The organism is Sphingomonas sp. S-NIH.Pt3_0716 (assembly GCF_003950715.1).
GTDB classification, from domain to species: Bacteria; Pseudomonadota; Alphaproteobacteria; order Sphingomonadales; family Sphingomonadaceae; genus Sphingobium; species Sphingobium yanoikuyae_A.
In genome coordinates, this window is record NZ_QLJK01000018.1 from 54,778 (window position 1) to 110,966 (window position 56,189).

Genomic DNA, 56,189 nt, shown 5'->3' on the forward strand with positions numbered 1-56,189 from the left:
GATCCTGGGCCGGTCGCGTTGCCACAATGCCTTGAGCGTCGGGATATCCAGATGGTCATAATGATTATGGCTGATGACGATCAGGTCGATCCTGGGCAGATCCTTCATCCTGATGCCCGGCTCCGCGACCCGTTTCGGCCCCAGCGGCGGAAAGGGACTGGCATGGTCGGACCAGATCGGATCGGTCAATATGTTGATGCCCGCCGCCTGCACCAGCACGGTCGCATGGCCGACCCAGGTGGCAACCATGCCGCGCGGCGCGGCAAAGGGGGCGGGGCGCGCCGGCTTGACCGCCACCGCATCGGGCCATGCCGGGCGATCGTCATTGCCCAGCAGCCAGCGGGCGATGAAGCCCTGGCGGCTGGTGCCGGGCGGGGCGGGCATGTCGATCGCGCCATCGGGGTTGAAGAAGCGGGCGCCGTCATAATGGCGGCTCGCCGGTCCCTCATAATAGATGCGGTCGAGGAAGGGCGGCACGATCACCGTCGCCAGACAGGCGGCGATCAGCAGGAACAGCAGCGCGACACCGACAGCCTTCATCATTGCAACCGCGCGCGCCATGCCTGCTCCCATGCCCGTCATCGCGCCGCCATAGCGGACCGGCGGGGCAGGGCAAGGCCTCCCTATTGACCCTGATCCATGTTGGCGAGTGCGCCATTCCCGGCCTCGGGCTCAAGGATAACCCCGATACCAACCAGCTCATCGCCGACCTAGCCTTGCGCCGTTCGTCTTCCCCGGTCTGACTCGCAGGAGCATCGCATGAGCAAAAAGCCGAATATTCTCATCATTTGGGGCGATGACGTCGGGATGTGGAATCTCAGTTGCTATCATCGCGGCATGATGGGCGGCTCGACCCCCAATATCGATCGCATCGCGAAGAAGGGCATGATCTTCATGGATCATTATGCCCAGGCCTCCTGCACCGCCGGCCGTGCCGCCTTCATCACCGGCCAATATCCGATCCGCGTCGGCCTCAGCACCGTCGGCCTCGCCGGCGCGCCGCAGGGCATGCAGAAGGAAGATCCCACGATCGCCGAACTGCTCAAGCCCCATGGCTATGCCACCGGCCAGTTCGGCAAGAATCATCTGGGCGACCGGGACGAGCATCTGCCGACCGCGCATGGCTTCGACGAATTTTTCGGCATCCTCTATCACCTCAATGCCGGCCAATATTCGGAAGAATATGATTATCCCAAGGATCCCGAAGTGGCCAAGGCCTTCGCCTGGCGCGGCGTGATCCACAGCAAGGCTGACGGCAAGGGGGGCCAGTCGATCGAGGACAAGGGGCCTTTCGGTTCCGAGCGACAGAAGACGCTCGACAATGAATTCATGGTCGAATCCAAGCGCTTCATCACCGACGCGGTGAAGGCCGACAAGCCCTTCTTCGTCTGGCACAACACCACCCGGATGCATTACCAGACCCACCTGCCGCCCGAATATGACGGCGTCACCGGCTATGGTCTCTATGCCGACGGCGTGAAGCAGATGGACGATCATGTCGGCGAACTGCTCGACCTGCTCGAAGAACTGGGCGTGGCCGACGACACGTTCGTCATGTTCTCGACCGACAATGGCGCGGCCTCCAATTCATGGCCCGATGGCGGCAACCAGCCCTTCCGCGGCGAAAAGGGCGTCGGCGGCTATGAAGGCGGCTTCCGCGTGCCCTGCGTCGTCAGCTGGCCCGGCCATGTGCAGGAAAATGTCGCCACTGGCGAGTTCATGGCGATGGAGGACTGGATGCCCACCATCCTGTCCGCGCTGGGCGAGCCGGAGCTCAAGGATGAACTGCTCAAGGGCAAGACCATCGGCAGCATGACCTACAAGGTCCATCTCGACGGCTATGACCAGACCGAACTGCTCAGCGGCAAGGGCAAGTCGAAGCGCAAGGATTTCTACTATTTCACGGAAACCACGCTGCACGGCCTGCGCTATGGCGACTGGAAGTTCCTGTTCAAGACGCAGGACAAATGGTTCAACGGCATTCAGGAAAATCTGAACACGCCGCTCATCACCAATTTAAAGCTCGATCCGTTCGAGCGTTTCCATGAAGCGCGCGGCTTCGACGAGTGGCAGGAAAACCGATCCTGGACGCTGGCGCCGGCGACCGCGCAGATCGCAAAGTTCATGAAGTCGCTTCAGGAATATCCGCCGCGCATCAAGAGCCTGGATTTTGATCTGGATGCGATGGTGGCGGACGCATCGGCCTCGCAAGCGCGCTGATCGCGACAGGCATGAAGCGGATGCCGCAGGGGCCCGACCTGCGGCATCCGATGGTTCGGCAGGGCAGGGGTGCGTGCCATGAATGATCTGAGTTTCGTCCTGGTCATCTTCTTCGTCACATTGGGACCGATCAAGGTGATCGCCGCCTTTGCCCAGTTGACCAGCCAGTTGCCCGATGGGGAGCGGCGCGCGCTGGCGCTCCGGTCGACCCTGATCGCCACGGCCGTCGGCTTCCTCATCCTGTTCATCGGCGACAATCTGCGCCAGAATTGGCAGATCGCATCGCCCGATCTGTTGCTGACCGGCGGCGTGCTGCTGCTGATCGGCGCGCTGGAGGCGGTCAAGAATGCGCAGCACGCCCCTGCGCCCGATGCGCCGCCGACCTCGGCCAAGGGGCTGGCCATGTCGCCGGTGACCTTCCCGATCATCATCACGCCCTATGGTATCGTGGCGCTGCTGCTGTTCGCGGCCGTGGCTGGCGATACCCGGACCTTCCTGACCGGCGTGTTCGGGATTTTCCTGGGCATGATGGTGGCCGATTTTCTGGCGATGATCTTTGCCCGCCAGTTGCTGGGCTTCATCCACGCCGGAACGCTAATGGCGTTCGGCTGGATGATCGCGGTGCTGCAGGCGGCGCTGGCGATCCACGCCATCATGTCGGGCCTGCAGCAATATGGCGTCGTGCCCGGACCGCTTCCCGTCGTCCCTTGATGCGACGGGGTGGCGGATCAGGCGCCGGCCGGCCCTGATCCGCCCCTTTTTGCGTGTTATGGCTGCAGCATGTCGGGCTTGCGCTTCGCCAGGTCGACCAGCGCTGCCGGCCGCCATTCGGGCAGCTTGTGCCAGCGTTCGATCGCCGCATCGGACAGGGCTTCATTGGTCCGCCCGGCGTCATGCGGCACGTCGATCGCACGCTCGCCCGATCCGAACAGGCGGTAGAAGAAGGTCTGGGATTCGGTCACCGGACCGAGGGGATCGGGATGGTGCGGCGGGAAACCGGGCGGCACCAGCCCGAACGGATCATCCACCGCCAGTCCCGCGAGCCGGGCGCGCGCCACCATCCATTCCAGCGCGATATCCGACAGGCTGGAATCGGGATTGCCGCCGCCGACATCGGCATGGCAGCCGGGGAACCAGCATTGCTCGACATGCTGGCCTGCGCCCTGCCCCTCGGGGATCGTCCACAATGTCGGCAGGAACGGCTTGCGATGCTCGTCGATCGCCACCGCATGAAAGGCGAAGGCGACGCTCGATGACAGGTCGGTGTCGTGAAATTCCCGGTTCACCCGGAACAGATGCTTCAATATCCCCTGGAACAAGGTGTTGGGCACCCCCAGCGACCCGACCGTGTCCCACACGCCGACGCACCGGATCGGCGTGCCGTCGGACCAGGCATAGCTTTGCCGGAACAGGCGCGACGCCTCCGATCGTGGCGCGCGGGTTCCGTCGCGCGAACGATAGAGCGCGAAGGCATCGGGGATCAGGCTTTCATGCTCGGGCCGCAATATGCCGGAATTGCGCACGAAACCGGCCAGCGACCGGGCGGTATAGGCGCCCCGGCTGAAGCCGAAGAAATAGAGCTGGTCGCCCGGCTGATAGGTGCGCACCAGCCAGGCATAGCAGGACAGGAGGATGCGGCTGATGCCATAGCCGGTGGCCCCGTCGATCAGCCGCTTGGTCCGCGACGCCATCGACCCGATGCCATTATGATAGAAGACGCGCTGCGCCGTGCCATCCTCCGCCATCGCGGGGATCAGGCTCGCCAGTTTCACCACATTGGTGGGGCAGGGCCTACCCTGCTCATTATGGTCGGGCTCGTTCCAGGTGCCGTCGCAACAGACCACGATGCGCTTCATCCGTGCCTCCCCATCGGCAGGAAAATGGCCACCCTCCTCTATCGGGCGGGCGGCCATGGTCGCTGCGGGGCAGCCTCTTTTATAGGAGGAAACGGACGCGCCGGGCGGCGCGGATCAGCCCTGATCCTTATAGGCCATCTGCAAGATGCCCCAATGACGCCCGCGCACATGGATGGAGGCGATTACCTGCTTCAGCAGGATGACCTCGCCCTCGGCGGTCAGGCGGCGATAGGCCTTGATGCAGAAGGGTTCGGTGATCTTGCACTGCTCGCGCGTGTCGGGGAAATCGAACACCACGCCCTGGCGTGAAAATTCCGCATTCCATTTCTCGTCGCCCGGCCGCTGGGGCAGCGCGCGTTCCGGCATGGCGATCGCGCCGAAGCTGTTGCGATCGGTGAAGGTCATGCCGAAAAACCCCTTGTAGCCGCGCGCCACGTCCTGCTGCGCGCGCGCCTCGGCCTGCATGATCGGCTGGATCGGATGGGTGAATTGCGGCGGATTGGTGCCGCGGATCGGCGCATAATATTCGCTGAAGACATCGGCCTCGCTGATACGGCCGTCATCCAGCGCCTGCTCGATCGCATGGCCCACCGCCTGCGCGGCGGTCAGGCTGAACCGGATATAGGGCGAATCGGGAATGTCGACGCCGCTCTCCGCCAGATATTGCAGCAGCATGTTGGTATCGTCGCTGGCGATCGACACCCGGCCCGACAGCCGTTGCAGGCCGTCGGCATTGTCGCCCGACGTGCTCGACAGCGCAGACAGGCCGGTGCGGATCTCGCTGGCGGAGCCGACCATGGAGGCGATCCGCTCGGCCACCGCCTCGCTGTTGCTCGACAGGCCCTGCATCAGCGATCCCAGCCGGTCGACCAGCGCCTCGATATTCTTGGTGTCGGACAGCGCCGTGCGTGCGGTCTGCGCGCCATGGGTGATGCTGTCCAGCATGCCGCCGGCCTCGCTGGTCAGCGCGCCGATCGACCGCTCGATCGTCTGGGTCGCGCTTGCCGTTTCCTGCGCCAGCTTCTTCACTTCGGCCGCGACCACGGCAAAGCCGCGCCCCGCGTCGCCCGCCCGTGCCGCCTCGATCGTCGCGTTGAGCGCGAGCAGATTGGTCTGGCTGGCGATGCCGCTGATCACGCTGGTGACATGGGCGACGGTCTTGAGCGCCTCGCCAAAGCCGTCGAGGCGCGCATGGATGCGGCTCACCTGTTCAATCAGGTCGACGAAATTGCCGTTCGCGGTCGACAGCTGCCGTCCCGAATCATCGATGATCGCGCGGGCGGCGACCGCCTTCTCGCGCGCGTCCTGGCCGACCAGCGACACGCTTTCGCCATCGCGCGACAATTGCGACGCGGCGCCGCTGATCGCCTCGATCGTGCGCGCCTGCTGCGTCACCCGGTCCGCGAGTTCGCTGATATCTGCCTGAAGGTCGAGCGTACGGATACCCAGGTCGCCGGATAATTTGGCGACCTTCATTACCGCTCGTGCGACGGTTCCCGATTGCGTTTCTGTGCCCACGGCAACTGGCTAGCCATGGATGGTAAAATATCGGTTATCATACTGACACGGATGTCAGCTTCGTCAGAATGAGGCCTCCGCACCGGCCCACACCCCCACCCGGCCGCCCATCAGGATATCATGTCTGGGAGGCCGGGTGGGGGTGTGGGCCGGTGCGGCTCTTGAAATGCGCTCTTTCGCGCATTTCCCAAAAACGCCTACAGCGCGCCCAGCAGCGCCAGCACCACACCACAGGCCACCAGCATCAGCCCCATCGCCTCGCTGCGCGCCATGCGCTCGCCCAGATAGAAATGGCCGAACGCCATGGTGAAGGCGACCTCGATCTGGCCGACGATCCGCACCAGCGCGACCGGCGCCGTGGCAAAGCCCGTGAACCAGCAGGCCGAACCCATCGCCGACAGGAAGCCGACCTGGCCCGATACGCGCCAGCTGGTGAACACCTTGCGCATCTCGCCCGGCTCGCGCAGCAGAAGATAGCCGCCCTGCAACAGCGTCTGCAGCAGCACCGTGACACTCAGCACGATCAGCGCGGCATGGATCGGATCGCCGCCGCCCACCTCCTGCGTCGCGCGGCGGATGCCGATGGCGGTCAGCGCGAAGAAGAAACCCGATGCAATGCCGGTGATCGCCGCCGGCTGGCCCAGCGCGCGCAGGAAATCCATCGGCCCCATCCGCTTGCCCCCGGTCGACAGCAGCATCACGCCGGCGACGCCGCAGCCGATGCCGGCGCAGGTCAGCGCGCTCAGCCGCTCGCCCATCAGCAGGAAGGACAGGATCGCCCCCTGTACCGCCTCGGTCTTGGAATAAGCGGTGCCGACGACGAAATTGCGATGGCCAAAGGCCATGATCAGCAAATTGGTGGCGATGATCTGTGCCAGCCCGCCGGCCAGGCAGAAGGGCAGGAACAGTCGCCCCAGCACGGGGAAGGGCGCGGGGAAGAGCAGCTGATAGCCGCCAAGCAGGATCAGCGCGAAGGGAATGCCGTAAAGATAGCGGACCAGGCCCGCCGCATTGATCGACAGCGTCTTGCCCACGCGCCGCTGCACCGCGGTGCGCCAGGCCTGCGTGGCCCCGGCCATCAGCGTGGCGGGCAACCAGATCGGGGACGTAATCATGCGCGCCCTATACAATAGGGACGCGACCCGTCACCCCATCATCATCAGGAAGGCGAAGAACAGCGAGAGCGACGCACAGGCAAAGCCGTACAGCAGCGGCAGCCGCAGCAAGGTGCCGCTGCGCGAAAGCTGATAGGCATCCTTGAACTGGCGATACATGTGCCAGGCCGCGAACAGCAGCAGCACCAGCGTCACCAGCCCATGGGTGATGCCGACCGCCGTCAGGATCATCGACAGCGAGAAGAGCAGCGACATGAAGGCGATCGAGTAGGTCACATAGATCGCATGGTCATAGATCTTGAACCGGCGGCTGAACGGGAACAGCAGCCACAGGAAGGGCAGCGATATGACGATCAGCAGCCAGGAGAATTTATAGGCATTGGCCTTGAGCTTGTAATAGGCGAATTCGGGATCCTTGGCGGCCGCGCTCATCGCCTTGCCGACCGTTTTGGCGATGCCCTTGTTGAGGCCCTTGTCGACGGTCTTGTCGACCGCCTTGTCGACGTTATCGCCGGCCAGCGCATCGGTCAGGCCGCTCGCCAGCGACAGGCCCTTCCGTTCGTCCTGCGCGTCCTTCAGCTTCTCCTGCAACGTCTCGCGCCGGCTCGCGCTGATCCCCGGCTCGGCCAGTTGCGCCTGCACCTTGGCGATGCGGGCATCGGCCTTTTCCTCTTCCTTCTTCAGCTCGGCGATCGCCTCGCTGTTCATCTTCACCTGGTTGCGGGCGCCTTCCGGCCCATGATGGCTGGTCAGCGAGAAGATCGCGTACATCAGGAAGGCGCTGAACAGGAACAGGGCAAAGGGCGATACGAACTTGGCCCGCTCGCCATGGATATAGCGGCGCGTCAACTGTCCGGGGCGCAGCGCCAGCTCGGGCAGGGTGGTGAAGATCTTGCCCTCGAAATGCAGCACGCCATGGGCCAGGTCATGGCCGATCGCGGCAAAGCTGCGGTGCAGATGCGCGGCCTGGCCGCATTCGGGACAATAATTGCCCGTCACCGCCGTGCCGCAATTAAGGCAGGCGCCATGGCCGGCCTCATGGGCTTCCCCATGGCCTGGCTCGACCGCCCGTGCCAGCATGCCCCCGGTGATCGCGTCACCCGCTGCTTCGATTTCCCCTGTCATGGGCGGAGAGGATAACAAGGGTGTATGACGCTTGCCAGTCACCTTGGCGCGTGGATCGCATTGTGTTGCATTGTTACAACGCTTGGCAACATTCCGACATGTTCCCATGATGGGCAGGGCGAGCGTCACCGTCCCGCCACAAATCGCGCCTAGCGGCGATGGCATCCCGGACGGCAGGCGCAGGGGCGCCGCTTTCCCGGACGCAAAAGCAATATTATCGGGGAATAACCTTGTCGAAATTCACTTTCGCACGGTCGGCGCTGCTGCTGACCTCGGCCTTCGGTGCGCTCGCCCTTGGTGGCGCCGCCCATGCGCAGGAAGCGGGCGCTGACGCCGGCCAGCTCGACGAGATCGTCGTGACCGCCGAGCGCCGCTCGGAAAATCTGCAGAAGGTGCCCGTCTCGGTCGGCGTGGTGCAGGGCGATGCGCTGCGCAACCTGACCGCCGGCGGCGGCGACATTCTCGAACTCGCCGCCCGCGTGCCCGGCCTCTATGCCGAAACCACCACCGGCCGCATCTTCCCGCGCTTCTACATCCGGGGCCTGGGCAATATCGACTTCTATCTCGGCGCCTCGCAGCCGGTGTCGATCATCCAGGACGATGTCGTGCTGGAACATGTCGTGCTGAAGTCGAACCCGGTGTTCGACGTCAATCAGGTGGAAGTGCTGCGCGGCCCGCAGGGTTCGCTGTTCGGCCGCAACACCACGGCCGGCATCATCAAGTTCGACACCATCCGTCCGTCGATGGATTGGGAAGGTCGCGCCCAGGCCAGCTATGGCAGCTATAACACCGTCACCTTCGACGGTGGCATCGGTGGCCCGATCGTCGCGGACAAGCTCGCCTTCCGCGTCTCGGCCCTCTATCAGCATCGCGACGACTGGGTCGACAATACCTATGAAGGCCCCAGCGCCGACGGCACCGTCAGCCCCAAGAAGGACGCGATGGGCGGCTATAATGAGAAGGACGTGCGCCTTCAGCTGCTGATGACGCCGACCGAAAATGTCTCGATGCTGACCAGCGTCCATGCGCGCGACTATGATGGCACCTCGACCATCTTCCATCGCGCCGGCCTCACCAAGGGCAGCAACAGCGTGTCGGGCGAACCCCGCTCGAAGATCGCGCTCGACGAAGCGATGAACAACCCGCAGGCCTACAAGACCTATGGCGCGTCGGAAAATATCGCGATCGACATGGGTGCCGTCACCCTGACCTCGATCACCGCCTATGAAACCACCTCGGGCTACAGCCGTGGCGACACCGATGGCGGCGCGGGCGCGGACTATCCGGTGAACGGCGTGGCCAACGGCTTCGGCCAGAGCCAGGGCAATGTCCGCGATCTCGACCAGCTGACCCAGGAAGTCCGCCTCGCCAGCAATGGCGACAGCGCCTTCAAGTGGCAGGTTGGCGGCATGTATTTCGACAGCCGCGACACCACCGATTTCTACCAGCGCGCCTATTTCCTGACCGGCACCGCCAACAATCCCAACAACTGGGTGCGTCTGCGCAACAAGAATGAAAGCTGGGGCCTGTTTGGCCAGGCGAGCTACGAAGTGGTACCGGGCCTGACCATCACCGCCGGCGGCCGCTACACCAAGGACACGAAGGAAACCCGTCTGGTCCGCGCCACCGCCAATGCGGCGGGCGTCTCGACCTATGCCGGCCGTCGCTATGTGAAGCTGACCGGCAAGGAACCGAGCTGGGACGTCAGCGCGCTGTATGAAGTCAGCCCCGAGGTCAGCCTCTATGCCCGCGTCGCGCGCGGCTTCCGTGGCCCGACCATCCAGGGCCGCTCGGCGGTGTTCAACAGCGACTTCACCACGGCGGATTCGGAAACGATCATGTCGTACGAAGGCGGCATCAAGACCAACCTGCTGGGCAACCGCCTGCGCTTCAACCTGTCGGGCTTCGCCTGGAAGGTGAAGGACATCCAGCTCAACGGCAATGACGTGAACGGCAATGGCGTGTTGTTCAACGCCGACGCCGCCAAGGCCTATGGTCTGGAAGCCGATCTGGAAGCGCGTCCGTTCGACAATCTCACTTTGTCGGCCGGCCTCAGCCTGCTGCACAGCGAGATCAACGACAAGAATGTCTATGCCCAGGTCTGCACGCTGAACGGCGTGGTCGTCTGCACCGTGGAAGACCCGACCGTCACCAACGCGCGCGGCGTCTTTGCCCAGATCGACGGCAACCCGCTGCCCAACGCGCCGAAATACACCGCCAACATCGCGGCCCGTTATGACGTGCCGCTGGGCAATGGGGGCAAGATCTTCGCGGCGACCGACTGGAACATCCAGGGCTATACCAACTTCGTCCTCTACAAGACGAAGGAGTTCTACTCGAAGGGTGACTTCGAAGGCGGCATGAAGATCGGCTACACCGCGCCGGACGGCAAATATGAGATCGCCGCCTTCGCCCGCAACATCACGGGCGAGAAGAACATGAAGGGCGTGATCGAAAACTATATGGCCCCGGTGTTCAACGAACCCCGCATCATCGGCGTGTCCTTGAGCGGCAAGCTGTAAGAGTAAGTCCTATTCCTCCCCATGCGCAGCATGGGGAGGGGGCTGCGCCCTTTCTCCGTTCGTTTCGAGCGAAGTCGAGAAACATCATCGGTACCAGAGAAGGCGCGCCATCTACATGATAGCGCGCCTTCGTCGACTAGATCGTTTTCTTAGATGTCCCGCCATCGACGCATAATGTGCGCTTGAGAAAAGAGATTAGCGGTCGGCCAGATTTGCCCTCATTGCTCGCAAACCACCAAATGCCGAGAGCTATGCCTATGGGGATGAGGGCCGTGATGGCCTTTACGGCCGTATAGATAATTGGGTCAGCCGGTGGATGATCTGGTCGGTAAATGATCAACGCTACGCTGCCCCAAAGCGCTCCGACCGTCATGGGAACTAAGAATAGCACAAATTGGATACCCGGTATCAATCGCCCCACAATGCGTGTGCCAGCCATCTCCGGTCGCAATTTTGCTACGAGCTTTGGCTCTGAGGAGCGATTAATCCAGTCGAATGCGCCAAGCCACATCACCAATATGTGGCCTATAAATTTACCTCGTGCTCTCAGGTCCGCAGGGCGTTCCCACCGGGGTACGAATTTTGCCTCCAACCGCCGCCGGCACTCGTCCGGCGGCAGAGGAGAATAGAAGTCTATCTTCGTGCCAAAAGGCCGAAAGCTCATGCCTTCTCCAGCAGCTTCTCTTTCCTGATCTTTTCCTGCCACACCAGCGGGGCGAGGCGGTGGACATTCTGGCCTTCGCTATCGACGGCGACGGTGACGGGCATGTCCTCCACCGTGAACTCGTAGATCGCTTCCATGCCCAGATCCTCGAAGCCCACGACCTTGGCTTCCTTGATCGCGCGGGCGACCAGATAGGCCGCGCCGCCGACCGCCATCAGATAGGCGCTCTTGTGCTTGGCGATGCTGTCGGTGGCGGCCGGGCCGCGCTCGGCCTTGCCGACGCAGGCGGCCAGGCCCTGTTCCAGCATCATGTCCATGAACTTGTCCATGCGCGTCGCGGTGGTGGGGCCGGCCGGGCCGACCACTTCGTCGCGCACCGGATCGACCGGGCCGACATAGTAAATCACGCGGCCCTTGAAATCGACCGGCAGGGTCTCGCCCTTCTCCAGCATGTCGGCGATCCGCTTGTGCGCGGCGTCGCGGCCGGTCAGCATCTTGCCGTTCAGCAGCAGGCGGTCGCCATGCTTCCAGCCCTGCACCTGTTCCGGCGTCAGCGTGTCGAGGTCGACGCGGATGGCTTCCTTGCTCGGCTTCCAGTCGACCTGCGGCCATTCACTGAGCTTGGGCGCTTCCAGATAGGCCGGGCCGGACCCGTCGAGGGTGAAATGCGCGTGGCGGGTCGCGGCGCAGTTCGGGATCATCGCCACCGGCTTGCCCGCCGCATGGCAGGGATAGTCGTGGATCTTGATGTCGAGCACGGTGGCAAGGCCGCCCAGGCCCTGCGCGCCGATGCCCAGCGCATTGACCTTGTCGAACAGCTCGATGCGCAGTTCCTCGATCTTGTTCTGCGGGCCACGGGCCTTCAGCTCGCCCATGTCGATCGGGTCCATCAGGCTTTCCTTGGCCAGCGCCACGGCCTTTTCCGCGGTGCCGCCGATGCCGATACCCAGCATGCCCGGCGGGCACCAGCCGGCGCCCATCTGCGGCACCATTTCCAGCACCCAGTCGACGATCGAATCGCTGGGGTTCATCATCTTGAACTTGGTCTTGTTTTCGCTGCCGCCGCCCTTGGCCGCGACGTCGATGATCACCTTGTTACCCGGCACCATCTCGACATTCAGCACGCAGGGCGTGTTGTCCTTGGTGTTCTGGCGGCTGAAAGCGGGATCCTTCAGGATCGACGCGCGCAGGCGGTTCTCGGGGTTCAGATATGCGCGGCGCACGCCCTCGTCGATCACTTCCTGCATCGACCGGCTATTATCGTCCAGCCGACACTCCATGCCCCACTTCACGAACACGTTGACGATGCCGGTGTCCTGGCAGATCGGGCGGTGGCCTTCGGCGCACATGCGGCTGTTGGTCAGGATCTGGGCGATGGCGTCCTTCGCCGCCGGATTGGCTTCGGCTTCATAGGCCTTACCCAGTGCCCGGATATAATCCATCGGGTGATAGTAGGAAATGAACTGGAGTGCGTCGGCGACGCTCTCGATGAGGTCGGCGGTCTTGATGACGGTCATCTACCCTGGTCCCTATTCTTGCGGCCCGCCTCTGCACGGCAGGTCCCTGCAAGGCGGGGCTATAGGCCTTTGAGACGATGAGTCCAGAAGAGGGTTGCGGTTCAGGACGCAAGCGGCCCGTCGGCAAAGGGAAAATTCTGCCACCAGGGCTGCATCTCGCGCAGCACGCGGGCAAAGCTGGGCCGCGCCTCCAGCCGGTTCAGATAGGCGCCCAGAACCGGATGGCCGGCGCGCAGCGGCACGATCCTGTCGGCATAATAAAGCGAGGGCGCCGCCGCGCAGTCGGCCAGCGACAGATGATCGCCCGCTGCCCAGCTCCGCCCCGCCAGCCGATCCTCCAGCAATGCATAGATGCTGCGCAGCGCCGCCACATTGGCCGTCACGCCATGGGGATCGCGCGCCTCCTCGGGCCGCAGCCGGTCGGCCACCAGCGCCTGCATCGGCCCCATCACATAATTGTCGAACAACCGGTCCATCAGCCGCACCTCGATCGCCGCATCGCCATCGACCGGGATCGGGCGGAAGGTGCCGGGTTCGTGCCGGCCCAGATATTCGACGATGATGCTCGCCTCCGCGATCGTCGCGCCGCGCACCGGGTCGTACAGCACGGGGAATTTGCCGAGCGGCCAGAGTGCCTGCCATTCGGCCAGTGCCGCCACGTCCTCCAGGATGCGCGGGGTGAAGGGCGTGCCATTTTCATGAAAGGCGATCAGCACCTTCCAGCAATAGGAGGAGAGGGGATGGTAATAGAGGATCATGCCTGCCTCCCGATCATCGGAGCCGTCCGGATTCGCCAGCCTTCCCATCATCATAGCGTATCGCGCGACGATATGCAGGGGGACGATAAAGGCAGCGATTCAACAGATTGTGGTCGCGTCCGTGCCTCTGCCCCCATGTCATGATTTTGTCGCCAATCGCGCGACGCGCGCATTTGCGTGGCAAGGCAAATTTATTTTTTAATTTCATGGGCCCCCCTTGTCTTTTCCAAGGCCCTTGGAAGTCCGCGCGTCGTTGCGCTATGGGGTGGCGTGTCAGCGACGAAACGAATCCAGGCGTCGATGAACCGAGTCCCCGAACTGTCATTTACCCTCTTGCGTGTCGGCGGGGCTGTGGCACTATCTGTGGTATCGGGACCAAGGGGGTCACCCAATAGATTGTGATTGCATTGCCGGACCTGCTTCCGGCGATATGGGGCTTTTGTCCTTGCGATCGGATCGGTTGACCCCATTTCTGTCCCGGCCCGATCGGGTTCATGCTATGATGCTAGGGTGCGCCCCAGCATCGCTGGACCGAATCGAACGGAACAGGAACAATCGGGGGCTCGCATGGACTTTCGAGATAGTGAACAAGGTGGAAACGGCGACGTGGCGACGGTAATGGACGAGCGTATCGAGGATCTGGTGGACAAGGCCGAGCCCAAGGCTGCCAAGGGCAAGGCGACCGAGTCCGCGTCGTCCAAGATTCATGAGCGTCGCTTTCATGTCGTGACGGATTCGTCGCGCGATGCGCTGCTGACCGAATTCGGCAAGGACACGCTGAACGATCGCTATCTGCTGCCCGGCGAGAGCTATCAGGATCTGTTCGCCCGCGTCGCCGCCGCCTATTCGGACGATGCCGACCATGCGCAGCGCGTCTATGACTATATCTCCAAGCTCTGGTTCATGCCGGCGACGCCCGTTCTGTCGAACGGCGGCACCGGTCGGGGTCTTCCGATCAGCTGCTATCTGAACAGCGTCGACGACAGCCTGGAAGGCATCGTCAACACCTGGAACGAGAATGTCTGGCTCGCCTCGCGTGGCGGCGGCATCGGCACCTATTGGGGCAGCGTGCGCGGCATCGGTGAGCCGGTCGGCCTCAATGGCAAGACCAGCGGCATCATCCCCTTCGTCCGCGTGATGGATTCGCTGACCTTGGCGATCAGCCAGGGCTCGCTGCGTCGCGGCTCGGCCGCATGCTATCTCGACGTCTCCCACCCGGAGATCGAGGAGTTCCTGGAAATCCGCAAGACGAGCGGCGACTTCAACCGCAAGGCGCTCAACCTGCACCATGGCGTGCTGCTGACCGACGAGTTCATGGAAGCGGTGCGCGACGGCAGTGATTTCAACCTGCGCAGCCCCAAGGACCAGTCGGTGCGCGGCACCGTCAATGCCCGCGCGCTGTTCCAGAAGCTGGTCGAGGTCCGCCTCGCCACCGGCGAGCCCTATATCGTCTTCTCCGACACGGTGAACCGGATGATGCCCAAGCATCACCGCGACCTGGGACTCAAGGTCTCGACGTCGAACCTCTGTTCGGAAATCACTCTGCCGACGGGTCGCGACCATCTCGGCCAGGATCGCACGGCGGTCTGCTGCCTCTCCTCGATGAACCTGGAAACCTGGGATCAGTGGAAGGATCACCCGACCTTCGCGGAAGACATTATGCGCTTCCTCGACAATGTGCTGCAGGACTATATCGACCGCGCCCCGCCGGAAATGGCCCGCGCCAAATATAGCGCCAGCCGTGAACGCTCGGTGGGCCTGGGCGTCATGGGCTTCCACAGCTTCCTGCAGGCACGGGGCATCCCGTTCGAAGGCGCCATGGCCAAGTCGTGGAACCTGCGCATCTTCAAGCATATCAATGCCAAGGTGAACGAGGCGTCGATGATGCTGGCGCAGGAGCGCGGGCCGTGCCCCGACGCCGCCGACCAGGGCGTTATGGAGCGCTTCTCCTGCAAGATGGCGATCGCGCCGACCGCGTCGATCTCGATCATCTGCGGCGGCACCTCGGCCTGTATCGAGCCGATCCCGGCGAACATCTACACCCACAAGACGCTCTCGGGCAGCTTCGCGGTGAAGAATCCCTATCTGGAAAAGCTGCTGGTCGAAAAGGCCAAGGATTCGAGCGCCGTATGGAACTCGATCCTGGAACGCGGCGGCTCGGTCCAGCATCTCGACTTCCTGACCCAGGAAGAAAAGGATGTGTACAAGACCAGCTTCGAGATCGACCAGCGCTGGCTGCTCGAACTGGCCGCCGATCGCACCCCCTATATCGACCAGGCCCAGTCGCTGAACCTGTTCATCCCGGCCGATGTCGAGAAGTGGGATCTGCTGATGCTCCACTTCCGCGCCTGGGAACTGGGCATCAAGTCGCTCTATTATCTGCGCTCCAAGTCGGTGCAGCGCGCCGGCTTCGCCGGTGGCGTGGAAGCGGACAACACGATCGACGCCCCCAAGTTCGAGATCGGCGAGACCACCGACTATGACGAGTGCCTCGCCTGCCAGTGATCAGATTCCCTCTCCCTGTGGGAGAGGGAGGGAGCCGCGCAGCGGCGGAAGGGTGAGGGCGATGCGCAATTACCGCGATCTGCCTTCAGGGGCCGTGGATCAGGCCCGCATTCTCCGCCGTAACGCCACGGAGGCTGAAAAACGTCTCTGGCGTGCTTTGCGTGAACAGCTTCCGACCGTGAAATTCCGCCGCCAGGTGCCCCATGGTGCCTATGTCGCGGATTTCCTCTGTTTTTCTGGCAAGCTGGTCGTCGAGGTCGATGGCGCAAGTCATGCGGAGAGCGCTGAGCAAGATGCTGTCCGAACCCGTTATTTCGAGACCCAGGGTTATCACGTCCTGCGTTTCTGGAACCATGAAGTCATGGAAAATACTGAAGGCGTCGTAGCGGTCATCGCGGCACGCCTCTCGCCCTCACCCTCCCACGCCTGACGGCGCGGGCCCCTCCCTCTCCCGATGGGAGAGGGGAAGAAAAGATTTCGCGGAGTAACCCATATGCCCCTTCTTCAAGCCTCCAAGGTCTACAAGCCCTTCGAATATCCCTGGGCCTATGAATTTTGGAAGCGCCAGCAGCAGCTCCACTGGCTGCCCGAGGAAGTGCCTCTGGGCGAGGATTGTCGTGACTGGGCGCAGAAGCTCAGTGACCATGAGCGCAACCTGCTGACCCAGATTTTCCGCTTCTTCACCCAGGCCGACGTGGAAGTGCAGGATTGCTACCACGAGAAGTACGGCCGCGTGTTCAAGCCGACCGAGATCAAGATGATGCTGACTGCGTTCAGCAACATGGAAACGGTCCATATCGCCGCCTACTCGCATCTGCTCGACACGATCGGCATGCCCGAAAGCGAATATTCGGCCTTCCTCCAATATAAGGAGATGAAGGACAAGCACGACTATCTCGCCCAGTTCGGCGTCGATACGGACGAGGATATCGCCAAGACGCTGGCGATGTTCGGCGGCTTCACCGAAGGCCTCCAGCTCTTCGCCTCCTTCGCGATGCTGATGAACTTCCCGCGCTTCAACAAGATGAAGGGCATGGGCCAGATCGTCACCTGGTCGGTCCGCGACGAGACCCTGCATTGCGAGGGCATCATCAAGCTGTTCCACAGCTTCGTGAAGGAACGCGACTGCCTGACCGCATCGGTCAAGGACGACATCATGGACATGTGCCAGAAGACCGTCCGCATCGAGGACGCGTTCGTAGACCTGGTCTTCGAAATGGGCCCGGTTCCCGGCATGACGCCCAAGGACATCAAGAAATATGTCCGCTACATCGCCGACTGGCGCCTGGGGCAGCTGGGCCTCAAGCCCATCTACATGATCGACGAGCATCCGCTGCCCTGGTTGACCCCGCTGCTCAACGGCGTGGAGCATGCCAATTTCTTCGAAACCCGCGCGACCGAATATTCGAAGGGCGCGACCCGTGGCCAGTGGAACGACGTCTGGGACGCGTTCGACCGCCGCAAGAAGCTCAAGGGCGCCGAAGCGGCCAATGTCGACGAAAGCGATCCGGACATGTTCAAGGCCGCCGGCATCGCGGCGGAATAAGATCACAGCGCGACGCGCCATGCGCGTCGCGCTGTGATCAAGCCCGCGCGGCGCTGACGCGTTTAAGGCTGCTGATCAGCCAGCATCACGGCAGCTTGCAAAGGGCTTTCGACCTGTTCGAGGGGAGGGGAGGCGCGGGGAGCGCCTCCCCTTTTTTGTGCGCCTCTGGAGCCTCCCGCATCGCGTCCATAACGGACCAGTCTCGCGCCGGAATGGCGATGCCCTGGGCTATGGTCCGGTCATGACCAGCCCCGACGACCCCTCATCTCCGCCATTCTACGTCTTCGTCTGCAATGTCTGCGGCAGCGATCAGGTTACGCGCGAAGCCTGGGCGGCCTGGGATGTCGCGACCCAGGCCTGGATCCTCAACACGGCCTTCGACTTTGCCTATTGCCATCGCTGCCTGGGCTATGCGCAGCTCGACCGGCTGCTGCTGACCAGCCCGCCATCCGGCTTGCCGTCCCGCACCCCGGCCTTCCCGCCGGCGCCGGGCTGATCGGCGCGGCGGGCGTGACGCTTCCTTAACCGCCGCCATGCCAGACCGGTCGCCATGTTCGGCGTCCGACTCCGCTCCCTCTTCACCAGCCGCTGGATGGCCCTGCTCTGGGCGATATTGGTGCTGCTGAGCGCGATCCAGTTCGTGGGCAGCGATGGCGGTGATCAGGCCGGCGCGGATCAGGCCGCGACCGCGGCGCTGGACGGCCTCGACAACAGCCAGCGCGCCATCATCGCCAACGCGCTCTGAAAGGCACGGGGCGGGCGTCGCGGGCGCGCTGTCCTATTCCTTCCCGCCGGCCTATATTGCCGTCCGGCGTCGGGCCTGTCTCTGACGCTCACTTGTTCCAAAATGACAAGGGTTGGAAATTAAATGTCAGAATGTGCGGGAAATATGCGAAGTTAAGCGCAGCATTTCCTACAATATCGACCACCATCTTCGTCTTTGTTCCGTTCGTGCAACATTTGTTCAGCTGCTACGTTCTAGCTTGCCTCGGTCAACAGAAATCGAAAAGGGACTGGACCATGCATCGCTTTGCCAGAAGCATGATTGCCGCGCTTTCACTGGGCGCCATGGCGTTGACCGCCATGCCCGCCGCCGCCCAGCACGGCCAGGGTCATGGCCGACCCGGCGGGCCGTCATCGGGCCATGGCGGCCCCGGCGGTCCGGGCGCACAACGGCCCCCCAGCCATGGCGGCAATCATGCCCAGCGTCCGCCCCAGCCCGGCCGGCCGGGGGCAGGCCGCCCGCCCCAGCCGGGCCGGCCCGGCAATGGTCGTCCGCCCCAATATGGCCGTCCCGGCAACCATCGCCCGCCGCCGCCCCGTGGCAATTATCGCCGGCCCGGCCCGCCGGTCTATGCCTATGACTGGAACCGGCCCGATCCGCGCTATGGCGGCCGCTATCGCCCCGACCGCTATTATCGCGGCGGCTATGCGCCGATCCGGGTCGACCGCAGCATGCGCATCTATCGCGGCTATGACGACCGCTATTATTGCCGCCGTTCGGACGGGACCACCGGCCTCATCATCGGCGGCGCGATCGGCGCGCTGATCGGCGGCCAGCTCGATCGCGGCTATTCCAACACGGCGGGCATATTGATCGGCGGCGGCGCCGGCGCGCTGCTCGGCCGCGAGATCGATCGCGGCAGCCTCAGCTGTCGCTGATCGGAAAAGGGGGCGAAGACGCCCCCTTTTTCAGCACCAGGGGTGGCGGCGTCCGTCCCAGGTCCGGGCCAGCCCTTCGTCCACCAGCTGCTGGCCGATCGACTGGCCATCACGCGTCACGATCCGCAGCGCTCGGCCATATTTGTCGGTCGCCCGCCCGTCGATCTCCAGCGAGAAGGGGCCGGCGTTCATCAATTGCTGCAACCGGCTGGTCGCCCGCGCGCCCAGCGCGCCTTCCTCCGGGCAGCGCGGCCCATGGGTTTCTGGCGTGTCGATGTCGGCGATCCGATATTTTTCGCCCCGGAACCAGAAAGTGTCGCCATCGACGACGCAATTGGTCCCGCCGCCGCTATGACAATAGCCGAAATCGGCCGATAGCTGGTCGGCGCTGGCGCTTGACGGTGTCATGCCGGTCGACGCCGTCGGCATCGCGATCTCGGGCGCCAGCCGCGCCCACCAGTCGGGCGCCTGCCAGCCGATCATCATCCCCAGCGCCAGCACCAATCCCAGTGTCTTGCCGCTGAAGCCACTGCGCTGAGACGCGGGGCGACGAAAGCGGGCCTGTCCGGCACGCGCCGCCTCCCGGCGCCAGAGTGTGTCGATGCGGTCGGGGGTGAATCGGTCGGGGCGTCTGGACATGGCGCGCCCCTAGCAGGTTCAGGAAAAACAGAGGGTTAAATCTGATCCGGCTTGTCGCCATTTCGGGGCGAACCGGCGTTTGATCGGGATCAATGTGGCAAGCGCAGGGGATGCGCAGGGTGCGCCGGCCTCAGCCCATGGAGATTGCCGCATGAACGCCGCCGCGCCGCCCAGCCCCTATGTCCGCATCGGCGGCGAACCGGTCGTCCGCGCCATTGCGAACCGCTTTTATGACCTGCTGGAAAGCGACCCGGCCTATGCGCAGTTGCGCGCCATCCATGCCGCCGACCTCTCGGCCGTGCGCCACGGCCTCACCCGCTTCCTGTGCGGCTGGCTGGGCGGCCCGCGCGACTGGTTTCAGCGTGGCACCTGCATCATGTCGCTGCACCGCGCTTTCCCGATCACGCCGCAACTGGCCGATCAATGGGCGACCGCGGCCGCCTGCGCGATCGCCATGCAGGAGGATCTCGACACCGACATCGCCGACGCCATGGCGGAAGCGCTCGGCCATATGGCGCGCGGCATGATCAATTTCGGCCTCGCGCCGGCACAGGCGCACCCGGCCTAGCGGCTAGTCGTCATCCTCGTTGAGGATTTCGTCCTCCTCGCCATCATCCTCGTCGTCCATCCGCGGCTCGCCGTCGAACGCGCCTTCATCGATCCAGCCGGATCGGTCCATCTCGTTCATCTTGTCGACCAGGTCGGGGACATCGTCGGGGATGATCTGCGCCGGGTTGGGCCGCCCGCCATGCTCGCTCTCTTCGCTCAGGTCGCTGGTCCGGCCCAGCGCATCGTCGGCGACGTCGTTCGCCTGGGTGCCGGCGTCGGCCTGTTCGCTATTCTCCTCACTCTCGTCGGGGAAGGGGCGATTGTCGGACATCGTCATGGCGCGTCTCCTTGCAGGGGCATGTCCCCCTCCAACGATCACCCCATTTTCCCGTTCCGCGCAAGCGCGCCCGGAAACGCACTGGACAGCGCGGAACCAAGGCGGCAAAGGCCGATGCGATCCTTTTCGCCCCGATCCTTTTCGCATCGCAACAGGAATCCCTCCATGTCCCGCCAGCTCATTTCCTCCGGCTCGCCCTTCGAGGCGCAGGTCGGCTATTCGCGCGCCGTCGTCCAGGGCGACTGGTGCTTCGTCGCCGGCACCACCGGCACCGATCCCGAAACCAAGATCATGCCCGACAGCGTGGTCGATCAGGGCGTCAACGCGCTCAAGGTGATCGGCAAGGCGCTCGAAGACGCCGGCTTCTCCTTTGCCGATGTCGTGCGCGTCACCTATTATATCACCGACCCTGCCTATTGGGACGATCTGGGCAAGGCCACTGCGCCCATCTTTGGCGAGATCCGCCCGGCGGCCAGCTGCGTCGTCGCTGGCCTCATCAAGCCGGAGATGAAGATCGAAATCGAAGTCACCGCCTTCAAAGGGTAACGCCCTTGTAAAGAAAATCTGGGACCAACCATCATGATTACCATGTACGGCATCAAGAATTGCGACACCATCAAGAAGGCCCGCAACTGGCTGGACAATGAGCGCGTCGCCTATAATTTCCACGACTATAAGGTCGCCGGCGTCGACAAGGAAAAGCTGGAGGAATGGGTGATGGAACATGGTTGGGAAACCATCCTCAACCGTTCCGGCACCACCTTCAAGGCGCTCGACGCGGGGGACAAGGCGCATATCGACGCGGACAAGGCGATCCTGCTGATGATCACCAACCCCTCGATGATCAAGCGCCCGATCCTCGACACCGGCAAGGGCACGGTCGTCGGTTTCAAGGCGACGACCTATGAAAATGCGCTGAAAGGCGTGATGGCGTGATCGGACGGGGGCTGCTGGGCATCGGGGCATTGCTGATGATGGGCCTGCTCCCCCTTTCCGCCGTCCGGGCCGCCGACCCGCTGATCATCGCGCATCGCGGTGCCAGCGGAGAGCGGCCCGAACATACGCTCGCCAGCTATGAGCGGGCGATCGATCAGGGCGCCGACTATATCGAGCCCGATCTGGTCCTGACCAGGGATGGCGTGCTGGTCGCCCGGCATGAGAATGAGATTGGCGGCACCACCGACGTTGCTGACCATCCCGAATTTGCCGATCGCAAGACGACGAAGACGATCGACGGCGTCGCAATGACCGGCTGGTTCACCGAGGATTTCACCCTCGCCGAACTGCGCACCTTGCGGGCGCGCGAACGGCTGCCCGATCTGCGCCCGGCCAATGTCCGCTTCAACGATCTCTATCTCATCCCGACCTTCGAGGAGATATTGAAGCTGGTCCGCGCCAAGGAAGCGGAGCAGCATCGCCGCATCGGCCTCTATCCCGAAACCAAGCATCCCAGCTATTTCGCCGGCATCGGCCTGCCGCACCAGCAGGCGCTGCTCGATCTGCTCGGCAAATATGGCTACACAAATGCCGACGATCCGGTCTTCATCCAGTCGTTCGAGGTCGGCAATCTGAAGGCCCTGCATGAAGCGACCCGGCTGCGCCTCATCCAGCTCGTCGATGCCGAAGGCGGCCCCGCCGATGAACCCGGCACCAGCTATGCCGACATGATGAGCGTCTCCGGGCTGGAGGCGATTGCCGGCTATGCCACGGGCCTCGGCCCGTCCGCCGCCATGGTGCTGGCGTCCGAAGGGGCGACCGCGCTGGTCGGCCGTGCCCATGATGCCGGGCTTCAGGTCCATATCTGGACGCTGCGGATGGAAAACAGCTTCCTGCCCGACCAGTATAAGCGACCGGACGATCCGCAGGGGCGCGGCGACTTTGCCGGCTATGTCCAGGCGATCGCCGCGACCGGCGTCGACGGCATTTTCAGCGATTTCCCCAGGCAGGCGCGCGACGCTCTGAGCAGCACGCAGCCCTGATCGGCAACATCGCATAAATTAAAGCGGATTTTCCCTTCTCTACCCTGCGGCTCGACTTGCCAAAGCCGGGCCGCAGGCGAATAACGAACAGACCATGCTGTCCCAGAAGACCCGTTACGCCATCCGCGCGCTCCAGCATCTTGCCGACCGCTATCGCCAGGGGCCTGTGCCCCTCAACGAGATTGCGACGCGCCAGAATATCCCGGCGAAATTCCTGACGGTGATCCTGTCCGAATTGTCGCGCGAAGGGCTGGTGGCGACCCAGCGGGGGCGCGACGGCGGCTATTGGCTGGCCTTGGCGCCGGTCGACATCAGCTATGGCGATATCGTCCGCCTGACCCGCGGATCGCTTGCGCTCACCCCCTGTGCCAGCCGCTTTGCCCATGAAAGCTGCACCAACTGCCTACCCGAAAGCGAATGCCGCCTGCACCGGGTGATGCTGCGCGTCCGCGACGAAACCGCCAAGGTGCTCGACAGCATCAGCCTCGCCGAACCCTTCGCGGCCGAAGGGCTGGGGTAGGGCGCCGCAGGAGCAGGCGTGCCGACGCCCTTGCGCTCGCCCCGTCGCTCCGCCACATCGGCAGCATGACCACGCCGCCGCTCAAAGCCGCCCTGATCCCCGTCACCCCGTTGCAGCAGAACTGCACCCTCTTCTGGTGTACGGAAACGATGCGTGGCGCCTTCGTCGATCCGGGCGGCGACCTGCCGGTGCTGAAGAAGGCGGCGGCGCAGCATGGCGTCACGATCGAGAAGATTCTCGTCACCCATGGCCATATTGACCATTGCGGCCAGGCCGGCGTGCTGGCCCGCGACCTCGATGTCCCGATCGAAGGGCCGCATGAGGAGGATCGCTTCTGGATCGACCGGCTGCCGCAGGATGGCGATCGCTGGGGCATTCCCGGCGAGAGTTTCGAGCCGGATCGCTGGCTGGTCGATGGCGACCAGGTGACGGTCGGCAATCTGACCTTCGACGTCTATCATTGCCCCGGCCACACGCCGGGCCATGTCGTCTTCCACCATGCGCCGAGCCAGCTCGCGATCGTGGGCGACGTGCTGTTCAAGGGCTCGATCGGCCGCACCGACTTCCCGCGCGGCAATCATCAGGACTTGATCGATGCGATCACCGGCAAGCTCTGGCCGCTTGGCGGCCAGACCGCCTTCGTCCCCGGCCATGGCGAGATGAGCAATTTCGCCTATGAACGGCGCACCAACCCCTATGTGGCCGATTCCGTTCTCGGTTAAACGCGCGCCATCGCTGGCGGGGCTGGCACGGCGCGAGTCGCACCATAGGCGACATAGAGCGCCGCCACCGCCAGGCCGAGCATCACGATCCAGGTGAGCAGCGCGCCGCCCGCGCGCCACACCGTCGGCTTGTCCGCGTCCATGCCAAAGCCATGGGCGATTCGCGCCAGCGCATAGATCATCGCCCCGATCCACAGCCACAGCGGCGCGCCGATCGCCATTTCGATCAGGCCAAAGAGAATCAGCACGATCGGCGTATATTCAATGAAATTGGCGTGCGCCCGCATCCGTCGTGCCAGCAACATATTGCCCGAGTCGCCGTGCAAAAGCTTCGCGCCCACGCGGATTCGTGCGCAGCGCACCGCCAGCCAGAAATTGATGAGCGCACAGGCCGCAGCCAGTGTAAGCGTGATCGGCAACAACATGGGCATCCCCCTATTCGACGGGCCGCCACCATAGGCGCGGCGGGCCGGCGGGCAAGGAAGGACTTGCACCATCTGCAAAAACGGCTATAGGCGCAGGGCTTCGCGATCAACCGGGCCGCATGGTCTGCGGCACCCGTGCCGTCGGCGTCTCATTTGGAAACCGGCCAGTCGCATAACCAGATTTAATTACGGAAACAGGTGCCGACATGGCTGTCCCCAAAAGGAAAACTTCCCCGTCCAAGCGTGGCATGCGTCGCAGCCACGATTCGCTGCGCGTCGAAGCATTCCAGGAATGCTCGAACTGCGGTGAACTGAAGCGTCCCCACAATCTGTGCGACGCGTGCGGCCATTATAACGGCCGCGAAGTCATCGCCGTCGGGGCGTAAGACTTTTTCGATCTCCGCAAAGGGGTGATCTCAGTGTCCAGCCAACCGCGAATCGCAATTGACGCGATGGGCGGGGATGAAGGCGTGCGGGTGATGATGGCAGGCGTTGCGCTTGCCCGTCGCCGGCACGAAGGACTCCGCTTCACCCTTTTCGGCGACGAGACCCGGATCAAGGCGGCTCTCGACAACCACCCCAATTTGCGGGCGGCGTCGGAAGTCGTGCATTCCGATACGATCGTCGAGGGCACGGACAAGCCCAGCGTCGCGATTCGCAAGAAGAGCAGCTCGATGAGCATGGCGATCAACGCCGTGAAGTCGGGTGATGCCGGTGCTGCGGTTTCCGCCGGCAATACCGGTGCGCTCATGGCGATGGCGAAGCTGGCGCTGCGTACCATGCCCGGTGTCGATCGGCCTGCGCTGGCAGCGATGCTGCCGACCCTTGGCGACAATGATGTCGTCATGCTCGACCTTGGTGCCAATACCGAGTGCGATGCGCGCAATCTCGTCCAGTTCGCGGTGATGGGTGCGGCCTATGCCCGTATCGCCCTCGATCTGGAGCGGCCGCGCGTACGCCTGCTCAACATCGGCACCGAAGAGCTCAAGGGCACGGATGAGATTCGTGACGCCGCCGCCGTGCTGCGCGCGGCCGATACCCTGCCATTCTCGTTCGACGGCTTTACCGAAGGCGACAAGATCGGCCGCGGCGAAACCGACGTGATCGTGTGCGACGGCTTTTCGGGCAATGTCGCGCTCAAGACGGCCGAGGGCACCGCCCGCTTCGTCGCCGACCTGCTGCGCCGCGCCTTCTCCAGCTCGCTGCGGTCCAAGATCGGCTTCCTGATCTCGAAGCCGGCGATGCACCTGCTCAAGCATCATCTTGATCCCAACAATCATAATGGCGCCGTCTTCCTGGGCCTCAACGGGGTCGTGGTGAAGAGCCATGGCAGCGCCGATGCCAAGGGCGTGGCCAATGCGGTGCATGTCGCCGCCCGCCTGCTGGAAGAGGATATCACGCGACGCATCGCCGCCGACATGGCCGGGGTGCAGGATCTGTCCGCCGTCGCGTCCAAATTGGAGCTGCCCGTCAAGTGATGCGTCGATCCGTTCTCCTGGGCACGGGCTCGGCCCTGCCCGCACGCGTCGTCACCAATGCGGAACTGGCGCAGACCGTCGACACCAGCGACGAATGGATCGTCGAGCGGACCGGCATCCGCACCCGCTATATCGCCGGCGAGGGGGAGACCACGACCACGCTGGCGACCGAGGCCGCGAAGCGCGCGCTGGAGGCGGCCGGCCTCGCCGCGCCGGATATCGACCTCATCATCCTGGCGACCGCGACCCCGGACCAGACCTTCCCCGCCAGCGCCACGCTGGTGCAGGCCGCGCTCGGCATCGATGACTGCGTCGCCTTCGACGTCGCCGCCGTCTGCTCGGGCTTCCTCTATGCGATGACGGTCGCCGATTCGATGATCCGCTCGGGCGCGGCGCAGCGCGCGCTGGTGATCGGCGCGGAAACCTTCAGCCGCATTCTTGATTGGGAAGACCGCGCGACCTGCGTGCTGTTCGGCGACGGCGCCGGCGCCGTCGTGCTCGGTTCGGAGGAAAGCGCGGACGGCCAGCGTGGCATCCTCGCCGCCAAGCTGCATGCCGATGGCCGCCACAACCAGCTTCTCTACGTCGATGGCGGTCCTTCGACCACCCAGACGGTGGGCAAGGTCCGCATGAAGGGGCAGGAAGTCTTCCGCCATGCGGTGGTGAATCTCGCCACCGTTCTGAAGGAAGTGATGGCGATGGCGGAGATGACGCCCGCCGACATCGACTGGCTGGTGCCGCACCAGGCCAATGCCCGGATTCTCGACGCCACCGCGCGCAAGCTCAAGCTGTCCCCGGACAAGGTCGTCGTCACCGTCGACCAGCATGCCAACACCTCGGCCGCCTCGGTGCCGCTGGCACTGGACGCGGCGACCCGCGATGGCCGGATCAAGGCCGGCGATCTGATCGTGCTGGAAGCGATGGGCGGCGGCTTCACCTGGGGCGCCTGCGTCCTGCGGATCTGATACGGCGGCGAAACGATCGCCCCTACGTATCTGACCTGCTTGCCGAATCACCCAACATGCATCACATTTGTGTCGCAATCATTTGCCCCGGCAGATGATGCAGGGGGGCACATTGGGGATTTGCGATGACCGGCACTGGCACACTGACCCGCGCTGATCTGGCGGAGAGCGTCAATCGTCACATTGGCTTGTCCCGCGCGGAAGCGGCGGCACTGGTCGAATCGATCCTGGAACATATGTCGACTGCGCTGGAGCGCGGCGAAAATGTGAAAATTTCGAGTTTCGGTACCTTCGTCCTGCGCGACAAGAATGAGCGCATGGGGCGCAACCCGAAGACCGGGATCGAGGTGCCGATCGAGCCGCGCCGGGTGCTCACATTCCGCGCGAGCCAGACGATGCGGGACCGCGTCGCCTCGACCTGAGGCAATTCGGTCAGCTTTTGTAGTATTGGCGTATATTTACCGTAGTTGACCTTTACGGGACTATGGGTGCAACATCGCGCCCATGGAAAAGGCCGAGGGCGCATTTCTGACCATCAGCGAACTGGCGACAGAGCTGGGTCTTGCCCAACATATTTTGCGCTATTGGGAAACCCGCTTTCCGCAATTGCGTCCGCTCCAGCGATCGGGCAACCGGCGCTACTATCGTCCTGCCGATGTGGCGCTGGCACGGCGCATCAACCAGTTGCTCAATGTCGAGGGCTTCACCGTCAAGGGCGCGCAGAAGGCGCTGGCAGACGGCCCGGACGATATAGCGGTGGATCCGCTGCCCGCCGCGACGCCGGAACCGGACCTGATCGCCCGGCTCGAAGCCATCCGGGCCGATCTGGCGCGCGCCTTGGGTCGCTGATCGCGATCAGAGCATCCGGGCATAGACAAGGTCGCGGAACGGCACGTCCCCGACCATGAAGGTCAGTTCGCCGATCTCGACAAAATCATGCCGGGCATAGAAGCGCCGCGCCCGATCATTCTGTGGATAGACGGCCAGCAGCAGCCGGCGTGCGCCGCGTCGCCGGGCCTCCGCCAGCACCAGCGCCATCAGCGCGTCGCCATTGCCGCCACCCTGCCACCCGTTCAGCAAATAGATGCGCTTGAGTTCGACATCCGTTCGGTCGTCGGTCGGTACCGGCAGGTCGGGCGGCGTGATCAGCGCATAGCCGACCGGCGCGCCCAATGGCGTCTCGCCGATCAGGATCGTCTGGGCCGGATCGGCGAGGGCGGCGCGATAATAGTCCTCGCCATGCGCCTTGCGGATATGGGCGACCAGCGCCTCGCCGGGATGGTCATGGGCAAAGCTGGCCAGGAAAGTGGCGCCGCCCAATATCGCCAATGCGGCGGCATCGGAGGCGACAGCCGGCCGCCAGTGAATCGGCGTGGTCAAACTCAGCGCGATCCCGGACCCAGGGCCGGGTCCAGGTCGCGGGGGCGGGTGAAGCTCAGCAATGTGCCGCACTTGTCCGTCGTCGCGTCCCACTGGTCGATGGCGAGATCCATCACCGCAATGCTGGCGGTCGGAAACTTGATCTCCACATCCTCGCGCAGCGGATTGGCGCCATCATCGGGGACCAGGCTCAGGATCAGTTCCTCGAAACCGGGATTATGCCCTGCCATCAGCACGCTGTCCGCCTCGTCCGGCAAATCGCGCAGCACATCGATCAGCGTCGGGGCAGAGGCCAGATAGATGCGCCGGTCCCAGCGCGCGTCCAGCGTTTCGCCATAGCCGGTGAAGAAGGTGTCGAGCGTCTGCACGACGCGGGCAGCGGGGGATGCGACCAGCAGGTCGAACCGCATATCCTTGCGCGCGGCGAACTGGCCCATCAGCAGCGCGGCCTTTTCCCCCCGGCGGTTGAGCGGCCGGTCGAAATCCCGCGCGACCGGATCGTCCCAATCGGACTTGGCATGGCGCAACAGGGTCAACCGCTTCATTCTCGCTCCAGCTCCTCGCGCCTTGTCGCGGCGGAATATCTCCTGCCGACTCGCAAAAACGCAGAAAACAAAGGCGCCGTGCCCTGTCGGGTCACCGCATGCCGGGTTCGCTTCCCTGATGCCCTAACCTTGTTCGGTCGCCAAGACCAGCGTCCTGCATGTCCCGCGCCTGCATCTTTGCGCTGACGGCGATGATCGCCTCGTCCAGCGTCAGCCGGCGGATCGGCGTGCCGGGCGGGAAGGCGCTCAGCAGTCGGCTCGGCATGGCGGCGGACAGGATCACGAAACTGCCCTTATCCTCGGCGCGGCGGATCAGCCGGCCGAACGCCTGCGCCAGCCGCGCCCGGATCAGCCGGTCGTCATAGGCGCTGCCACCCCCCGCCAGGCGCCGGGCGGCATGCAGCACGGTCGGCTTGGACCAGGGCACGCCCTCCATCACCACCAGCCGCAGCGAATGGCCGGGCACGTCGACGCCATCGCGCAACGCATCTGTCCCCAGTAGCGACGCGCGCGGATCGTCGCGGAAGATATCGACCAATGTGCCGGTATCCATCGGATCGACATGCTGGGCATAGAGCGGCAGGCCGGCGCGGGCGAGCCGATCGGCGATGCGCGCATGCACCGCCCGCAGCCGCCGGATCGCGGTGAACAGGCCCAGCGTGCCGCCGCCCGATGCCTCGATCAGCCGGGCATAGGCGCCCGACATGGCGGGGATGTCGCCGCGCTTGATATCGGTGACGATCAGCACCTCGGCCCGGCCGGGATAGTCGAACGGGCTGGCCGCCTCGAACCGCTCGGCGCTGTGGGGCAAATGGGTGACGCCGCTGCGTGCTTCGGCATTGGACCAGTCGCCGCCGCCCTTCAGCGTGGCGGAGGTGACGATCACCCCCTGCGCGGGTTGCAGCACCGCCTCGGCCAGCGGCCGGGTGGGGTCGAGCCAGTGGCGGTGCAGACCGATATCATATTCGCGCCCTTCCACCCGGTCGACGGTCATCCAGTCGACGAAATCGGGGTCGGCCGGGCCGCCGATCCGCGCCAGCAGCGCCAGCCAGGCGCTGATCAGGTCGCGGCGCCAGGCGAGCGATCCGATCGCCCCTTCGATCCGCGCCCGCGCCGCGCCGTCGAGCCAGTCCGGCGCATCCTCCAATACGGCTTCCAGCCGTTTGGACAGCCGAACCAGCGGCTTCAGCAGCGCATCGAGCGCGATCGCCGCTTCCTGTGCCGCCTCGACCAGCGGGCCATCGGGCTCGGCCAGTTCGGTCTCCAGCCCATAGCCGGCATCCGCCTCGCCGCTGTCGGCGGCGCGCGCGAAGACGGTGCCGCGCACCGTGGCGAGCAATTCCTCCAGCGGGCCGAAGGGCTCGCCCGCCAGGATGCGTTTCAGCCAGTCGTCGGCGGGCAGGGCACGCGCAGCCTCCACTGCGGTGCGGATCGCCTCGCCGCCTTCCTCGTCATAGCTGGCAAGGTCGGACAGGCGCGCCGCCAGGCCCCGGCGGCGGCCGCGCGATCCGCCTTCCGGTCCCATCACCCAGCGCCGCAGTTCGATCGCCTCCTGCCCCGACAGCGCGACCGAAAAGGTCGAATCGGCGGCGTCGAACAGATGATGGCCCTCGTCGAAGACGATGCGCTGTGGGCGTTGCCCGGTCTCGCGGCCGCGCGCGGCGTTGATCATCACCAGCGCATGATTGGCGATGACGATGTCCGCCTCGGCCGATGCCCGCGCCGACCGCTCGATGAAGCATTTCCGATAATGGGGGCAGCCGGCATAGATGCACTCGCCGCGCCGGTCGGTCAGCGCGGTGGAGCCGTTGCGGCGGAACAGGATGGGCAGCCAGCCGGGCAGGTCGCCGCCCACCATGTCGCCATCCTTGGAAAAGGCGGCCCAGCGCGCGACCAGTTGCGCCAATATGGCGGCGCGGCCGGCAAAACCGCCCTGCAACGCATCTTCCAGATTGAGCAGGCAGAGATAATTTTCCCGCCCCTTGCGCACCACCACGCGTCGCGCGGCGGTCGCCGGATCGGGGAAGAGGCGCAGCGATTCCCGGTCGAGCTGGCGTTGCAGCGCCTTGGTATAGGTGGATATCCACACCGTGCCCTGCGCCTGCGCGGCCCAGAGCGAGGCGGGCGCGAGATAGCCCAGCGTCTTGCCGATGCCGGTGCCGGCTTCCGCCAGCAGCATATTGGGCTGGTCGCGATGCGTGCGCGGGCGAAAGGCCTCCATCGCGGCGGCGGCATAGGCGCGCTGGCCGGGGCGGGGTTCGGCGCTCGGTCCGGTCAGGCTGTCAAGCCGCGCCAGCACGGCCTCCTCCTCCATCGCGACGGTGCGCGGGGCAGGGCGGGGCGCGGCTTCCTCCCATTCGGGCAGCTTGGAAAAGAGCCAGCGTTCCGCCTCCGCCGGGCGGTTGATGCGCGGCGCGACCAGCGGCGACCAGGGCCAGCGCAGCCGGTGCAGCGCCTGCGCTGCGGTCCACCCGCCTTCTCTTTCTTTCCATTCCGGGGAATCGAGCCGGTCGAGCAGCGCGCGCGCCGCCATTTGCAACAGGGCCGGGATATCGCCTTCCTGTGCCGGCTGCGGCAGGTCCAGCGCCTCGGCCAGCCCCTTGGGCGTGGGCACCAGGAAGCGCGCGGGATGGACGAAGGCCCAGAGTTCCAGCAGGTCGAGGCCATTGAGATCGGGATAGCCCAGCCGCTGGCCGGTCAACGGTGCATTGAGCAGCAGCGTCGGCGTCTCGGCGGTGCGGGCAATGGCCTGCCCCTTGGCGACGCCCATGGTGCGGCTGCCTTCGCGCAGCCAGATGCCGCCATGGCTGGCATGGAGGGCGGGCAGGGCAGCAGGATCGATCACCCGCCCGGCTTAGGGCAAGGCGAACAAAAGGGAAACCGAAATGCGCCGATCAATTGGTCCGGCGGCCAAAACCCATGGGGCCGGAATAGACGAAGGCGGGCGTAGCCGGTCGGGGCTGGAACGCCACCGGCGCGCGGCGGGCCAGGCGTGCCATTTCCAGCTGTTCGAACAACGGCCCTTCGGTCAGGATATAGGGGAAACGGATGCCCATCCGGTCCTCTTCCGACCAGCGCACCGTGCCGAACACGCTATAGCCGTCAATATCCAGCTGACACTGGCTTCCGGTCGGCAGCGAACAGCCGACGACCTGCGCGCCACCCGCGCTCAGATCGACGATCGTCCCTTCCAGGCTGTCGAGCACGGTCGTGATGGTGATCGCGATGTCGACGGGAATCCGTTCGCGGCTGCGGGGTGTCTGCATGGGAGCCTCCATATGACCAGACCATGGAGGAACAGGGTGAACAAAATCTAAATATGAAGCCCGGTTTAACGCGTTTTTGCCTCCAAAAGCCGTTCCCTTTCGCCCTTCGCGGCGGTAGAGGCTTTGGCATCATGACCATATCCGACATTCTCCGCACCGCCGCGAACGCGTCCAAGGCCTGGCCCTATGAGGAGGCGCGCAAGCTTCTCAAGCGTTACCCCAATGGCGCGCCGGAGAAAGGCCATATCCTGTTCGAGACCGGCTATGGCCCGTCGGGCCTGCCGCATATCGGCACCTTCAACGAAGTGCTGCGCACCACCATGGTTCGCAATGCCTTCCACGCGCTGTCGGACATCCCGACCCGGCTGGTGGCGTTCAGCGACGATCTGGACGGCTTCCGCAAGGTGCCGGACAATGTGCCGAACCAGGCGATGCTGGCGGACTATCTGGGCAAGCCGCTGACGCAGGTGCCCGATCCGTTCGAGAAATATGAAAGCTTCGCGCATCACAATAACGCGATGCTGCGCGAATTTCTCGACAGCTTCGGCTTCGACTATGAATTCGTGTCCGCGACCGAACGCTATCAGGCCGGTGCCTTCGACGAAGCGCTGCGCCAGGTGCTGCGCCGCTATCAGGCGATCATGGACATCATGCTGCCGACCCTGCGCAAGGAACGGCAGGCGACCTATTCGCCGGTGCTGCCGATCAGCCCGAAGAGCGGCATCGTGCTGCAGGTGCCGGTCGAGGTGATCGATGCTGAGGCGGGCCTCGTCCGCTTCGTGGATGAAGGCGAGACGATCGAGCAGTCGATCCTGGGCGGCAGCGCCAAGCTGCAGTGGAAGGTCGACTGGGCGATGCGTTGGTATGCGCTGGGCGTCGACTATGAAATGGCGGGCAAGGATCTGATCGACTCGGTCACCCAGTCGTCGAAAATCTGTCGCGCGCTCGGCGGCCGTCCGCCCGAGGGCTTCAATTACGAGATGTTCCTCGACGAAAAGGGCGAGAAGATTTCCAAGTCGAAGGGCAATGGCCTCAGCCTCGAACAATGGCTAACCTATGGTCCGCAGGAAAGCCTGGCCTTCTACGCCTATCGCGAGCCCAAGAAGGCCAAGCAGCTGCACATGGGCGTGATCCCGCGCGCGGTCGATGAATATTGGCAGTTCCGCACCAATTACCCCAAGCAGGCGATCGAGCAGCAGCTGGGCAACCCGGTCCACCATATCCATGATGGCAAGCTGCCGCAGGGCGAACTGCCGGTGACCTTCGGCCTGCTGCTCAATCTGGTCGGCGTGATGGGCGATGCGAGCCGTGAGCAGGTGTGGAGCTATCTCCAGAATTATGTGCCCGGCGCCAGCGCGGAAACCTATCCGGAACTGGACGCGCTGATCGGTCATGCACTGGCCTATCATCGCGATTTCGTCGCGCCGACGCTCCAGCGCCGGGCACCGCACGCGAACGAAGCTGCCGCATTGCGCCAGCTGGATGTAGAACTGGCTGCCTTGCCGGCCGATGCCAGCGCGGAGGATATTCAGAATATCGTCTATGCCATCGGCAAGGAAGAAGCCTTTGGCTTCGCTGAACTGCGCGACTGGTTCAAGGCGCTCTACCAGACGCTGCTGGGCGCCGATCAAGGGCCGCGCATGGGCAGCTTCATCGCGCTCTATGGCATCGACAACAGCCGCAAGCTGATTGCGCAGGCGCTGGCCGTCTGATCGGAACGAAGCGGGGGAACCATCGCGCGCGCAGGGCGTTTCGCGAACGGTCCACCCCCCTTTCGGACTGATGGCGTGCCTGGCACGGCATCGGCCGCGCCCGCCCGGAAACGGGGGGCGCGGCCAAGGGGGTAAGGAAAGGCCCCGGACATCGCTGTCCGGGGCCTTTTCTGTTTCGTCGTCCGGCTTACCAGAAGAAGCCGCGATGGACGGTCATCACCCGGCCGGTGCGCACATTCACCAGCATCACGTCATTATAGTGGCGGACCCAGCGCTGATTGACGGCCGGACGGGGCAGGCGATAGCGATAGGGATCGGCGATATAATAGCGCGAGCTATAATAGGCCGGGCGAAGCTGGGCGCCGGCATTCCAGCGCGAATAGCGGAAGGGCGCATTCCAGTTGCCGGCGCGATAGACGTCGCGGTGGCTGCGGCGATAATCCTGCCAGTCTTCCCGCGCTTCCTGGCGGGAGTCGCGAACATCGCGACGGGCTTCGCGGACATCGCGGCGATCGCCATAGCGCTGGGCCGCGCGCAGGTCGCGCTGGTCTTCGCGCAGCCGCTGCTCGCTGCGGCGGGCTTCGCCATAGGATTGGGCAGAAGCGACGCTGGGGACGACGGTGGCCGCAAGAAGGCCAAGGATGATGATCTTGCGCATATTTCTACTCCCATCAATCTGGAGGCTCGGGGACGCTTCCAACCGCTTCAAGCGGGGCAGGTTCCCTTACCAACATGTTGAATATGGAGTGGATTCGCTGAACCGTCCGGGAACGGCGCTGTCAGGAACCAGTCATTTATGTCGCAAAGTGTAATGGCGCGCGACCTTCTGGGTCAGCGAACCCAGGGACGTTCGCGAAACCATTTGGTCACGACATATTTGGTGCCCTGAGCCACCGGCCGGGCGGCGTGCAGGCTATAGGGGTTGGGCGCGCCGTCGGGCTTCAGGTTGTTCCAGATCAGGATCATCCCCTCGATCGGCGGCACCATGAATTCGCAGCGTGGAAAATGGGTCTCGCCCCCGCCCTCGACCGGCGACAGATAGATCATCGCCGTCCAGTTACGCTGGCCGCCGGTCTTGCGCATTTCGGGCCAATAGCTGGCATTGACCGGGAAATAGTCGCAATGGACCTTATATTCCTGGCCCTGGGTATAGCGTTGCCCCTGCAATGTCTCGCCATGGTCAGGCTCCAGCCCGGTCATCGCACAGATGCGGGCACTGATCGCATGGACCAACGGGTCTTCCCGGTCGAGATTGCAGCTGTGGCTGGTGCGATAATCGGCATTTTCCCGCCCGGTGAACAGGGTCGATGGCTGGGCGCCGGCATCGATGATCGCGCGCATCACCGCGCATTCTTCGGCGCCCAGGAAATCCTGCCGCCCATAGATTTCCAGATGGGGGCTATCGATGCGGCTGACCAACGGGTTGCGGTTCAGTTTCTCGCGCACCCGATCGCCGATCGCGGCGCGGGCCGGCGACGCGATGCCGCCATCATCCACTATCTCGTTCATGCCGCCTCCCTGCCATTTCCGGCCGGCGCCACGCAATGAAAAAGGGCCCGGTGCGGTGTCGCACCGGGCCTAGTGTCCTGAAGGCCAGTTCAGGAGGCTGTCACCAGAAGAAGTTGCGGATCACGTCGACGACATAGCCGTCGCGGACATCGACCAGCAGCGCGTCGTCATAATAGCGGATCCAGCGCATCGTGCCGTAGGCGGGCGGCAGGCGGTAATAATAGGGATCGTTCAGCCAGTAATTGCTGCCATAGAGCGGCCCCGACAGGAACACGCCGATCGAGAAGCTGCGATAGCCATAATTCCAGCCCGACGGCGCATAATAGCGGCCCATGCGATAGCGGTCGCCAAAGCGGCTGCGATAGCCATACCAGTCATAGCGCCGGTCCTGGCGCCAGCCATTGTCCCAGCGGCGCTGGTCGGCCCAACGGGTGCGATCGTCATAGCGGCGGCCACCATTGTTCCAGTTGCCGGGATAGCCGGGGCGATCGCCGCGCCGGTCATTGTCGCTCCAGCGCCGATCGTCGGGGCGACCGTCGCGATTGCGATCATTCCAGTCGCGGCCGTTGCGATCGCGGTCGTTCCCGTTGCGATTGCGGTCCCAGACCTGCCGATTCCAGTCGGCGCGACTATCCGGCCGCGCGTCTACCCTGCGCCCATCACCGCGTCCGTCCGGGCGGTCGGGGCGGGCGACCGGCTGCATGCCGGGGGTCGGATTGCCGGGACGCTGCCAATTGCCATTGGGGCGATCGGCGCGCTGGTCGGGCCGCTGGTCCGGCCGGCTTACCCGCTCGGGGCCACCCTGCCAGCGCTGTGCAGGCGCCGCCATTTGCGGACGTCCGCCAGCATTGCCATTGCCGCGATCACCGCCACCCTGCCAGCGGGTGCTGCCCTGGGAGCCGCGCATGTCGCCGCCCCGGTTTCCGGGATTGCCGGCGCCACGCTCGCCGCGCGGACCACCGCCATTGTCGCCACGCTGGGCATAGGCCGGTGCCATGCCGCTCAGCAGCGTCGCACCCATCAGGCCGGCCAGCATCCATTTCCTCAGCATCGTTCCGATTCCTCGTGCGGGAACCATCTGTTCCCTTCATGCCGCATCTCTACGCGGATGGCGATGTCGCGATGCTGAACTCTTCTGTCAGCGATTTGAAAGATTCTGTCCCGGAACAATGGACAATCTCGATCATTCCATCCATCCCACCATCTTGCATCGGCAAAGCCCGGTAAATGGGCTGTTCGGCGCAAAGCTGATCCAGATCAGTGCAGTGCCGACAAACAACCATTAGGACCAACGGGTGATAAGAACCGCCGATGCCGGCCGCACAAGACAGGCCCTGCGCGCCGCGACGATGGAGAGCCATCAACGGGTCGATGACCTGTTTTCCCATTTTTCGCTCGCTTCCGCGCCCGATTACCGGGCGTTCCTGCGTGCCCATGCCCGCGCGATCGCCGCGCTGGAGCCGGTCGCCCAGCCCGATTCGCCGCGCCTTGCGCTGATGGCGCAGGATCTGGCGGCCTTGGGGGAGGCTATGCCTGCGCCGCTGTCGATGCCGTCCACGGGCGGCGGCGGCTTCCGCTGGGGCCTGCTCTATGCGCTCGAAGGATCGCGTCTGGGCGGTGCGATGCTTGCGCGCCAGGTCGCGCAGGATCTGCCCCGCGCCTATCTGTCCGCCGTGCATGGCAAGGGCGGCTGGGTTGCCTTCCAGCAGCAGCTGGATGACGCCGCGGCTCAGGGCGACGCGGACTGGCTGGACGATGCGATCGCCGGCGCCTGGACGGCCTTCACCCTGTTCGAGGCGGGCGCGCGCGCCGAGCGGGAGGTCGCCTGTGACTGATGTGATCAGCCCGGAAGCCCAGGGCTTCGCCGTCGACATCAACAATTGCGATCGCGAGCCGATCCATGTGCTCGGCACGGTCCAGCCCTTCGGCTTTCTCGTTGCCCTGACCGCCGACTGGCTGGTGTCGCGCGTATCGACCAACAGTGCCGACCATATCGGCCTGGCGCCGGACGAGATGCTGGGCCAGCCGATCAGCGCGCTCTTCATCGCCGATGCGATCCACACGCTGCGCAACCGCATCACCCTGTTGCGCGGCCCCGATTCGGTGGAGCGTGTCTTCTCGCTGCCGCTGGTGGAGGGCGGTGCGCCGTTCGACGTGGCCGTCCATTTCTCCGGCCAGTTGGTGGTGATCGAGGCGGAACCCGCCGTGCCCGACGAGATGGAGGCCAGTTCCATGGTCCGCTCGATGGTCGCGCGGCTGGCGCAGGCGGACAGCATGACCGCCTTCCTGCGCGATGGTGCGCGCCAGGTGCGGGCGCTCACCGGCTTCGATCGGGTGATGGTCTATCGCTTTGCCGACAATGGCGATGGCGAGGTGGTGGCGGAGGCGCTGCGTCCCGGCATCGACAGTTTCTTCGGCCTGCATTATCCGGCCTCCGACATCCCGACGCAGGCGCGCGCGCTCTACATGCGCAACATCTTCCGGGTGATCGCCGACATCAACGCGCCGCCGGTGCCCGTTATCCCGGCGCTCGATCCCGCCGGCGCCGCGCTCGACATGTCGCTCTGCGTCACCCGCGCGGTGTCGCCGATCCATATCGAATATCTGCGCAACATGGGGGTGGGGGCTTCGCTCTCCATCTCGATCATCGTTGATGGCAAGCTGTGGGGCCTGTTCGCCTGCCACCATTATGCGCCGCGCCTGCCCAGCTTCGCGCAGCGCAGCGCCGCCGAACTGTTCGGCCAGATCTTCTCGATGATGCTGGAAGGGCGCGAGCGGGCGGAAACGGCGAGCTATGAGGGCAAGGCCCGCCAGGTCGCCGACCGGCTGCTCTCCGCCGTCGCGCAGGATCATGACCTGATGTCCAACGCCCGCTGGCTGGGCGACATCATCTTCGACACGATCCCCGCCGATGGCGTGGGCATCTATATCGACGGACAGATGACCCTGTCGGGCCTGACCCCGGACGAGCCGTCCTTCGCCGCGATCGTTTCGATGCTCAACCGCACCGCCGCCAGCCAGGTCTATACCACCGACAGCATCGCCCGCATCATGCCGGAAGCCCTGGCCCATGCCGATCGCGCCGCCGGCTTGCTCGCCATTCCGATCTCGCGCCGGCCGCGCGACTATGTCGTGCTGTTCCGTGCCGAACAGCTGCGTTCGGTTCGCTGGGCCGGCAAGCAGGACAAGCATATCGAATATGGCCCCAACGGCCCGCGCCTGACCCCGCGCAAGAGTTTCGAGGAATGGTCGGAACTGGTGAAGGGCACGGCCGTAGCCTTCATGCCGGCCGAACTGCGCGTCGCCGAAGCGCTGCGCACGGCGCTGCTGGAAGTCATCCTGCGCCTGTCCGATTCCGCTGACGAGGAACGGCAGCGCGCGCATGAGAAGCAGGAATTGCTGATCGCGGAACTCAACCACCGCGTCCGCAATATCCTCGCGCTGATCCGCGGCCTGATCTCCCAGACCCGCGACAGCGCCATGTCGGTCGACCAGTTCATCGGCACGCTGGAAAGCCGTGTCCATGCGCTGGCCCGTGCCCATGACCAGATCACCGCGGATCGCTGGGCGCCCGCGCGCCTCTATGACCTGATCGAGGTGGAGGCTGGCGCCTATCTCGGCGACCGGCGTGACCGGGTGAAGCTGACCGGTCCCAATGTGCTGCTGACCCCCGCCGCCTTCACCGTGCTGGCGCTCGTCATCCACGAACTGCTGACCAATGCGGCCAAATATGGGGCACTGTCGGACAATGGATCGGTCGCGATCGACTGGCATGTCGATGCCGAGGGCAGCCTGCTGCTCCACTGGCTGGAAAGCGGCGGCCCGGCGGTCGTCGCGCCCTCGCGTCGGGGCTTCGGCTCGACCGTGATCGAGCGTTCCATTCCCTATGATCTGGATGGCCGGGCGGAGGTCAATTATCGGCTGGCGGGGCTGGAGGCGCGCTTCTGTATTCCCTCCGCCCATGTCGCCTCGATCCTGCCCGACGTGGCCGGCACCGATCGCGCCAAGCCGGCGCCCGCTCCCTCGCCGCATCTGCTCAAGGGGCGGCAGATTTTGCTGGTCGAGGATAATATGATCATCGCCATGGATGGCGAGGATGCGCTGCGCGACCTCGGCGCGCAGGTGGTGACTGCCGCCAGCATCGGCCGCGCGCATGAGGCGATCACGCTCCATCCGGTCGACCTCGCCGTGCTGGACTTCAATCTGGGCAATGAAACCAGCCTGCCGATAGCCGACATGCTGGCGGAACGCGGCGTGCCCTTCCTCTTCGCCACCGGCTATGGCGACGGGCTCGACCTGCCGGATCGCTTCAGCGACGTTATCCTGCTCAAGAAGCCCTATTCGGGCGCGACCCTGGCCCAGGCGATCGCTCCGATGCTGGCCAGGGGCTGACCGGAAACAGTCGGTTTCCGCCTGGCGCGTTGCGCGGGCGGCGCCGACATCCGATCTAGGCGGGCATGAAACAGCCTGCCTTGTTCATCCCCCATGGCGGTGGTCCCTGCTTCTTCATGGACCCCACCGATCCCCAGCACCCGCACAGCGACGCCATGTGGCAGCCGATGCAGGATTATCTCGCCGGCCTGATCGCCGACCTGCCGGAACGGCCGCGCGCGATCCTGCTGGTGTCGGGTCATTGGGAAACGCCCGGATTCACTGTCCATGACGGCGCCCGGCCGCCCTTGCTGTTCGACTATTTCGGCTTCCCGCCGCATACCTATCAGCTCCGCTGGGACGCGCCGGGCGCACCCGCGCTTGCCGATCGCGCGGCCGAATTGCTGGAACAGGCCGGCTTTCCCACAGCGCGGGAATCCGAACGGGGCTGGGACCATGGCGTCTTCATTCCGATGAAGGTCGCGCTGCCCGATGCCGACATTCCGGTCGCCCAGCTGTCCTTGCGCCGCGATCTCGATCCGGCCGCTCATATCGCCGCCGGCCGCGCGCTGGCGCCGCTGCGCGATGAAGGCGTGCTGATCGTCGGATCGGGCATGAGCTTCCACAATCTGCGCGTGCGCGGGGCGATGGCGACGGCGCCTTCGCTCGAATGGGACGATGCGTTGCGCGATGCCGTGACCGATCCCGATCCCGCCCGTCGCGCGGAGCGTGTCGCTGCCTGGGATCATCTGCCCCATGCCCGCTTCGCCCATCCGCGCGAGGAACATCTGCTGCCGCTGATGGTGGCGCTGGGCGCTGGCGGCGAGGATGCCGCGATCTGTGCCCATCGCAGCACGGTGCTTGGCTGGACGGTGTCCGGCTATCGCTTCGGTTAAGGCCGATATTTACGGCTTGCGCAGCGCCGGCACGGTGCGCACCGCCTCGTCCGGCGTGATGCCGGGCGGCGGTGCGGCCTGGATCGGATTGTCGCCGGCCTGGTCCTCGCCGCGCATGATCCGGCCGGCGCGCTTGATCGCACCGCGCAGGCGGGGATAGACGCCGCAGCGACAGATATTGGTGATCGCCGCATCGATCTCCGCATCGGTCGGATCGTTGGTCCGCCGCAGCAATACCGACGCCGCCATGATGATGCCGGACATGCAGTAACCGCATTGCGAGACATTCTCGGCCGCGAACGCCTGTTGCAGCGGATGGCCGCGATCGGGCGACAGCGCCTCGATCGTCGTGACGAACCGGCCCTCGGTCTTGCCGATCGTCACCTGGCAGGACCGCACCGCCTCGCCGTCGATATCCACGGTACAGGCGCCGCAATCGCCCGTGCCGCAGCCATATTTGGTCCCCGTCAGGTTCGACGCGTCGCGCAGCGCCCACAGCAGGGGCGTCTCCGGGTCCATCCGATATTGCACCGGCCGGTCGTTGACGGTGAAGCGCGTCATGCCGCCTCTTCCTCCTCCACCTTGTGGTAGAGTACCTCGTTGCGGATATGGATGGTGCGCGACGCCAGGCGGATTTCCTGGATGAAGGTGCCGAAGGCGGCGGCCTGCAGCACCATCGCCAGGCTGAACAGGATCGCGACCGGCGTACCCAGATGGGCGTTGAACAGATTGCCCGCGAACAGCAGGATGACGACCAGACAGACCGCGCAGGCCGACGCCACCGACAGGAAGATCGCGCCATTGACCACGCTCATGCGCCGGTCGAGCACGCGAATCTCGCTCACCATCCGGTCATGCTCCTTGCCGCGCGTGCTCAACACCCATTCCTCGACCGCACGGGCGCGATCGATGATGCGGGCCAGCCGGCTGACGCAGACATTCAGGAACGCGCCGATACCGGCGAGCAGGAAGACGGGGGCAAGCGCCAGCTGGATCGTCTGGGCGACCTGGCTGACCTGCGGAAGGGGGATCATTGTCATTTCCTTCTCCCTATCAACCAGTGGACAAGGACAAAAGTGGCGATGCCTGCGAGAGGTGTAAGGAACAGGATGATCGCTGCCTGTCGTTTCCCGGCTGCGCATTGGGTGTCACCGGCATCAATATGACAATCGCCAATGACGAGCGCTACGAAGAGGACGAGCAATGCGCACATGACGGGCAATGCTGCGATACAGCCGCAGCGTCCGCCCGTCATGTCAGGTCTATAGGTCAGGCAGCGCCCTTGGACGAGGGCGTGTTGACGCCCATCGACTTGAGATACTGCTTGATGTTGCGCGCCGCCTGGCGGAGCCGCTGCTCATTCTCGACCATGGCGATGCGGACATAGCCTTCGCCATCCTCGCCATAGCCCACGCCCGGCGCGACCGCGACCTTGGCATGGGTCAGCAGCTGCTTGGAAAATTCCAGGCTCCCCATGTCCTTGAGCGCGGGCGGCAGCGGCGCCCAGGCGAACATCGACGCGCGCGGCGCGGGAATGTCCCATCCGGCGCGGGAAAAGCTCTCGACCATCACGTCGCGGCGCTTGTGATACAGCTCGCGATTCTTGGCGACGATGTCCTGCGGGCCGTTGAGCGCGGCGCAGGCGGCCGCCTGGATCGGCGTGAAGGCGCCATAGTCGAGATAGCTCTTCACCCGGCTCATCGCCGCGATCAGCTGCTTGTTGCCGACCGCAAAGCCGATACGCCAGCCGGCCATCGAATAGGTCTTGGACAGGGACGTGAACTCGATCGCGACATCCTTGGCGCCCGGCACCTGCAGGATGGAGGGCGTCGGGTTGCCGTCATAATAAAGCTCGGAATAGGCAAGGTCGCTCAGCACCCAGACCTTGTTCTCCTTCGCCCAGGCGACGAGCCGTTCGTAGAAGGCCAGGTCCACCGTCTCCGCCGTCGGGTTGGACGGATAATTGACCACCAGGATTGACGGGCGCGGCACGGTGAAGGCCATGGCGCGGTCGAGCGCGCGGAAATAATTCTCGTCCGGCGTCGTCGGCACCGATCGGATGGTGGCCCCTGCGATGATGAAGCCGAACATGTGGATCGGGTAGCTGGGGTTGGGGGCCAGCACCACGTCGCCCGGCGCGGTGATCGCGGTGGCGAGGCTGGCCAGCCCTTCCTTCGACCCCATGGTCACGACGACTTCGGTTTCCGGGTCGACATCGACGCCGAAACGGCGGCCATAATAATTGGCCTGCGCCTTGCGCAGGCCCGGAATCCCCTTGGACTGGGAATAGCCATGGGCGTCCGGCTTGCTCGCGACTTCGACCAGCTTGGCGATGACATGATCGGGCGGGGGCAGGTCGGGATTGCCCATGCCCAGGTCGATAATATCCTCTCCCGCGGCGCGGGCTGCGGCTCGCATCGCGTTCACTTCAGCGATGACATAGGGCGGCAGGCGCTTCATGCGGTAGAATTCTTCGGACATTATAGGGGCTTTCCTGAAAGCTCTCGGTAAGGAATAGTGCGTGGCACGCATTCGGCGTGTCACAATCTGGCTATAACCCGCCAGGCTGCGGCGCGCCAGTGAAAGCGGCTGATATCGGCAATGCCAGGAGGAGGAAGGTGGCCATGGAAACGCAGGATGTCCTGGAGCCCCATCTCCCGACCCTGGCGGAGATGCAGAAATGGACCCAGGTGCTGGGCCGCGCGCAGCAGTTGATGCTGGAGCAGGCGGCGGGCGCGACCGGCCGGGTGCTGCCCTTCGATCCCGAAACCGTCGCCCGCATCCAGACCAGCTTTGCCGATGAAGGGCTGGCGCTGTGGCAGCGCTTTCTCGATTCCGGCGGCCTGCTGCGCGACCAGCCCGATCCGCCGCCGGCCGACAGCCCGGCCGCGCGCAAGGACCGACGCTTTGCCGATCCCGCCTGGACGACCCATCCCTTCTACGACCTGATCCGGCAAAGCTATTTGCTGATCTCCGACTATCTGATGAACCTGGCCGATGCGGTCGACGGCGTCGATCCCAAGGCGAAGGCCAAGCTGCGCTTTGCCACCACCGGCATGCTCGATGCGATGGCGCCGTCCAACTTCCCGCTGATGAATCCGACGGTCGTGGAAAAGACGATCCAGAGCGGCGGCGAAAATCTGGTGAAGGGCCTCCAGCATATGCTGGCCGACATGGAGAAGGGCCAGCTTACCCATACTGACGGCACCCAGTTCGAACTGGGGCGCAACATCGCCGCGACGCCGGGCAAGGTGGTTCACGAAACCCCGCTCTACCAACTCATCCATTATGCGCCCTCGACGCCCAAGGTGCTGGCGACGCCGCTCATCATCTTCCCGCCCTGGATCAACCGCTTCTACATTCTCGATCTCTCGCCCGAAAAAAGCTTCGTCAAATGGGCGGTGGATCAGGGGATCAGCGTCTTCCTCGTCTCGTGGAAATCGGCCGACGCCTCGATGAAGGATATGGTCTGGGACGATTATATCCTGAACGGCCAGGTCGACGCGATCGATACGGTGCGCGACCTGCTGAACGTGCCGAGCGTCCATACCATCGGCTATTGCGTGGCCGGCACGACGCTGGCCGCCACGCTGGCGCTGCTGGCGGCGCGGGGCGAAGCGGACAAGGTGGCGAGCGCGACCTTCTTCACGGCGCAAGTGGATTTCAGCGCGGCCGGCGATCTCACCCTGTTCGTCGATGACGAGCAGATGAAGCTGGTCGACCGTCTCTCCTCCAGCGGCTTCCTCGACGGGCGCTACATGGCGGCGACCTTCAACCTGCTGCGCGGGCGCGACCTCATCTGGAACTATGTCGTCAACAACTATCTGCTCGGCATGGACTATCCGCCCTTCGACCTGCTCTACTGGAATGGCGACACGACCAACCTGCCGGCGCGCTGGCATCGCGACTATCTGACCCAGCTCTATCGCGACAATATGCTGGTGGTGCCCGGCGCGATCAGCGTCGCGGGCACGCCGATCGACCTGACGCAGATCCACACCCCCGCCTATGTCCAAGCCGGCAAGGAGGATCATATCGCCCCGCTCGAAAGCGTGTGGAAACTGACCGAGCATCTCGCCGGGCCGGTACGCTTCCTGCTGGCAGGCTCGGGCCATATCGCCGGCGTCATCAACCCGCCGGTCGCACAGAAATATCAATATTGGACCGCCGACGCGCCGCAGCCGACGCTGGATGATTTTGTTGCGGCTGCGCGCGAGACCAAGGGCAGCTGGTGGCCGGACTGGGCCGAATGGCTGCGCGGCATCGATTCGCGCGAGGTGGCTGTCCGCGGCGCGCGCAAGCCGGGCGGCGGCAAGCTTCGGGCAATAGAAGACGCGCCCGGACGTTACGTAAAAGCCCGGTAGAGGCGCGGATTTCAGCCATTCCCCATTGGCCGCCGATCAGTGCCAAGCCATCAATATGTCTGATTTGTTGCACTGCACAATGGGCTTGTAATCCTTTGGGATAAGGCTTATTGTGCAGTGCAACAAACGGAGGATGGTCGATGGCCGTTACCCCTAAGTCTGCGCGTGCCAAGCCGGTCGCGAAAAGCGGTTCCGCAACCTTGTCTGCCAGTGAGGCACTCAAGGCGGCTGAGTCCGCCCTGGGTGAGAAGCCCGCGCCCAAAAAGCCTGCCCCGCGCAAACCCGTCGCCAAGGCTGCTCCGGCAAAGGCGCCCGCGCCCAAGCCGGTAGCAAAGAAGCCGGCGTCGGTCGCTGCTGCTAAAGCCCCTGCTGCGGAACCGGCACCCGTTGCCGATCCGGTGGCGGTGGTCGCGGCGACGACGGCGGTGGATGCCGCACCCGAACCGATTGTTGAAGATGTTGAGGCGGTAGTGGCTCCGGAGCCTGTGTCCGCCCCGAAGACCAAAGCGAAGACGCTGCCTGCCACGGAAGGAACATTGATCATGAACGATATCCTCGAAACCGGTAAGAAGTTCGCCGAAGATACCAAGGCCAAGATGGAAACGGCCTATGCCGACCTGAATGAGAAGGCGAAGGCCGGTGTCGAAAAGTCGACCAAGGCGATGGAAGAGCTGAGCGACATCGCCAAGGGCAATGTCGAAGCGCTGGTGGAATCGGGCAAGATCGCGGCCAAGGGCTTCGAGACGCTGGGCCAGGAAGCCGTCGACTACAGCCGCAAGAGCTTCGAAAAGGCGACCGCCTCGATCAAGAGCTTCTCGACCGCCAAGACCCCGACCGAATTCTTCCAGCTGCAGAGCCAGTTCCTGTCGAGCAGCTTCGACGAATTCACCAAGGAAGCCGCCAAGAGCAGCGAAGCCTTCATGAAGCTGGCCGGCGACATCAGCCAGCCGCTGACCGCGCGCGTGACCCTGGTCACCGACAAGGTGAAGTCGCTCGCCGCCTGAGGCGGGCTGATTTCACAGCCGAATTCCCGGGCCGATATCCGGCCGGGATGACGAACAAGGGCGGTGCTCCGGTCGGAGCATCGCCTTTTTTCTCGCCGGGGAAACGTGGTTACGCAGCGATGGCATGCGGTCGGCCCCCTTGCCTTGGCAGGACAAATCGCCATATTCTTCTGCATCATGAACCATCTCTTCAACGCATCGGCAGGCGCGCCCTTCAGGGCCGGTCCGGATCAGGACGATACGGGCGACAATGACCCGAACATCGGCGTCGCCACGCGTACCCGCACCCGCACCAAGAAGCCGTCGCTCTACAAGGTGCTGATGCTGAACGACGATTACACCCCGATGGAGTTCGTCGTGCATGTCCTTCAGCATTTCTTCCGCATGGACATGGAGGAAGCGACGCGGGTGATGCTGCACGTCCATCAGCGCGGCGTCGGCGTGTGCGGCATCTTCAGCTATGAAGTGGCCGAGACCAAGGTGAACCAGGTGATGGATTTCGCCCGGCAGAACCAGCATCCGCTGCAATGCACGCTGGAAAAGGCCTGATATCATCGGGTAAGGGCGCGCGCTTAACCTTTTCTTGGTCAGTGTGGCGCTTCTATTTCAATCAATTACATGATTGAAATACAATGTTTTTTCAGACTTATTCGGCATGAATGGTCCCGCTAAACGAAGTGGGGACTTCCAGCATGACGACTATCAGCAGTTGCAACAGCATGACCATGCCGCCATCGCCGCGGATGTCGATGACCAATCGCATCGACGCCGCGGTGGAGGCCGGCTCCATATCGGAAGCGGATGGCGACGCGCTCGAAACCGCGCTCGATTCCATCGATTCCGCGCTCAGCACCTCCGCCAGTTCGGGCAGTTCACGGCTCGATCCGTCATCGATGAAGGATCGGATCGATTCCCTGATCGATGATCAGGTATCGGCCGGTACCCTGACCGAGGATCAGGCGGCGCAGTTGCAGAGCCTCTTCGCCCAGGGACCGGGCGGCGCGGGGGCGTCGTCCGATGGCGAAGACAGTATGAGCATCGACGGCCTGGCGGCCATGGACGGGATGCAGGGGCCGCAGGGCATGCGCGGCCCGCCGCCGCCGCGTCCGGCCGAGGACAGCAGCGATGACGACAGCAGCACCAGCGAGACGAGTTCGACCAGCGCCACCGATCAGCTGGATTCGATCATCGCCTTCCTCGAAAATCTCCGCTCCAGCCTCAGCCAGTCGCTCTATGGATCGACCAGCAGCGCCACGAGCAGCAGCAATAGCGGCCTGGTGGTCGACAGCCTCGCCTGACGACATGCCCTTCTGACGAGCGTGGGGGCGCGCAGGCATCCGGCCGGCACAATGGGCGATCGCGCGTGGCGCCGGCCGGATGAATTTTCACGATCTTGCCTTCGTTAATATCGGGGGCAGCATTTTGCCGCTAGAACGGCGGCGTGACGCAGGAGACGGCCCCTTTCATCCACGACCTTGCCGTGATCGGCGGCGGGGTGAACGGGTGCGGCATCGCGCGCGATGCAGCAGGGCGGGGTGCCAGCGTGCTGCTGCTCGAACGCGGCGACCTGGCGCAGGGCACCTCCTCGGCCTCGACCAAGCTCATCCATGGCGGGCTGCGCTATCTGGAGCATCGGGCCTTCGGCTTGGTCCGCGAATCCCTGGCCGAACGGGAACGGCTGTGGCGCATCGCGCCGCACATCATCCAGCCGATGCGCTTCGTCCTGCCCTGGGTCCAGGGGCTGCGGCCGCGCTGGCTGCTGCGCCTCGGCCTCTTCCTCTACGATCATATCGGTGGCCGCCGCGCCCTGTCGGCGACGGAGGCGATCGACCTGCGCCAGCATGTTGCTGGCGCGCCGCTGCGGGCGGGATTCGGCCCCGCCTATGTCTATTCGGACGGCTGGGTCGACGACGCGCGACTGGTCATCCTCAACGCCCGCGACGCCGCCGATCATGGCGCCGACATCCGCCCCCGCACGCAAGTGCTGCGGCTGGAGCAGGCTGGCGATCATTGGCGCATCCATGCGCGCGATGCTGCGGGCCAGGCACAGACCTTCCATGCGCGGGTCGTGGTCAATGCCACTGGTCCTGCCGTGCTCGATCTGCTGGATCGGGCCGATCGTCGCGCCGACCGGCTCATCCGGCTGGTGCGCGGATCGCATATCGTCGTGCCGCGCCTGTTCGACCATGGCATGGCCTATTTCTTCCAGCTGCCCGACGGCCGGATCTTCTTCGCCATCCCCTATCAGCATCTCTACACGCTGATCGGCACGACCGACCGCGATCATCAGGACGGCGTCGATCCGATCGCGGCCAGTGCCGAGGAAATCGCCTATCTGTGCGAGGGGACGAACCGCTATTTCGCCCGGTCGATCAGCCCCGCCGATGTCGTCTGGGCCTTTGCCGGCGTCCGGCCGCTGATCGACGATGGATCGGCCCGGCCGGAATCGGCGACGCGCGGCTATCATCTCGATCTTGATCGGGAGGAGGGCGCGCCGCCACTGCTCAGCATCTATGGCGGCAAGATCACCACCTATCGCCATCTCGCGGCCGATGCGATCGCCCTGCTGAAGCCGCTCGTGCCTGCGCTGGCGGGTGATGACTGGACGGCGGACGCGCCGCTCCCCGGCGGCGATTTCCCGATGACCGGCCTGGCCGATCTCGTCGCCGCTTTGGCGGGCGACTATCCTTTCCTCGATCTCGACACGGCTGAACGGATCGGCTGCGCCTATGGCACCCGTGCCCGCGACTGGCTGGGCGCGGCGCGCGACTGGTCGGACCTGGGCCGGGATTTCGGCCATGGTCTGACCGAAGCGGAACTCTGCTACCTGCTCGCGCGCGAATGGGCACAGACCAGCCAGGATATTCTCTGGCGTCGGACCAAATTGGGTCTGCGCTTCGACGCCGTGCAGCTGGCCGCGCTTGATGCCTGGCTTGAGGAGAGGGCATGACCGACCGCTATCTGCTGGTGTTGGACGAGGGGACGACCTCGACCCGTGCGATGCTCTATGCCCCCGATGGCCGTCGCATCGCGATGGCGCAGGCGGAACTGACCCAATATTATCCACAGCCCGGCTGGGTCGAGCATGACGCCGCCGAAATCTGGACCCGTACGCGCGATTGCGCACGCCAGATGGTAGAACGTGCGGGCGGCGCGGACCGGATCGCTGCCATCGGCATCACCAACCAGCGCGAAACGGTGGTTGCCTGGGACCGGCGCACCGGTGAACCACTGGCACCCGCCATCGTCTGGCAGGATCGGCGCACGGCGGCGCAATGCACGGCGCTGCGCGAAGCCGGCCATGAAGCGATGCTGCAACAGCGCACCGGTCTCGTCGTCGATCCCTATTTTTCCGCCAGCAAGATGCGCTGGCTGATCGATCATGTGCCGGCCGTGGCGCAGGCGGGGGACGCGCTGGCGCTCGGCACGATCGAAAGCTGGCTGGTATGGAAACTGACCGGCGGCCTGCATGTCAGCGACGCCAGCAATGCCAGCCGCACCCAGCTGGTGGCGCTCGACGGCACCGATTGGGATCCGGCGCTTTGCGACCTGTTCGGCGTGCCCCGCGTCGCATTGCCCGAAATCGTCGACAATGCCGGCGCCTTTGGCGACACGCTGGCAGAGCTGTTCGGCGGCGCTATCCCGATCCGCGGACTGGCGGGCGATCAGCAGGCGGCCAGCATCGGCCAGGCCTGCCTGACGCCGGGCGATGCCAAGGCGACCCTGGGCACCGGCGCCTTCATCCTCGCCAATATGGGTGCGCAGATGCCGGCCTCGCGCCATCGCCTGCTCGGCACTCTGCTCTACCGGATCGGCGACCAGCGCATCTATGCGCTGGAAGGATCGATCTTCATTGCCGGCAATCTCATCAAATGGCTGCGCGATCAGCTCGGCCTGATCGGATCGGCGGCGGAGACGGAGGCGCTGGCCCGCTCCGTGCCTGACAGCGGCGGCGTGCTGATGCTGCCGGCGCTGGCGGGGCTGGGCGCGCCGCACTGGCGGCCCGATGTGAACGGCGTCATCGCTGGCCTCACCCAGGGATCGACCCGCGCGCATATCGTCCGCGCCGCGCTCGAATCCCTCTCGCACCAATTGTCCGACCTCGCCACCGCCTTCGCCGCCGACGGCGCGCCCTGGCGCCAGTTGCGGATCGACGGTGGCATGAGCGCCAATGACTGGATCGCCCAGGATATCGCTGATATGCTTGATGTCAGTGTGGATCGTCCGGCGGATGTGGAAACCACGGCGCTGGGTGCGGCCATGCTGGCAGGGCTGGGGGCTAGATTGTTCCGCTCCCTGGACGAGGCCGCGACGATGGCAGGGAAGACGACTCGATTTGATCCGGCAATGCTGCCGCAGCCGCGCGATGCGCGACTGTCGGCATGGCACCGCCTGCGCGATCGGGCGCTGACCTCCTGACTCGGGCGATCTTCAGATTGACCGTAAAAATCGATCACCCAATCCGATTTAATCAGTTTTTCTGAAACTTCGCGGGGCCTTAGCCTGTTCTCATCCAAAGTTGAGGAGGACGATATGGTCGATAAGCCAGTGATGACGACGAGCGCGGGTGCGCCGATTGCCGATAACCAGAACAGCCTGAGCGCAGGCCCGCGCGGTCCGCTGTTGCTCCAGGATTATCAGCTGCTCGAAAAGCTGGCGCACCAGAATCGCGAACGCATCCCCGAACGTGTCGTCCATGCCAAGGGCTGGGGTGCCTATGGCACGCTGACGATCACCGGCGATATTTCCAAATATACCAAGGCGAAGGCGCTGCAGCCGGGCGCGCAGACGCCGATGATCCTGCGCTTCTCGACCGTGGCCGGCGAACTGGGCGCCGCCGATGCCGAGCGCGACGTGCGCGGCTTCGCGATGAAATTCTACACGCCCGAAGGCAATTGGGATCTGGTCGGCAACAACACGCCGGTCTTCTTCGTGCGCGATCCGCTGAAATTCCCCGATTTCATCCACACGCAGAAGCGCCACCCGCGCACCAATCTGCGCTCGCCCACGGCGATGTGGGACTTCTGGTCGCTGTCGCCGGAATCGCTGCACCAGGTGACGATCCTGATGTCGGATCGCGGCCTGCCGACCGATGTGCGCCACATCAACGGCTATGGCAGCCACACTTTCAGCTTCATCAACGACGCCGGCGAGCGTTTCTGGGTGAAGTTCCACTTCAAGACGATGCAGGGCCATCGCCACTGGACCAACGAGGAAGCGGCGGATGTCGTCGGCCGCACCCGCGAATCCACGCAGGAGGATCTGTTCGAGGCGATCGAGAAGGGCGACTTCCCCAAATGGAAGATGCAGGTCCAGATCATGCCGGAACTGGATGCGGACAAGACGCCCTATAATCCGTTCGATCTCACCAAGGTCTGGCCGCATGCCGATTATCCGCCGATCGACGTCGGCGTGCTGGAGCTGAACCGCAACGCCGACAATTATTTCGCGGAGATCGAGCAGGCCGCCTTCTCGCCGTCCAACATCGTGCCGGGCATCGGCTTCTCGCCCGACAAGATGCTCCAGGCGCGCATCTTCTCCTATGCCGACGCGCACCGGCATCGGATCGGCACCCATTATGAAGCGCTACCGGTCAACGCGCCCAAATGCCCGGTGCATCATTATCACAAGGATGGGGCGATGCGCTTCTTCCCGAACAACCCCAACCCGGCGGCCTATTATGAGCCCAACAGCTTTGGCGGCCCGGTCGAGGATCAGCGCTTCCTGGAGCCGCCGCTGAAGATTTCGGGCGATGCCGACCGCTATAATCATCGCGAAGGCAATGATGATTTCGGCCAGCCGCGCGCGCTGTTCAACCTGTTCGACGATGCGCAGAAGGCGCGTCTCTTCGCCAATATCGCCGCCGCCATGGGCGATATCCCGGACGAGATCGAGGAGCGCCAGTGCAAGCTCTTCGATCAGGTCCATCCCGACTATGGCGCAGGCGTGCGTCAGGCGCGAGCGACGATCAAGGATCGCAATCCGTCGATTTCGGCCCCGACCGATGCGCTGTTGGCTGACGCATCCAGTTGAATAGACTTGTAATATTGTAAAAACAGGCCCCGATGATGATCACCGGGGCCTGTTTTTATCTATTCGCTGTGAAATAGTCGGCGGCATAGGAATATATATTAACATTGTCCGCTTAACCCGGATGGGAACATGACGCGGCCCGCCCTTCGCCATATTTCCCTGAAAATGTCGGTATTTACCGGCCTGCTTTACTTTGCGGTCGCGTCGCTTGCTCTGCTGACCTCGCGATTCGAAGGCGGCTTGGCGTTCATCTGGGGCGCCAATGCCCTGCTGATGGCGGAACTGATGACCGCGCGCATGCGCGCCTGGCCGCGTCTCATCCTCTCCTGCATGGTCGCCAGCACGATCGCGACCGCGCTGTTCGGCATCGGCGCATTGGCGGCGGTGCCGATGGCGATCCTCAATGTCGGGGAGGCGCTGGTGGTCGCCTATATCTGCCGCCGGCTGGGCGTCGGGCGACAGATCGCCGCATCGATGCGCGAATTGTGCATCTTCATCTTCGCGCTGGCGGGCGTTGCCAATGTGCTTGCCGCTATCGGTGCCGGGCTGGTGGTCTCCATTTTGCTGGGTGGTGATTTTCCCCATATCTGGCTGCAATGGTATAGCGGCCATGTGCTGGGCGGCCTCATCTGCACGCCGCTGCTGCTGATCCTGCTGCAGGGCGAGGTGAGCCGCTGGGCGCGCCAGGCCCGGCCGATCGAGCGGCTGGAGGCGTTCGGCCTGCTGTCCGCCTTTGCCCTGTGCGCCTGGTGGATCTTCTATCGCGTCGATTATCCCATGCTGTTCGCCTCGCTCCTGCCGCTGGTGCTGATCGCCTTCCGCACCGGCTATGCAGGGTCGGCGGCGGCGATCGTCATCCTCGCCCTGATCGGCGGAACGGCGACCATGACCGGCCATGGACCGCTCCGGCTGGTCGCGGCCAGCATTCCCGAACGCATCCAGTTCTTCCAATTCTATCTGGCGCTCAGCTTCCTGCTGTCGGTTCCCGTGGCCGCCGAGCTCAACAGCCGTCGCCGCCTGATCCGCATGCTGCGCGACAGCGAGGCGCGCTATCGCGCCTTCGCCGAACATAGCGGCGACGGCGTGGTCAATCTCAGCATCGACGGCATCATCCAATATGTCTCGCCCTCGGCCGTCGACCAGATCGGCATTGATGCAGACAAACTGTTGGGCCAGGCCGCTGTCGATTTGATCGACCCGGAATATCGCCCCTTCGCGATCGTCACCCATCGCCGCGCGCTCGCCCATCCGGGGGAGGCGCATGCCGTCGAATTTCGCCCCAACCGGCCCGACAATGATTTCGACTGGTATGAGATGCTGGTCCGCGCCGTGCTGGACGAGCAGGGGCGGGCGATCGGCGTCATCAGCACGGTGCGCGACATTTCCCGCCACAAGGCGCGCCAGCGGGCGCTGCACCAGGCGGCGGCGCAGGATGCCCTGACCGGTGCCGACAGCCGCCGCGCATTGCAGGAAAAGCTGGACGACCAGATCGCCCGCGTCGCGGCCGGCGGGCAGGCCTGCCTGCTGCTGATCGACATCGACCATTTCAAGTCGGTCAATGACCGCCATGGCCATGCCGCCGGCGACCGGGTGTTGGTCGGCTTTGTCGAGCGGCTGCGCCAGGCGCTGCGTGGCACCGGCAGCGTCGGGCGCCTCGGCGGCGAGGAATTTGCCGTGCTGCTGCCCGATGTCGATCTGGAGCGCGCAGAACGCATCTGCGAGCATCTGCGCACCCGCGTCGGGGTGCGGCCTTTCCCGCTCGGCAATGGCGAGGATATCGCCATCACCTTCAGCGCGGGCCTTGTCGAACTGGACGGCTCGGCCAGCGCCGCGACCCTGATGGAAGCGGCGGACAAGGCGCTTTATGCCGCCAAGGGCAGCGGTCGCAACTGCCTGCGCTTCGCTGCCTGACGGTCCGGCGGAACGGGAACGTATTTCCTGCCGGAAAAATCGGTGATGTTATGTTGTAACTTATGCCGCTCTCGACTATGTAGCACGCACCATGCTGCTCAGCTTCCGTCACGCCCTGGAATCCGGACGCCTTGATCGCCTCGCGATGGCGCTTTCGGGGCTGTGCGTCGCCCATTGTTTCCTGACCGCAGTGGTGCTGGGCCTGCTGGCATCGGCCGGCGGTATTTTCGACAGCCCGATCTTCCATGAAGCGGGGCTGGCGCTTGCCATCCTGATGGGCGCGATCGCGCTCGGCCATGGCGCGCTCGTCCATCGTTTCATGATGCCCGCCGCGATCGGTTCGTTGGGCCTTGGCATCATGGCCGGCGCGCTGACCATGGATCATGGCTGGCAGGAAAGCGCCTATACGCTGCTTGGCGTCGCCATTCTTGCCCTCGGCCACGATCTCAACCACCGCGCCAGCCACTGACCGCCGGCGATTGTCGGGGACGGTTCTTCCCGCATCGATGACTACGAAAAAGGGGGCCTTTCGGCCCCCTTCGTCTTTTCGTCCTGTCCGCCCGATCAGGCGTCCTTGCGCTCGACGCGATGCTCGCCCTTGACCCAGCGCACGGTGCCGGTGCTGGCGCGCATCACCACGCTCTCGGTGGTCAGCTTGTCGCCCGGCAGATGCTTGACGCCCGCCAGCAGCGATCCGTCGGTCACGCCGGTCGCGGCAAAGATGCAGTCGCCCTTGGCCAGTTCCTTGAGGTCATAGACCTTGTCCAGGTCGGTGATGCCCCACTTGTAGGCGCGCTGCTTCTCGTCATCGTTGCGGAACAGCAGGCGGCCCTTGAACTGGCCACCCACGCAGCGCAGCGCGGCACAGGCCAGCACGCCCTCGGGCGCGCCGCCCGATCCCATATAGATGTCGATCGTGGTTTCGGGGTTGGTGGTCGCGATCACACCGGCAACGTCGCCGTCCGGGATCAGCATGATGCCGCAACCGATCGCGCGCAGTTCGGCGATCAGCTTCTCATGGCGCGGGCGATCCAGCACGCAGACGATGATTTCATGCGGATCGACGCCCTTGGCCTTGGCCACCGCCTCGACATTCTCCTTCACCGACTTGTTAAGGTCGATGATATTGTCGGGATAGCCAGGACCGACGGCGATCTTGTCCATATAGACGTCGGGTGCGTTGAGCAGGCCGCCTTCTTCCGAAATGGCCAGCACGGCCAGCGCATTGGGGCCGGCCTTGGCGGTGATGGTGGTGCCTTCCAGCGGATCGAGCGCGATGTCGATCTTGGGGCCCTTGCCGATCGCATTGCCGACCTTCTCGCCGATATAGAGCATCGGCGCCTCGTCGCGCTCGCCCTCGCCGATCACGACGGTGCCGTCCATATAGAGGTCGTTGAAGGCCAGGCGCATCGCCTCGACCGCAGCGGCGTCGGCGGCCTTCTCGTCGCCCCGACCGACCAGCTTGGATGCGGCGATTGCAGCCGCTTCGGTGACGCGCACCATTTCGAGTACCAAGACGCGATCGAGAATCGAACTAGCCTGCACCATAGCCACTCCTCTGCTGTAACTGATAGAGCAGGGCGATAGGATGTCCGCCTCTGCTTGTCGACCCAACTTGCCCGGCTCGCAAAGCTTTTCATAGTCGTGATGCCACGGATGGACGCGCCTTTGCCTTATATGCCATTCCGCAGCGTCCAGCCGCTGCCATCATCCCGCCATGTTCGACTGTTCAGATGTCGTCATGCGGTGGGTCTTGTCTTTCCCTCTTTTGCTGATCGGCATGCCGCCGGTGGCCGCGCAGGATATCGTGCGGGTGGATGAAGCGCCGCTCGCCCAGCGCACCGCGATGGAGCAATATCAGGCGCGCACCGCTGTCGTCCGACCCTGCGATCGCAGCGGCGGCGCTATCGTCGTCTGCGGCAGCCGGGCGGAGCGCAATGCGAAGGAAAGGCTGCCGCTGTCGCGCGAGCCGGTCGAGGGGCGCCCGCTTGCGGGCGATACGCCCCGCGCGTCCGCTGCGGCACCCAGGCAAGGCGCTTGCGGTGTCGTCGGCGGGCAGGGGACGGGCTGCGTCGGTGGTGGTGTGCCGATCCTGGGCGCTGCCATGCTGGCCGGCAAGGCCATCACCCATTTGCTGGACCCCGACGCCGACATGGCGCCACCGCCGCCCCTGCCGGATTCGGTCAAGGGCGCCGGCCAGCACTGATCCCACCGGTCCCGGCGCGATCAATCCAGAATATGCATGACCATCGGCGTGTCGAGCAGGCTGTCGGAGCCGGCCAGCCGCTCCAGCGTCTCGCGCACGCAGCGTTCCTCGCCGGCATGGGTGACGATCGCCACCAGCACGCCATCGGCCTGGTTGGCGCCGCGCTGGATCATGCTCTCGATCGAGACGCCGGCATCGCGGGTCGCGGCGGCAATCTCGGCCAGCACGCCGGGGCGATCCTGCACCTTGAAGCGCAGATAGGCGCGGCCGATCCGCTGGCCGGCGTCGGCCGGCTGTTGCGGGGTCAGGGCGGCGACCGGCATCGCCAGCGCATCGCCATATTCGTCGCGCGCCACGTCGATCAGGTCGG

General features: G+C 64.5%; 57 protein-coding genes (2 of these 57 only partly in view). 34 read left to right on the forward strand and 23 right to left on the reverse strand.

Annotation, left to right across the window (positions count from 1 at the left end):
- Positions 1-561, reverse strand: the beginning of a protein-coding gene (locus BRX37_RS15470) for an MBL fold metallo-hydrolase (RefSeq protein ID WP_125988112.1). 657 nt of this gene lie to the left of the window's left edge; 561 of the gene's 1,218 nt are visible here — the first part of the coding sequence; its start codon is at positions 559-561; its stop codon lies beyond the left edge, outside the window.
- Between the two features lie 198 nt (positions 562-759).
- On the opposite strand from BRX37_RS15470, the gene BRX37_RS15475 reads away from it, so the two are divergent.
- On the forward strand, positions 760-2,220 hold the full coding sequence (locus BRX37_RS15475) for an arylsulfatase (RefSeq protein WP_037507297.1): 1,461 nt from the start codon (positions 760-762) through the stop codon (positions 2,218-2,220).
- Positions 2,221-2,298: 78 nt separating this feature from the next.
- Complete coding sequence (locus BRX37_RS15480; protein WP_004209916.1) at positions 2,299-2,931, forward strand: MarC family protein; 633 nt, start codon at positions 2,299-2,301, stop codon at positions 2,929-2,931.
- A gap of 56 nt (positions 2,932-2,987) precedes the next feature.
- Here BRX37_RS15480 and BRX37_RS15485 read toward each other — a convergent pair whose 3' ends face one another.
- The 4 genes from BRX37_RS15485 to BRX37_RS15500 all read right to left on the reverse strand — a co-directional run bounded on the left by BRX37_RS15485 (position 2,988) and on the right by BRX37_RS15500 (position 7,834).
- On the reverse strand, positions 2,988-4,076 hold the full coding sequence (locus BRX37_RS15485) for a DUF2235 domain-containing protein (protein ID WP_004209917.1): 1,089 nt from the start codon (positions 4,074-4,076) through the stop codon (positions 2,988-2,990).
- A 114-nt stretch (positions 4,077-4,190) separates the two neighbouring features.
- Complete coding sequence (locus BRX37_RS15490) at positions 4,191-5,552, reverse strand: methyl-accepting chemotaxis protein (RefSeq protein WP_125988055.1); 1,362 nt, start codon at positions 5,550-5,552, stop codon at positions 4,191-4,193.
- A 239-nt stretch (positions 5,553-5,791) separates the two neighbouring features.
- Positions 5,792-6,709, reverse strand: a complete 918-nt coding sequence (locus BRX37_RS15495; protein WP_125988057.1) for a DMT family transporter — start codon at positions 6,707-6,709, stop codon at positions 5,792-5,794.
- A 30-nt stretch (positions 6,710-6,739) separates the two neighbouring features.
- The gene (locus BRX37_RS15500; RefSeq protein WP_037507305.1) at positions 6,740-7,834 is read right to left on the reverse strand and encodes a DUF3667 domain-containing protein; all 1,095 of its coding nucleotides are present in this window, start codon (positions 7,832-7,834) and stop codon (positions 6,740-6,742) included.
- A gap of 230 nt (positions 7,835-8,064) precedes the next feature.
- Here BRX37_RS15500 and BRX37_RS15505 point away from each other — a divergent pair, with 230 nt between their 5' ends.
- Positions 8,065-10,356 carry a TonB-dependent receptor gene (locus BRX37_RS15505; protein WP_125988059.1) on the forward strand — a complete coding sequence of 764 codons (2,292 nt, stop codon included), beginning with the start codon at positions 8,065-8,067 and terminating at the stop codon, positions 10,354-10,356.
- Between the two features lie 660 nt (positions 10,357-11,016).
- Here the strand turns inward: BRX37_RS15505 and BRX37_RS15510 are convergent.
- Entirely contained in the window at positions 11,017-12,537 is a 1,521-nt protein-coding gene (locus BRX37_RS15510) for a fumarate hydratase (RefSeq protein ID WP_125988061.1), read from the reverse strand.
- Between the two features lie 101 nt (positions 12,538-12,638).
- Positions 12,639-13,295: a glutathione S-transferase family protein gene (locus BRX37_RS15515; protein ID WP_125988063.1), complete on the reverse strand. Its 657-nt coding sequence runs from the start codon at positions 13,293-13,295 to the stop codon at positions 12,639-12,641.
- 618 nt (positions 13,296-13,913) lie between these two features.
- On the opposite strand from BRX37_RS15515, the gene BRX37_RS15520 reads away from it, so the two are divergent.
- From BRX37_RS15520 to BRX37_RS15545, 6 genes are all read left to right on the forward strand, one after another.
- Positions 13,914-15,800, forward strand: coding sequence for a ribonucleoside-diphosphate reductase subunit alpha (locus BRX37_RS15520; RefSeq protein WP_010336832.1), 1,887 nt, complete (start codon positions 13,914-13,916; stop codon positions 15,798-15,800).
- Positions 15,801-15,861: 61 nt separating this feature from the next.
- Complete coding sequence (locus BRX37_RS15525; RefSeq protein ID WP_125988065.1) at positions 15,862-16,230, forward strand: endonuclease domain-containing protein; 369 nt, start codon at positions 15,862-15,864, stop codon at positions 16,228-16,230.
- Between the two features lie 63 nt (positions 16,231-16,293).
- Positions 16,294-17,346: a ribonucleotide-diphosphate reductase subunit beta gene (locus BRX37_RS15530; RefSeq protein ID WP_004209931.1), complete on the forward strand. Its 1,053-nt coding sequence runs from the start codon at positions 16,294-16,296 to the stop codon at positions 17,344-17,346.
- A 241-nt stretch (positions 17,347-17,587) separates the two neighbouring features.
- The gene (locus BRX37_RS15535) at positions 17,588-17,842 is read left to right on the forward strand and encodes a hypothetical protein (RefSeq protein WP_125988067.1); all 255 of its coding nucleotides are present in this window, start codon (positions 17,588-17,590) and stop codon (positions 17,840-17,842) included.
- 54 nt (positions 17,843-17,896) lie between these two features.
- Positions 17,897-18,091, forward strand: coding sequence for a hypothetical protein (locus BRX37_RS15540; protein ID WP_125988069.1), 195 nt, complete (start codon positions 17,897-17,899; stop codon positions 18,089-18,091).
- Between the two features lie 275 nt (positions 18,092-18,366).
- Positions 18,367-19,008: a glycine zipper 2TM domain-containing protein gene (locus BRX37_RS15545; protein ID WP_125988071.1), complete on the forward strand. Its 642-nt coding sequence runs from the start codon at positions 18,367-18,369 to the stop codon at positions 19,006-19,008.
- Positions 19,009-19,038: 30 nt separating this feature from the next.
- On the opposite strand, the gene BRX37_RS15550 is transcribed toward BRX37_RS15545, so the two are convergent.
- On the reverse strand, positions 19,039-19,647 hold the full coding sequence (locus tag BRX37_RS15550) for a thermonuclease family protein (RefSeq protein WP_125988073.1): 609 nt from the start codon (positions 19,645-19,647) through the stop codon (positions 19,039-19,041).
- A 151-nt stretch (positions 19,648-19,798) separates the two neighbouring features.
- Here BRX37_RS15550 and BRX37_RS15555 point away from each other — a divergent pair, with 151 nt between their 5' ends.
- Positions 19,799-20,215 (forward strand): globin domain-containing protein, encoded by a 417-nt coding sequence (locus BRX37_RS15555; protein ID WP_125988075.1) that lies wholly within the window; start codon positions 19,799-19,801, stop codon positions 20,213-20,215.
- A gap of 3 nt (positions 20,216-20,218) precedes the next feature.
- Here the strand turns inward: BRX37_RS15555 and BRX37_RS15560 are convergent, their stop codons facing one another.
- Complete coding sequence (locus BRX37_RS15560; RefSeq protein WP_004209937.1) at positions 20,219-20,533, reverse strand: hypothetical protein; 315 nt, start codon at positions 20,531-20,533, stop codon at positions 20,219-20,221.
- Positions 20,534-20,698: 165 nt separating this feature from the next.
- Here BRX37_RS15560 and BRX37_RS15565 point away from each other — a divergent pair, with 165 nt between their 5' ends.
- From BRX37_RS15565 to BRX37_RS15585, 5 genes are all read left to right on the forward strand, one after another.
- Positions 20,699-21,079, forward strand: coding sequence for a RidA family protein (locus tag BRX37_RS15565; RefSeq protein ID WP_007711207.1), 381 nt, complete (start codon positions 20,699-20,701; stop codon positions 21,077-21,079).
- Positions 21,080-21,112: 33 nt separating this feature from the next.
- A complete protein-coding gene (locus BRX37_RS15570) occupies positions 21,113-21,469 on the forward strand; it encodes an ArsC family reductase (RefSeq protein ID WP_004209945.1) in 357 nt (118 codons plus the stop codon).
- Positions 21,466-22,512, forward strand: coding sequence for a glycerophosphodiester phosphodiesterase (locus BRX37_RS15575; RefSeq protein ID WP_125988077.1), 1,047 nt, complete (start codon positions 21,466-21,468; stop codon positions 22,510-22,512). Before BRX37_RS15570 ends, BRX37_RS15575 begins: the two co-directional genes overlap by 4 nt.
- Before the next feature lie 94 nt (positions 22,513-22,606).
- Entirely contained in the window at positions 22,607-23,032 is a 426-nt protein-coding gene (locus tag BRX37_RS15580; protein ID WP_004209947.1) for an RrF2 family transcriptional regulator, read from the forward strand.
- A 65-nt stretch (positions 23,033-23,097) separates the two neighbouring features.
- Positions 23,098-23,754, forward strand: a complete 657-nt coding sequence (locus tag BRX37_RS15585) for an MBL fold metallo-hydrolase (protein ID WP_037507321.1) — start codon at positions 23,098-23,100, stop codon at positions 23,752-23,754.
- Here BRX37_RS15585 and BRX37_RS15590 read toward each other — a convergent pair.
- Positions 23,751-24,179: an MAPEG family protein gene (locus BRX37_RS15590; RefSeq protein WP_026108754.1), complete on the reverse strand. Its 429-nt coding sequence runs from the start codon at positions 24,177-24,179 to the stop codon at positions 23,751-23,753. The genes BRX37_RS15585 and BRX37_RS15590 overlap by 4 nt on opposite strands.
- 206 nt (positions 24,180-24,385) lie before the next feature.
- On the opposite strand from BRX37_RS15590, the gene rpmF reads away from it, so the two are divergent.
- From rpmF to BRX37_RS15615, 5 genes are all read left to right on the forward strand, one after another.
- A complete protein-coding gene (rpmF, locus tag BRX37_RS15595) occupies positions 24,386-24,565 on the forward strand; it encodes a 50S ribosomal protein L32 (protein ID WP_004209950.1) in 180 nt (59 codons plus the stop codon).
- 66 nt (positions 24,566-24,631) lie between these two features.
- Positions 24,632-25,657, forward strand: coding sequence for a phosphate acyltransferase PlsX (plsX, locus tag BRX37_RS15600; RefSeq protein WP_010336845.1), 1,026 nt, complete (start codon positions 24,632-24,634; stop codon positions 25,655-25,657).
- On the forward strand, positions 25,654-26,622 hold the full coding sequence (locus BRX37_RS15605; protein ID WP_125988079.1) for a beta-ketoacyl-ACP synthase III: 969 nt from the start codon (positions 25,654-25,656) through the stop codon (positions 26,620-26,622). The genes plsX and BRX37_RS15605 overlap by 4 nt, the downstream gene beginning before the upstream one ends.
- A 125-nt stretch (positions 26,623-26,747) precedes the next feature.
- Positions 26,748-27,044: an integration host factor subunit alpha gene (gene ihfA, locus BRX37_RS15610; protein ID WP_004209953.1), complete on the forward strand. Its 297-nt coding sequence runs from the start codon at positions 26,748-26,750 to the stop codon at positions 27,042-27,044.
- 82 nt (positions 27,045-27,126) lie between these two features.
- The gene (locus BRX37_RS15615; RefSeq protein WP_125988081.1) at positions 27,127-27,471 is read left to right on the forward strand and encodes a MerR family transcriptional regulator; all 345 of its coding nucleotides are present in this window, start codon (positions 27,127-27,129) and stop codon (positions 27,469-27,471) included.
- Positions 27,472-27,477: 6 nt separating this feature from the next.
- On the opposite strand, the gene BRX37_RS15620 is transcribed toward BRX37_RS15615, so the two are convergent.
- The 4 genes from BRX37_RS15620 to BRX37_RS15635 form a co-directional block, all read right to left on the reverse strand.
- Positions 27,478-28,002 carry a GNAT family N-acetyltransferase gene (locus tag BRX37_RS15620; RefSeq protein WP_125988083.1) on the reverse strand — a complete coding sequence of 175 codons (525 nt, stop codon included), beginning with the start codon at positions 28,000-28,002 and terminating at the stop codon, positions 27,478-27,480.
- Between the two features lie 2 nt (positions 28,003-28,004).
- Positions 28,005-28,547, reverse strand: coding sequence for a SixA phosphatase family protein (locus BRX37_RS15625; RefSeq protein WP_017499105.1), 543 nt, complete (start codon positions 28,545-28,547; stop codon positions 28,005-28,007).
- 91 nt (positions 28,548-28,638) lie between these two features.
- Positions 28,639-31,392, reverse strand: coding sequence for an ATP-dependent DNA helicase (locus tag BRX37_RS15630; RefSeq protein ID WP_125988085.1), 2,754 nt, complete (start codon positions 31,390-31,392; stop codon positions 28,639-28,641).
- A gap of 49 nt (positions 31,393-31,441) precedes the next feature.
- Positions 31,442-31,813 (reverse strand): PilZ domain-containing protein, encoded by a 372-nt coding sequence (locus BRX37_RS15635; protein ID WP_125988087.1) that lies wholly within the window; start codon positions 31,811-31,813, stop codon positions 31,442-31,444.
- Positions 31,814-31,944: 131 nt separating this feature from the next.
- Here BRX37_RS15635 and BRX37_RS15640 point away from each other — a divergent pair, with 131 nt between their 5' ends.
- Positions 31,945-33,525 carry a lysine--tRNA ligase gene (locus BRX37_RS15640; protein ID WP_125988089.1) on the forward strand — a complete coding sequence of 527 codons (1,581 nt, stop codon included), beginning with the start codon at positions 31,945-31,947 and terminating at the stop codon, positions 33,523-33,525.
- 187 nt (positions 33,526-33,712) lie between these two features.
- Here the strand turns inward: BRX37_RS15640 and BRX37_RS15645 are convergent, their stop codons facing one another.
- The 3 genes from BRX37_RS15645 to BRX37_RS15655 form a co-directional block, all read right to left on the reverse strand.
- Positions 33,713-34,183, reverse strand: coding sequence for an RcnB family protein (locus BRX37_RS15645; protein ID WP_037518627.1), 471 nt, complete (start codon positions 34,181-34,183; stop codon positions 33,713-33,715).
- Between the two features lie 173 nt (positions 34,184-34,356).
- Positions 34,357-35,034 (reverse strand): 2OG-Fe(II) oxygenase, encoded by a 678-nt coding sequence (locus tag BRX37_RS15650; RefSeq protein WP_037518624.1) that lies wholly within the window; start codon positions 35,032-35,034, stop codon positions 34,357-34,359.
- Between the two features lie 100 nt (positions 35,035-35,134).
- Positions 35,135-36,085: an RcnB family protein gene (locus BRX37_RS15655; RefSeq protein ID WP_164522472.1), complete on the reverse strand. Its 951-nt coding sequence runs from the start codon at positions 36,083-36,085 to the stop codon at positions 35,135-35,137.
- 298 nt (positions 36,086-36,383) lie between these two features.
- Here BRX37_RS15655 and BRX37_RS15660 point away from each other — a divergent pair, with 298 nt between their 5' ends.
- The 3 genes from BRX37_RS15660 to BRX37_RS15670 all read left to right on the forward strand — a co-directional run bounded on the left by BRX37_RS15660 (position 36,384) and on the right by BRX37_RS15670 (position 40,301).
- Positions 36,384-36,869, forward strand: coding sequence for a biliverdin-producing heme oxygenase (locus tag BRX37_RS15660; protein WP_125988116.1), 486 nt, complete (start codon positions 36,384-36,386; stop codon positions 36,867-36,869).
- A complete protein-coding gene (locus BRX37_RS15665) occupies positions 36,862-39,426 on the forward strand; it encodes an HWE histidine kinase domain-containing protein (protein ID WP_125988091.1) in 2,565 nt (854 codons plus the stop codon). Before BRX37_RS15660 ends, BRX37_RS15665 begins: the two co-directional genes overlap by 8 nt.
- 65 nt (positions 39,427-39,491) lie before the next feature.
- Positions 39,492-40,301, forward strand: a complete 810-nt coding sequence (locus BRX37_RS15670) for a DODA-type extradiol aromatic ring-opening family dioxygenase (RefSeq protein ID WP_125988093.1) — start codon at positions 39,492-39,494, stop codon at positions 40,299-40,301.
- A gap of 9 nt (positions 40,302-40,310) precedes the next feature.
- On the opposite strand, the gene BRX37_RS15675 is transcribed toward BRX37_RS15670, so the two are convergent.
- Genes BRX37_RS15675 through BRX37_RS15685 form a run of 4 tightly spaced genes read right to left on the reverse strand, consistent with a single transcriptional unit; the run spans position 40,311 to position 42,782 of the window.
- A complete protein-coding gene (locus tag BRX37_RS15675) occupies positions 40,311-40,862 on the reverse strand; it encodes a (2Fe-2S)-binding protein (RefSeq protein ID WP_037518613.1) in 552 nt (183 codons plus the stop codon).
- On the reverse strand, positions 40,859-41,335 hold the full coding sequence (locus BRX37_RS15680) for a DUF2721 domain-containing protein (RefSeq protein ID WP_037507334.1): 477 nt from the start codon (positions 41,333-41,335) through the stop codon (positions 40,859-40,861). Before BRX37_RS15680 ends, BRX37_RS15675 begins: the two co-directional genes overlap by 4 nt.
- A 2-nt stretch (positions 41,336-41,337) precedes the next feature.
- Positions 41,338-41,556, reverse strand: a complete 219-nt coding sequence (locus BRX37_RS26770) for a hypothetical protein (protein ID WP_164522473.1) — start codon at positions 41,554-41,556, stop codon at positions 41,338-41,340.
- Between the two features lie 14 nt (positions 41,557-41,570).
- Entirely contained in the window at positions 41,571-42,782 is a 1,212-nt protein-coding gene (locus BRX37_RS15685) for an LL-diaminopimelate aminotransferase (RefSeq protein ID WP_004209971.1), read from the reverse strand.
- A gap of 143 nt (positions 42,783-42,925) precedes the next feature.
- Here BRX37_RS15685 and BRX37_RS15690 point away from each other — a divergent pair, with 143 nt between their 5' ends.
- From BRX37_RS15690 to BRX37_RS15730, 9 genes are all read left to right on the forward strand, one after another.
- Positions 42,926-44,665: a PHA/PHB synthase family protein gene (locus BRX37_RS15690; RefSeq protein ID WP_125988118.1), complete on the forward strand. Its 1,740-nt coding sequence runs from the start codon at positions 42,926-42,928 to the stop codon at positions 44,663-44,665.
- Between the two features lie 140 nt (positions 44,666-44,805).
- Positions 44,806-45,669 carry a phasin family protein gene (locus BRX37_RS15695; protein ID WP_125988095.1) on the forward strand — a complete coding sequence of 288 codons (864 nt, stop codon included), beginning with the start codon at positions 44,806-44,808 and terminating at the stop codon, positions 45,667-45,669.
- A gap of 177 nt (positions 45,670-45,846) precedes the next feature.
- Positions 45,847-46,218 carry an ATP-dependent Clp protease adapter ClpS gene (clpS, locus tag BRX37_RS15700; RefSeq protein WP_004209974.1) on the forward strand — a complete coding sequence of 124 codons (372 nt, stop codon included), beginning with the start codon at positions 45,847-45,849 and terminating at the stop codon, positions 46,216-46,218.
- Positions 46,219-46,418: 200 nt separating this feature from the next.
- Positions 46,419-46,967, forward strand: coding sequence for a hypothetical protein (locus BRX37_RS15705; RefSeq protein WP_318276709.1), 549 nt, complete (start codon positions 46,419-46,421; stop codon positions 46,965-46,967).
- A 143-nt stretch (positions 46,968-47,110) separates the two neighbouring features.
- A complete protein-coding gene (locus BRX37_RS15710; protein WP_125988099.1) occupies positions 47,111-48,619 on the forward strand; it encodes a glycerol-3-phosphate dehydrogenase in 1,509 nt (502 codons plus the stop codon).
- Positions 48,616-50,088 (forward strand): FGGY family carbohydrate kinase, encoded by a 1,473-nt coding sequence (locus BRX37_RS15715; RefSeq protein WP_125988101.1) that lies wholly within the window; start codon positions 48,616-48,618, stop codon positions 50,086-50,088. Before BRX37_RS15710 ends, BRX37_RS15715 begins: the two co-directional genes overlap by 4 nt.
- 114 nt (positions 50,089-50,202) lie before the next feature.
- Positions 50,203-51,702 (forward strand): catalase, encoded by a 1,500-nt coding sequence (locus tag BRX37_RS15720; protein ID WP_037507341.1) that lies wholly within the window; start codon positions 50,203-50,205, stop codon positions 51,700-51,702.
- Between the two features lie 129 nt (positions 51,703-51,831).
- Positions 51,832-53,613: a sensor domain-containing diguanylate cyclase gene (locus BRX37_RS15725; RefSeq protein ID WP_125988103.1), complete on the forward strand. Its 1,782-nt coding sequence runs from the start codon at positions 51,832-51,834 to the stop codon at positions 53,611-53,613.
- 91 nt (positions 53,614-53,704) lie between these two features.
- Positions 53,705-54,082, forward strand: coding sequence for a MerC domain-containing protein (locus BRX37_RS15730; RefSeq protein WP_004209982.1), 378 nt, complete (start codon positions 53,705-53,707; stop codon positions 54,080-54,082).
- 95 nt (positions 54,083-54,177) lie between these two features.
- On the opposite strand, the gene glpX is transcribed toward BRX37_RS15730, so the two are convergent.
- The gene (gene glpX / locus BRX37_RS15735; protein WP_004209983.1) at positions 54,178-55,161 is read right to left on the reverse strand and encodes a class II fructose-bisphosphatase; all 984 of its coding nucleotides are present in this window, start codon (positions 55,159-55,161) and stop codon (positions 54,178-54,180) included.
- Between the two features lie 220 nt (positions 55,162-55,381).
- On the opposite strand from glpX, the gene BRX37_RS15740 reads away from it, so the two are divergent.
- Positions 55,382-55,819: a hypothetical protein gene (locus BRX37_RS15740; RefSeq protein ID WP_125988120.1), complete on the forward strand. Its 438-nt coding sequence runs from the start codon at positions 55,382-55,384 to the stop codon at positions 55,817-55,819.
- A 20-nt stretch (positions 55,820-55,839) separates the two neighbouring features.
- Here the strand turns inward: BRX37_RS15740 and BRX37_RS15745 are convergent, their stop codons facing one another.
- Positions 55,840-56,189, reverse strand: partial view of a homoserine dehydrogenase gene (locus BRX37_RS15745; protein ID WP_010336871.1) — the end only. The gene runs 955 nt beyond the window's last position; only the last 350 of its 1,305 coding nucleotides appear in the window; its start codon lies beyond the right edge, outside the window — the gene reads right to left on this strand; it ends in the stop codon at positions 55,840-55,842.

Excerpts from the sequence above, each read along its gene's own strand:
- BRX37_RS15510 (WP_125988061.1), bottom strand. The coding sequence starts at position 12,537 with ATGACCGTCATCAAGACCGCCGACCTCATCGAGAGCGTCGCCGACGCA.
- BRX37_RS15585 (WP_037507321.1), top strand. The coding sequence starts at position 23,098 with ATGACCACGCCGCCGCTCAAAGCCGCCCTGATCCCCGTCACCCCGTTG.
- BRX37_RS15640 (WP_125988089.1), top strand. The coding sequence starts at position 31,945 with ATGACCATATCCGACATTCTCCGCACCGCCGCGAACGCGTCCAAGGCC.
- BRX37_RS15515 (WP_125988063.1), bottom strand. The coding sequence starts at position 13,295 with ATGATCCTCTATTACCATCCCCTCTCCTCCTATTGCTGGAAGGTGCTG.
- BRX37_RS15635 (WP_125988087.1), bottom strand. The coding sequence starts at position 31,813 with ATGCAGACACCCCGCAGCCGCGAACGGATTCCCGTCGACATCGCGATC.
- BRX37_RS15690 (WP_125988118.1), top strand. The coding sequence starts at position 42,926 with ATGGAAACGCAGGATGTCCTGGAGCCCCATCTCCCGACCCTGGCGGAG.
- BRX37_RS15590 (WP_026108754.1), bottom strand. The coding sequence starts at position 24,179 with ATGTTGTTGCCGATCACGCTTACACTGGCTGCGGCCTGTGCGCTCATC.
- BRX37_RS15695 (WP_125988095.1), top strand. The coding sequence starts at position 44,806 with ATGGCCGTTACCCCTAAGTCTGCGCGTGCCAAGCCGGTCGCGAAAAGC.
- BRX37_RS15490 (WP_125988055.1), bottom strand. The coding sequence starts at position 5,552 with ATGAAGGTCGCCAAATTATCCGGCGACCTGGGTATCCGTACGCTCGAC.
- BRX37_RS15495 (WP_125988057.1), bottom strand. The coding sequence starts at position 6,709 with ATGATTACGTCCCCGATCTGGTTGCCCGCCACGCTGATGGCCGGGGCC.
- BRX37_RS15550 (WP_125988073.1), bottom strand. The coding sequence starts at position 19,647 with ATGTCCAGACGCCCCGACCGATTCACCCCCGACCGCATCGACACACTC.
- BRX37_RS15670 (WP_125988093.1), top strand. The coding sequence starts at position 39,492 with ATGAAACAGCCTGCCTTGTTCATCCCCCATGGCGGTGGTCCCTGCTTC.
- BRX37_RS15675 (WP_037518613.1), bottom strand. The coding sequence starts at position 40,862 with ATGACGCGCTTCACCGTCAACGACCGGCCGGTGCAATATCGGATGGAC.
- BRX37_RS15660 (WP_125988116.1), top strand. The coding sequence starts at position 36,384 with ATGGAGAGCCATCAACGGGTCGATGACCTGTTTTCCCATTTTTCGCTC.
- BRX37_RS15720 (WP_037507341.1), top strand. The coding sequence starts at position 50,203 with ATGGTCGATAAGCCAGTGATGACGACGAGCGCGGGTGCGCCGATTGCC.
- BRX37_RS15520 (WP_010336832.1), top strand. The coding sequence starts at position 13,914 with ATGGACGAGCGTATCGAGGATCTGGTGGACAAGGCCGAGCCCAAGGCT.
- BRX37_RS15535 (WP_125988067.1), top strand. The coding sequence starts at position 17,588 with ATGACCAGCCCCGACGACCCCTCATCTCCGCCATTCTACGTCTTCGTC.
- BRX37_RS15645 (WP_037518627.1), bottom strand. The coding sequence starts at position 34,183 with ATGCGCAAGATCATCATCCTTGGCCTTCTTGCGGCCACCGTCGTCCCC.
- BRX37_RS15570 (WP_004209945.1), top strand. The coding sequence starts at position 21,113 with ATGATTACCATGTACGGCATCAAGAATTGCGACACCATCAAGAAGGCC.
- BRX37_RS15650 (WP_037518624.1), bottom strand. The coding sequence starts at position 35,034 with ATGAACGAGATAGTGGATGATGGCGGCATCGCGTCGCCGGCCCGCGCC.
- BRX37_RS15615 (WP_125988081.1), top strand. The coding sequence starts at position 27,127 with ATGGAAAAGGCCGAGGGCGCATTTCTGACCATCAGCGAACTGGCGACA.
- BRX37_RS15625 (WP_017499105.1), bottom strand. The coding sequence starts at position 28,547 with ATGAAGCGGTTGACCCTGTTGCGCCATGCCAAGTCCGATTGGGACGAT.
- clpS (WP_004209974.1), top strand. The coding sequence starts at position 45,847 with ATGAACCATCTCTTCAACGCATCGGCAGGCGCGCCCTTCAGGGCCGGT.
- BRX37_RS15565 (WP_007711207.1), top strand. The coding sequence starts at position 20,699 with ATGTCCCGCCAGCTCATTTCCTCCGGCTCGCCCTTCGAGGCGCAGGTC.
- rpmF (WP_004209950.1), top strand. The coding sequence starts at position 24,386 with ATGGCTGTCCCCAAAAGGAAAACTTCCCCGTCCAAGCGTGGCATGCGT.
- glpX (WP_004209983.1), bottom strand. The coding sequence starts at position 55,161 with ATGGTGCAGGCTAGTTCGATTCTCGATCGCGTCTTGGTACTCGAAATG.
- plsX (WP_010336845.1), top strand. The coding sequence starts at position 24,632 with ATGGGCGGGGATGAAGGCGTGCGGGTGATGATGGCAGGCGTTGCGCTT.
- BRX37_RS15525 (WP_125988065.1), top strand. The coding sequence starts at position 15,862 with ATGCGCAATTACCGCGATCTGCCTTCAGGGGCCGTGGATCAGGCCCGC.
- BRX37_RS15705 (WP_318276709.1), top strand. The coding sequence starts at position 46,419 with ATGACCAATCGCATCGACGCCGCGGTGGAGGCCGGCTCCATATCGGAA.
- BRX37_RS15680 (WP_037507334.1), bottom strand. The coding sequence starts at position 41,335 with ATGATCCCCCTTCCGCAGGTCAGCCAGGTCGCCCAGACGATCCAGCTG.
- BRX37_RS15560 (WP_004209937.1), bottom strand. The coding sequence starts at position 20,533 with ATGACGATGTCCGACAATCGCCCCTTCCCCGACGAGAGTGAGGAGAAT.
- BRX37_RS15730 (WP_004209982.1), top strand. The coding sequence starts at position 53,705 with ATGCTGCTCAGCTTCCGTCACGCCCTGGAATCCGGACGCCTTGATCGC.
- BRX37_RS26770 (WP_164522473.1), bottom strand. The coding sequence starts at position 41,556 with ATGACGGGCGGACGCTGCGGCTGTATCGCAGCATTGCCCGTCATGTGC.
- ihfA (WP_004209953.1), top strand. The coding sequence starts at position 26,748 with ATGACCGGCACTGGCACACTGACCCGCGCTGATCTGGCGGAGAGCGTC.
- BRX37_RS15530 (WP_004209931.1), top strand. The coding sequence starts at position 16,294 with ATGCCCCTTCTTCAAGCCTCCAAGGTCTACAAGCCCTTCGAATATCCC.
- BRX37_RS15685 (WP_004209971.1), bottom strand. The coding sequence starts at position 42,782 with ATGTCCGAAGAATTCTACCGCATGAAGCGCCTGCCGCCCTATGTCATC.
- BRX37_RS15545 (WP_125988071.1), top strand. The coding sequence starts at position 18,367 with ATGCATCGCTTTGCCAGAAGCATGATTGCCGCGCTTTCACTGGGCGCC.
- BRX37_RS15475 (WP_037507297.1), top strand. The coding sequence starts at position 760 with ATGAGCAAAAAGCCGAATATTCTCATCATTTGGGGCGATGACGTCGGG.
- BRX37_RS15555 (WP_125988075.1), top strand. The coding sequence starts at position 19,799 with ATGAACGCCGCCGCGCCGCCCAGCCCCTATGTCCGCATCGGCGGCGAA.
- BRX37_RS15540 (WP_125988069.1), top strand. The coding sequence starts at position 17,897 with ATGTTCGGCGTCCGACTCCGCTCCCTCTTCACCAGCCGCTGGATGGCC.
- BRX37_RS15725 (WP_125988103.1), top strand. The coding sequence starts at position 51,832 with ATGACGCGGCCCGCCCTTCGCCATATTTCCCTGAAAATGTCGGTATTT.
- BRX37_RS15580 (WP_004209947.1), top strand. The coding sequence starts at position 22,607 with ATGCTGTCCCAGAAGACCCGTTACGCCATCCGCGCGCTCCAGCATCTT.
- BRX37_RS15485 (WP_004209917.1), bottom strand. The coding sequence starts at position 4,076 with ATGAAGCGCATCGTGGTCTGTTGCGACGGCACCTGGAACGAGCCCGAC.
- BRX37_RS15500 (WP_037507305.1), bottom strand. The coding sequence starts at position 7,834 with ATGACAGGGGAAATCGAAGCAGCGGGTGACGCGATCACCGGGGGCATG.
- BRX37_RS15480 (WP_004209916.1), top strand. The coding sequence starts at position 2,299 with ATGAATGATCTGAGTTTCGTCCTGGTCATCTTCTTCGTCACATTGGGA.
- BRX37_RS15715 (WP_125988101.1), top strand. The coding sequence starts at position 48,616 with ATGACCGACCGCTATCTGCTGGTGTTGGACGAGGGGACGACCTCGACC.
- BRX37_RS15655 (WP_164522472.1), bottom strand. The coding sequence starts at position 36,085 with ATGCTGAGGAAATGGATGCTGGCCGGCCTGATGGGTGCGACGCTGCTG.